The organism is Ideonella sp. sgz306126 (genome assembly GCF_056032705.1).
On the sequence record NZ_JBVYWP010000003.1, the window covers coordinates 1 to 57409 of the forward strand.

Annotated in this window: 45 protein-coding genes and 1 other RNA gene (1 of these 46 cut by a window edge); 31 read left to right on the plus strand and 15 right to left on the minus strand. The window is 69.2% G+C overall.

Annotated elements, in window-relative coordinates:
- The 3 genes from pgk to AC0N04_RS08515 all read left to right on the plus strand — a co-directional run.
- Nucleotides 1-732 (plus strand): phosphoglycerate kinase (pgk, locus tag AC0N04_RS08505; RefSeq protein ID WP_474280534.1); only part of this gene is annotated, 732 nt, incomplete at its 5' end.
- An 89-nt stretch (nucleotides 733-821) separates the two neighbouring features.
- A complete protein-coding gene (fba, locus tag AC0N04_RS08510; protein ID WP_474280536.1) occupies nucleotides 822-1859 on the plus strand; it encodes a class II fructose-bisphosphate aldolase in 1038 nt (345 codons plus the stop codon).
- Between the two features lie 16 nt (nucleotides 1860-1875).
- Nucleotides 1876-2610, plus strand: a complete 735-nt coding sequence (locus AC0N04_RS08515) for an HAD-IA family hydrolase (protein WP_474280538.1) — start codon at nucleotides 1876-1878, stop codon at nucleotides 2608-2610.
- Nucleotides 2611-2644: 34 nt separating this feature from the next.
- On the opposite strand, the gene AC0N04_RS08520 is transcribed toward AC0N04_RS08515, so the two are convergent.
- Both AC0N04_RS08520 and AC0N04_RS08525 read right to left on the minus strand, forming a co-directional pair.
- A complete protein-coding gene (locus AC0N04_RS08520) occupies nucleotides 2645-3151 on the minus strand; it encodes an outer membrane lipoprotein (RefSeq protein WP_474280541.1) in 507 nt (168 codons plus the stop codon).
- 172 nt (nucleotides 3152-3323) lie between these two features.
- Nucleotides 3324-3881 (minus strand): HNH endonuclease, encoded by a 558-nt coding sequence (locus AC0N04_RS08525; RefSeq protein ID WP_474282008.1) that lies wholly within the window; start codon nucleotides 3879-3881, stop codon nucleotides 3324-3326.
- 207 nt (nucleotides 3882-4088) lie between these two features.
- Between AC0N04_RS08525 and AC0N04_RS08530 the strand changes: the two genes are divergently transcribed.
- From AC0N04_RS08530 to AC0N04_RS08570, 9 genes are all read left to right on the plus strand, one after another.
- Nucleotides 4089-4787, plus strand: a complete 699-nt coding sequence (locus AC0N04_RS08530; protein ID WP_474280543.1) for a TetR/AcrR family transcriptional regulator — start codon at nucleotides 4089-4091, stop codon at nucleotides 4785-4787.
- Between the two features lie 28 nt (nucleotides 4788-4815).
- Nucleotides 4816-6606 carry an acyl-CoA dehydrogenase C-terminal domain-containing protein gene (locus AC0N04_RS08535; RefSeq protein ID WP_474280545.1) on the plus strand — a complete coding sequence of 597 codons (1791 nt, stop codon included), beginning with the start codon at nucleotides 4816-4818 and terminating at the stop codon, nucleotides 6604-6606.
- 49 nt (nucleotides 6607-6655) lie between these two features.
- On the plus strand, nucleotides 6656-7099 hold the full coding sequence (locus AC0N04_RS08540; protein WP_474280547.1) for a DUF2147 domain-containing protein: 444 nt from the start codon (nucleotides 6656-6658) through the stop codon (nucleotides 7097-7099).
- A gap of 25 nt (nucleotides 7100-7124) precedes the next feature.
- Nucleotides 7125-9518 (plus strand): 3-hydroxyacyl-CoA dehydrogenase/enoyl-CoA hydratase family protein, encoded by a 2394-nt coding sequence (locus tag AC0N04_RS08545; RefSeq protein WP_474280549.1) that lies wholly within the window; start codon nucleotides 7125-7127, stop codon nucleotides 9516-9518.
- Between the two features lie 26 nt (nucleotides 9519-9544).
- Nucleotides 9545-10774 (plus strand): acetyl-CoA C-acyltransferase, encoded by a 1230-nt coding sequence (locus AC0N04_RS08550; protein ID WP_474280551.1) that lies wholly within the window; start codon nucleotides 9545-9547, stop codon nucleotides 10772-10774.
- A 199-nt stretch (nucleotides 10775-10973) separates the two neighbouring features.
- The gene (locus AC0N04_RS08555) at nucleotides 10974-11987 is read left to right on the plus strand and encodes a hypothetical protein (RefSeq protein WP_474280553.1); all 1014 of its coding nucleotides are present in this window, start codon (nucleotides 10974-10976) and stop codon (nucleotides 11985-11987) included.
- Between the two features lie 118 nt (nucleotides 11988-12105).
- Nucleotides 12106-12660 (plus strand): nuclear transport factor 2 family protein, encoded by a 555-nt coding sequence (locus tag AC0N04_RS08560; RefSeq protein ID WP_474280555.1) that lies wholly within the window; start codon nucleotides 12106-12108, stop codon nucleotides 12658-12660.
- A gap of 138 nt (nucleotides 12661-12798) precedes the next feature.
- Nucleotides 12799-13563: an enoyl-CoA hydratase gene (locus AC0N04_RS08565; RefSeq protein ID WP_474280557.1), complete on the plus strand. Its 765-nt coding sequence runs from the start codon at nucleotides 12799-12801 to the stop codon at nucleotides 13561-13563.
- Between the two features lie 165 nt (nucleotides 13564-13728).
- Nucleotides 13729-14700 carry a hypothetical protein gene (locus AC0N04_RS08570; RefSeq protein ID WP_474280559.1) on the plus strand — a complete coding sequence of 324 codons (972 nt, stop codon included), beginning with the start codon at nucleotides 13729-13731 and terminating at the stop codon, nucleotides 14698-14700.
- A 64-nt stretch (nucleotides 14701-14764) separates the two neighbouring features.
- On the opposite strand, the gene AC0N04_RS08575 is transcribed toward AC0N04_RS08570, so the two are convergent.
- Nucleotides 14765-15193 (minus strand): acyl-CoA thioesterase, encoded by a 429-nt coding sequence (locus AC0N04_RS08575; protein ID WP_474280561.1) that lies wholly within the window; start codon nucleotides 15191-15193, stop codon nucleotides 14765-14767.
- A gap of 42 nt (nucleotides 15194-15235) precedes the next feature.
- On the opposite strand from AC0N04_RS08575, the gene AC0N04_RS08580 reads away from it, so the two are divergent.
- Genes AC0N04_RS08580 through AC0N04_RS08600 form a run of 5 tightly spaced genes read left to right on the plus strand, consistent with a single transcriptional unit; the run spans nucleotide 15236 to nucleotide 20724 of the window.
- Complete coding sequence (locus AC0N04_RS08580) at nucleotides 15236-17098, plus strand: ABCB family ABC transporter ATP-binding protein/permease (RefSeq protein WP_474280563.1); 1863 nt, start codon at nucleotides 15236-15238, stop codon at nucleotides 17096-17098.
- The gene (locus AC0N04_RS08585; protein WP_474280565.1) at nucleotides 17079-18002 is read left to right on the plus strand and encodes a LysR substrate-binding domain-containing protein; all 924 of its coding nucleotides are present in this window, start codon (nucleotides 17079-17081) and stop codon (nucleotides 18000-18002) included. The genes AC0N04_RS08580 and AC0N04_RS08585 overlap by 20 nt, the downstream gene beginning before the upstream one ends.
- A 58-nt stretch (nucleotides 18003-18060) precedes the next feature.
- Entirely contained in the window at nucleotides 18061-18795 is a 735-nt protein-coding gene (locus AC0N04_RS08590; RefSeq protein WP_474280567.1) for an amino acid ABC transporter ATP-binding protein, read from the plus strand.
- 42 nt (nucleotides 18796-18837) lie between these two features.
- A complete protein-coding gene (gene pyrC / locus AC0N04_RS08595; protein ID WP_474280569.1) occupies nucleotides 18838-19878 on the plus strand; it encodes a dihydroorotase in 1041 nt (346 codons plus the stop codon).
- 36 nt (nucleotides 19879-19914) lie between these two features.
- Nucleotides 19915-20724, plus strand: coding sequence for an NYN domain-containing protein (locus AC0N04_RS08600; protein ID WP_474280571.1), 810 nt, complete (start codon nucleotides 19915-19917; stop codon nucleotides 20722-20724).
- A gap of 12 nt (nucleotides 20725-20736) precedes the next feature.
- Here the strand turns inward: AC0N04_RS08600 and cysK are convergent, their stop codons facing one another.
- Nucleotides 20737-21657: a cysteine synthase A gene (gene cysK / locus AC0N04_RS08605; RefSeq protein ID WP_474280573.1), complete on the minus strand. Its 921-nt coding sequence runs from the start codon at nucleotides 21655-21657 to the stop codon at nucleotides 20737-20739.
- A gap of 134 nt (nucleotides 21658-21791) precedes the next feature.
- Here cysK and rnpB point away from each other — a divergent pair.
- The 3 genes from rnpB (at nucleotide 21792) to AC0N04_RS08620 (ending at nucleotide 24633) form a co-directional block, all read left to right on the plus strand.
- Nucleotides 21792-22240: RNase P RNA component class A (rnpB, locus tag AC0N04_RS08610), an RNA gene on the plus strand.
- 23 nt (nucleotides 22241-22263) lie between these two features.
- Complete coding sequence (locus AC0N04_RS08615) at nucleotides 22264-23475, plus strand: multidrug effflux MFS transporter (RefSeq protein ID WP_474280575.1); 1212 nt, start codon at nucleotides 22264-22266, stop codon at nucleotides 23473-23475.
- A gap of 81 nt (nucleotides 23476-23556) precedes the next feature.
- Nucleotides 23557-24633, plus strand: coding sequence for a carbonic anhydrase (locus tag AC0N04_RS08620; protein ID WP_474280577.1), 1077 nt, complete (start codon nucleotides 23557-23559; stop codon nucleotides 24631-24633).
- 20 nt (nucleotides 24634-24653) lie between these two features.
- Here the strand turns inward: AC0N04_RS08620 and AC0N04_RS08625 are convergent, their stop codons facing one another.
- On the minus strand, nucleotides 24654-26531 hold the full coding sequence (locus AC0N04_RS08625; RefSeq protein ID WP_474280579.1) for a glucokinase: 1878 nt from the start codon (nucleotides 26529-26531) through the stop codon (nucleotides 24654-24656).
- A 269-nt stretch (nucleotides 26532-26800) separates the two neighbouring features.
- Here AC0N04_RS08625 and glk point away from each other — a divergent pair, with 269 nt between their 5' ends.
- The gene (gene glk / locus AC0N04_RS08630) at nucleotides 26801-27814 is read left to right on the plus strand and encodes a glucokinase (RefSeq protein ID WP_474280581.1); all 1014 of its coding nucleotides are present in this window, start codon (nucleotides 26801-26803) and stop codon (nucleotides 27812-27814) included.
- Between the two features lies 1 nt (nucleotide 27815).
- Nucleotides 27816-29189: an MATE family efflux transporter gene (locus AC0N04_RS08635; protein WP_474280583.1), complete on the plus strand. Its 1374-nt coding sequence runs from the start codon at nucleotides 27816-27818 to the stop codon at nucleotides 29187-29189.
- A gap of 60 nt (nucleotides 29190-29249) precedes the next feature.
- On the opposite strand, the gene AC0N04_RS08640 is transcribed toward AC0N04_RS08635, so the two are convergent.
- The 4 genes from AC0N04_RS08640 to AC0N04_RS08655 form a co-directional block, all read right to left on the minus strand.
- Nucleotides 29250-31856 (minus strand): alpha-amylase family glycosyl hydrolase, encoded by a 2607-nt coding sequence (locus AC0N04_RS08640; RefSeq protein ID WP_474280585.1) that lies wholly within the window; start codon nucleotides 31854-31856, stop codon nucleotides 29250-29252.
- An 8-nt stretch (nucleotides 31857-31864) separates the two neighbouring features.
- On the minus strand, nucleotides 31865-32338 hold the full coding sequence (locus AC0N04_RS08645) for a hypothetical protein (RefSeq protein ID WP_474280587.1): 474 nt from the start codon (nucleotides 32336-32338) through the stop codon (nucleotides 31865-31867).
- Nucleotides 32339-32356: 18 nt separating this feature from the next.
- Nucleotides 32357-33877: a tryptophan halogenase family protein gene (locus AC0N04_RS08650; protein WP_474280589.1), complete on the minus strand. Its 1521-nt coding sequence runs from the start codon at nucleotides 33875-33877 to the stop codon at nucleotides 32357-32359.
- A 141-nt stretch (nucleotides 33878-34018) separates the two neighbouring features.
- On the minus strand, nucleotides 34019-36841 hold the full coding sequence (locus AC0N04_RS08655) for a TonB-dependent receptor (protein WP_474282009.1): 2823 nt from the start codon (nucleotides 36839-36841) through the stop codon (nucleotides 34019-34021).
- A 570-nt stretch (nucleotides 36842-37411) separates the two neighbouring features.
- On the opposite strand from AC0N04_RS08655, the gene malE (AC0N04_RS08660) reads away from it, so the two are divergent.
- Genes malE (AC0N04_RS08660) through AC0N04_RS08690 form a run of 7 tightly spaced genes read left to right on the plus strand, consistent with a single transcriptional unit; the run spans nucleotide 37412 to nucleotide 47245 of the window.
- Nucleotides 37412-38620: a maltose/maltodextrin ABC transporter substrate-binding protein MalE gene (malE, locus tag AC0N04_RS08660; RefSeq protein ID WP_474280591.1), complete on the plus strand. Its 1209-nt coding sequence runs from the start codon at nucleotides 37412-37414 to the stop codon at nucleotides 38618-38620.
- Nucleotides 38617-40158, plus strand: a complete 1542-nt coding sequence (gene malF, locus AC0N04_RS08665) for a maltose ABC transporter permease MalF (protein WP_474280593.1) — start codon at nucleotides 38617-38619, stop codon at nucleotides 40156-40158. Before malE (AC0N04_RS08660) ends, malF (AC0N04_RS08665) begins: the two co-directional genes overlap by 4 nt.
- Before the next feature lie 27 nt (nucleotides 40159-40185).
- The gene (gene malG / locus AC0N04_RS08670; RefSeq protein ID WP_474280595.1) at nucleotides 40186-41076 is read left to right on the plus strand and encodes a maltose ABC transporter permease MalG; all 891 of its coding nucleotides are present in this window, start codon (nucleotides 40186-40188) and stop codon (nucleotides 41074-41076) included.
- A complete protein-coding gene (locus AC0N04_RS08675; protein WP_474280597.1) occupies nucleotides 41073-42446 on the plus strand; it encodes an alpha-amylase family glycosyl hydrolase in 1374 nt (457 codons plus the stop codon). The genes malG (AC0N04_RS08670) and AC0N04_RS08675 overlap by 4 nt, the downstream gene beginning before the upstream one ends.
- Before the next feature lie 29 nt (nucleotides 42447-42475).
- Nucleotides 42476-43978, plus strand: coding sequence for a glycoside hydrolase family 32 protein (locus tag AC0N04_RS08680; protein ID WP_474280599.1), 1503 nt, complete (start codon nucleotides 42476-42478; stop codon nucleotides 43976-43978).
- A 4-nt stretch (nucleotides 43979-43982) separates the two neighbouring features.
- Nucleotides 43983-45620, plus strand: a complete 1638-nt coding sequence (locus AC0N04_RS08685) for an alpha-glucosidase (protein ID WP_474280601.1) — start codon at nucleotides 43983-43985, stop codon at nucleotides 45618-45620.
- A complete protein-coding gene (locus tag AC0N04_RS08690) occupies nucleotides 45617-47245 on the plus strand; it encodes a glycoside hydrolase family 13 protein (RefSeq protein WP_474280603.1) in 1629 nt (542 codons plus the stop codon). Before AC0N04_RS08685 ends, AC0N04_RS08690 begins: the two co-directional genes overlap by 4 nt.
- A gap of 6 nt (nucleotides 47246-47251) precedes the next feature.
- On the opposite strand, the gene AC0N04_RS08695 is transcribed toward AC0N04_RS08690, so the two are convergent.
- A complete protein-coding gene (locus tag AC0N04_RS08695) occupies nucleotides 47252-47443 on the minus strand; it encodes a hypothetical protein (RefSeq protein WP_474280605.1) in 192 nt (63 codons plus the stop codon).
- A gap of 146 nt (nucleotides 47444-47589) precedes the next feature.
- Here AC0N04_RS08695 and AC0N04_RS08700 point away from each other — a divergent pair, with 146 nt between their 5' ends.
- On the plus strand, nucleotides 47590-48408 hold the full coding sequence (locus AC0N04_RS08700; RefSeq protein ID WP_474280607.1) for a M90 family metallopeptidase: 819 nt from the start codon (nucleotides 47590-47592) through the stop codon (nucleotides 48406-48408).
- A gap of 19 nt (nucleotides 48409-48427) precedes the next feature.
- Here the strand turns inward: AC0N04_RS08700 and AC0N04_RS08705 are convergent, their stop codons facing one another.
- The 5 genes from AC0N04_RS08705 to AC0N04_RS08725 are packed head-to-tail and all read right to left on the minus strand — an operon-like array spanning nucleotide 48428 to nucleotide 54780.
- On the minus strand, nucleotides 48428-50026 hold the full coding sequence (locus AC0N04_RS08705) for a glycoside hydrolase family 13 protein (RefSeq protein ID WP_474280609.1): 1599 nt from the start codon (nucleotides 50024-50026) through the stop codon (nucleotides 48428-48430).
- Nucleotides 50023-50913, minus strand: coding sequence for a maltose ABC transporter permease MalG (malG, locus tag AC0N04_RS08710; protein ID WP_474280611.1), 891 nt, complete (start codon nucleotides 50911-50913; stop codon nucleotides 50023-50025). The genes AC0N04_RS08705 and malG (AC0N04_RS08710) overlap by 4 nt, the downstream gene beginning before the upstream one ends.
- Before the next feature lies 1 nt (nucleotide 50914).
- Nucleotides 50915-52453 carry a maltose ABC transporter permease MalF gene (gene malF, locus AC0N04_RS08715; protein ID WP_474280613.1) on the minus strand — a complete coding sequence of 513 codons (1539 nt, stop codon included), beginning with the start codon at nucleotides 52451-52453 and terminating at the stop codon, nucleotides 50915-50917.
- A complete protein-coding gene (gene malE / locus AC0N04_RS08720) occupies nucleotides 52450-53652 on the minus strand; it encodes a maltose/maltodextrin ABC transporter substrate-binding protein MalE (protein ID WP_474280615.1) in 1203 nt (400 codons plus the stop codon). The genes malF (AC0N04_RS08715) and malE (AC0N04_RS08720) overlap by 4 nt, the downstream gene beginning before the upstream one ends.
- 3 nt (nucleotides 53653-53655) lie before the next feature.
- Entirely contained in the window at nucleotides 53656-54780 is a 1125-nt protein-coding gene (locus AC0N04_RS08725; RefSeq protein WP_474280617.1) for an ABC transporter ATP-binding protein, read from the minus strand.
- Between the two features lie 292 nt (nucleotides 54781-55072).
- On the opposite strand from AC0N04_RS08725, the gene AC0N04_RS08730 reads away from it, so the two are divergent.
- On the plus strand, nucleotides 55073-57409 hold the 5' portion of the coding sequence (locus tag AC0N04_RS08730; RefSeq protein ID WP_474280619.1) for a glycogen/starch/alpha-glucan phosphorylase. 168 nt of this gene lie beyond the right edge of the window; 2337 of the gene's 2505 nt are visible here — the first part of the coding sequence; its start codon is at nucleotides 55073-55075; its stop codon lies beyond the right edge, outside the window.

A 57409-nucleotide genomic window follows, 5' to 3' on the forward strand; every position in this document is an offset into this window, starting at 1 on the left:
GCCAGCACCTACGGCATCGCGCAGTACGCGCCGATCGCCTGCGCCGGTCCGCTGCTGGCGGCCGAGATCGACGCGATCGGCAAGGCGCTGGCCAACCCGAAGCGCCCGCTGGTGGCCATCGTGGCGGGCTCCAAGGTCAGCACCAAGCTGACCATCCTGAAGGCGCTGGCCGACAAGGTCGACGGGCTGATCGTGGGCGGCGGCATCGCCAACACCTTCATGCTGGCGGCGGGGCTGAAGATCGGCAAGAGCCTGGCCGAGCCGGACCTGGTGGGCGAGGCCAGGGCGGTGATCGAGGCGATGAAGGCGCGCGGCGCGGCGGTGCCCATCCCCGAGGACGTGGTCTGCGCCAAGCGCTTCGCGCCGGATGCCGAGGCCACGGTGAAGGCGGCCGCCGAGGTGGCCGACGACGACCTGATCCTGGACATCGGGCCGAAGACGGCGGCGACGCTGGCGGCGCAACTCATGGCGGCGGGCACCATCGTCTGGAACGGTCCGGTGGGGGTGTTCGAGTTCGAGGCCTTCTCGCACGGCACCGAGGCCATCGCGCGGGCGGTGGCCCAGAGCAGCGCCTTCAGCATCGCAGGCGGCGGCGACACGCTGGCGGCGATCGCCAAGTACGGCATCGACAAGGACGTGGGCTACATCTCCACCGGCGGCGGCGCCTTCCTCGAAGTGCTCGAAGGCAAGACCTTGCCGGCCTTCGAGATCCTCAGCCGGCGCGCGGCATGAAGCACCCGCCGGACGGATGCGCTGGCCGCCAGGGCGCGGCGCGGCGCCGGCCGGCGTCGCATTGATCACTTTCAACCCAGGAGATTTCCATGGCTCTCATTTCCCTGCGCCAGATGCTGGACCACGCGGCCGAGCACCGCTACGGCGTGCCGGCGTTCAACGTCAACAACCTCGAACAGATCCACGCGATCATGCAGGCGGCCCAGGCCACCGACAGCCCGGTGATCCTGCAGGCCAGCGCCGGCGCGCGCAAATACGCCGGTGAAGCGTATCTGCGCCACATGGTGCTGGCGGCGATCGAGAGCCATCCGGACATCCCGGTCTGCCTGCACCAGGACCACGGCGCTTCGCCCGCGGTCTGCATCCAGGCGATCCAGTCGGGCTTTTCCAGCGTGATGATGGATGGCTCGCTGATGGAGGACGCCAAGACGCCGGCCAGCTACGACTACAACGTGAACGTGACCGCCAAGGTCTGCGAGATGGCCCACGCGGCGGGCGTGTCGGTCGAGGGCGAATTGGGTTGCCTGGGATCGCTCGAAACCGGCGACGCGGGCGAGGAGGACGGTGTCGGCGCCGTGGGCAAGCTCAGCCACGACCAGATGCTGACCGACCCGGCCGAGGCCAAGGACTTCGTGGCCCGCACCGGCGTCGACGCGCTGGCCATCGCCATCGGCACCAGCCACGGTGCCTACAAGTTCACCCGTCCGCCCACCGGCGAGGTGCTGGCGATCGACCGGATTGCGCAGATCCACGCGGCCGTGCCAGACACCCATCTGGTGATGCATGGCTCCAGCAGCGTGCCGCAGGAATGGCTGGCCATCATTCGCCAGTACGGTGGCGACCTGAAGGAGACCTACGGCGTGCCGGTGGAGGAGATCGTTCGCGGCATCGCCAGCGGGGTGCGCAAGGTCAACATCGACACCGACATCCGGCTGGCGATGACCGGCGCAATGCGCCAACTCTTCGCCACCAAGCCGGACGAGTTCGACCCGCGCAAGGCGCTGGCCGCCGCGACCAAGGCGGCCCAGGGCATCTGCCAGCTGCGTTTCGAGGCTTTCGGCTGCGCAGGCCAAGCCAGCAAGATCAAGCCCGTGCCGCTGGCCGCGATGGTCAAGCGATACGCCTGAGCCGGGTGGCGCGGACATGCTGAAGGCCTTGCTGTGGGATGTCGACGGTACCGTGGCGGAGACCGAACGCGACGGGCACCGGGTGGCTTTCAATCTGGCCTTTGCCGACGCCGGGCTGGATTGGGGCTGGACCGAATCGGCGTACGGCGATCTGCTGCACGTCACCGGCGGGCGTGAGCGCCTGCTGGCCTTCATGGATCAGCGCCACGACGCGCCGGACAGCGCGGCGGCGCGCCAGGCGCTGGCGCTTCGCCTGCACGAGCGCAAGAACCGCTTCTATGCCGAGTTGGTGGCGCTAGGGCACTTGCCGCCCCGGCCCGGCGTGGTCGGCGTGATGCGGGAGGCGCGGGCCAGCGGTCTGTCGCAGGCGATCGTCACCACCACCAGCCGGTCCAACGTGCAGGCCTTGATGCCCACGCTGCTGGGCGACGATTGGGCAGAGACCTTCGCGGTCGTGCTGTGCGGCGAGGACACCCAGCGCAAGAAGCCCGACCCCGAGGTCTACCTGCTCGCGCTGCAGCGCCTGGGCCTGCCCGCCACGCACTGCCTGGCGATCGAAGACTCGACGCCGGGCGCGCGGGCCGCCCATGGCGCCGGTGTGCCGCTGGTGCTGCGGCCCAGCGTGTACTTTCCGGCCACGACCTTGCCCGAAGCGATCCCGGGGCAACTGTGCACCGACGACGCGACCTTCAGGCTGTCCGATCTGCGACGCTGGCACGAGCGCCAATACGGCGCGGCGCACCCCGCATGAACCGCGAAGCCGCCGGACCTCGCGGTGTTCGGCGTCAGTGCGGCGTGTAGACCGGCGCCGGAGCCGTGGCCGGCGGGGCCGGCATGGCGGCCGGTGCGCGCATCACGCGGACGCGCCCGCCGGACGAGACGACGATCACCGCGTCACCGGGTTGGAGGTTCTCCTCGCCGCGGGCCTGGATGACGTCCCGGCGCTGGCCGTTTTTCATCTGCAACAGCAACTCGACGCCGTTTTCGCGCGTCGCCGAGCGCTCGACCGCGTTGCCGACGACCGCGCCGGCCACGGCGCCCAGCACGCCGGCCACGCCGCTGTCGCGCCAGCCGCCGACCGACGAGCCGGCGATACCGCCCACCACGCCACCCGCGACGGCGCCGCTGCCGGTCTGGGTGCCGTCCAGCACCACCGGGCGCACGCTCAGCACGGTGGCGTCTTCCACCGTCGACATGCGCTGGGAGTAGCCCGGCTGGATCACGTCCGGATTGGCGGTGGTGCAGGCGGCCAGCACGGCCGACAGGGCGAGGGCAAGGGAAAGTCTTTTCATGGTCGTGTCCGTTTGACGATACGGAATCAACGCCTCGCATGCGAGATCTGTTGACCCCGCTGCCGATTGTGGGCCCCGCAACGCGTCAGACGCTGGCGCGCCGGTAAATCAGCGTGTGCGAATGTGAACCCTGCGTCGTCCGGGGCGCAGCCTGTCGGGCTGCCGCCACGACTCAGTTGCGAAGCCGGCTGTTGCGCGGCACGCTGGCCAGCAGGAATTCCATCTGGTCGGCGACGATGCGCCGGCCGCGCAGAATCATGTCCTCGTGCAGGCTGGGCACGTAAGGCAGGTACAGCAGGCTCATGTGGGCTTCCTCGGGGAGCCGGTTGCCCTTGTGCCCATTGCAGCCCCGGCAGGCGGTGATGCAGTTCATCCACGCGTCCTGTCCGCCGCGCGACACCGGCACGATGTGCTCGCGCGTCAGGTCGTCGAAGCCGAAGCGGTGGCCGCAGTAGGCGCAGATGTGCCGGTCGCGGGCGAACAGCTTGGGATTGCTCAGTGCCGGACTCTGCCGCCAGGCGCGCGACGGGACGCTGCCGCGCACCGCGATGATGGGGTGCAGATCGATGCGCGACTGGACGCCGGTGGCGCGCTGGAATCCACCGCGCATCACGTGGAAGGTCTCGCCCAGCGTCCAGGCAATGGCGTCACTGGCATAAAGGATGGCGGCTTCCTTGACCGTCATCCACGCCTGGGGGCGACCCGACACGTCCAACTGCAGCACGTCCATGACCATGATGGCGCGAACTCCTTCAGCGCGGAGCATAGCGCGTCGATGTGTCATTTCCGTGGTCATGGGCGAATCGGCCGCCGTGCCGGCCGCGCGCCATTAGGCCGGCGGCCCTAAAAAAAAGCCGCGCTACCGCGCCGGCGGGGCCGTGGATTCTGCAAAATAGCACGGTCGTTCGATTCGTGCCGTGCCATCTCCTTCGCCCCGTTGCCTGTTGTGACTCTTCCCGCCGCCGCCTCTCGCCGTGCTCATTCGCGCGGTCTGCAAAAAGGCCAGCAGACCCGTGCCGCCATCCTGGAGGCCGCATTGGGTCTGGCGTCTCACATGGGCCTGGAGGGTTTGTCGATCGGTGCGCTGGCCGAGGTCACCGCGATGAGCAAATCCGGCGTCTTCGCGCATTTCGGTTCGCGCGAGGAACTGCAGATTTCGGTGATTCGCGAGTACCACAACCGATTCGAGGAAGAGGTGTTCTTCCCGGCGGTGCGCCAGCCGCGCGGCTTGCCGCGGCTGCAGGCGATGTTCCAGAACTGGGTCAAGCGGGTGTCGGTGGAAATCGATTCCGGCTGCATCTACATCAGCGGCGCCGTCGAGTTCGATGACCGGCCCGGGCCGGTGCGCGATGCGCTCGCCGGCATGGTCCGGGCCTGGCACGCCGCGCTGGAGCGTGCGATCCGCCTGGCCGTCGACGAAGGCCACCTGCGAGCGGATACCGACCCCGCGCAAATGCTGTTCGAGGTCCACGGCCTGATCCTGGCGCTGCACCACGACGCCCGGTTTCTTCGCAACCCCGGTGCCGTCGAGCGCGCGCAGCGCGGTTTCGCGCGCACCATCCACGATTACGCCGCCAGCGGGGCCGACGTCCCGGCTCCGCTGGCCTGTCCCGCGCCAGCGCCGACCACGCGCTGAATTCACCGACCTGCCTCCAGGAGCGACCATGCCCCAGTACACCCCCCCGCTGCGTGACATGCAATTCGTGCTGCACGAGTTGTTCGACGTGGCCGCCACCTTCAAGGCCATGCCGGTCTTCGAGGACATGGATGCCGAGACCATCAATGCCGTGCTGGAGGAAGGCGGCAAGTTTGCCGCCGAGGTGCTGCTGCCGCTGAACTCCAGCGGCGACCGCCAGGGTTGCACGCTGGACCGGAACCGCCACGAGGTCACCGCGCCGGAGGGCTTCAAGCAGGCCTATGCCAAGTACGTCGAGGGCGGCTGGCCGGCCTTGTCGTGCGACCCGCAGTTCGGCGGACAAGGCCTGCCGCACACCGTGAACCAGTGCTTCTACGAGATGCTCAACAGCGCCAACCAGGCCTGGACGATGTATCCGGGCCTGTCTCATGGCGCGTACGAAGCCTTGCAGGCCCATGGCACGCCGGAGCAGAAGGCCACCTACCTGCCGCCGCTGACCCGAGGCGAATGGACCGGCACGATGTGCCTGACCGAGCCGCATTGCGGAACCGACCTGGGCCTGCTGCGGACCAAGGCCGAGCCCCAGGCCGACGGGACCTACAAGATCACCGGCCAGAAGATCTTCATCTCGGCCGGCGAGCATGACCTGGCGGCCAACATCATCCACCTGGTGCTGGCCCGCCTGCCGGACGCGCCGCAGGGCTCCAAGGGCATCTCGCTGTTCGTCGTGCCCAAGTTCCTGGTTCAGGCCGATGGCTCGCTGGGTCCGCGCAACGGCATCTTCTGCGGCGCGCTGGAGCACAAGATGGGTATCCACGGCAACGCGACCTGCCAGATGATGCTGGACGGCGCCGTGGGCACGCTGGTGGGCGAGCCCAACAAGGGCCTGAACGCGATGTTCGTGATGATGAATGCTGCGCGCCTGGGCGTCGGCAACCAGTCGCTGGGCCTGACCGAGGTGGCCTACCAGAACGCCGTGGCCTACGCCAAGGACCGCATCCAGATGCGCGCGCTGTCGGGCCCCAAGGCGCCGGACAAGCCGGCCGACCCCATCATCGTTCACCCCGACGTGCGCAAGATGCTGCTCACCGCGCGGGCGTTCGCCGAAGGCGGCCGGGCGCTGTCGACCTACACGGTGATCCAGCTCGACAAGGAACTGCACCACCCCGACCCGGCAGAGCGTGCCGAGGCGGCCGACGAGGTCGCGCTGCTGACGCCGATCATCAAGGCCTTCATCACCGACAACGGCTGGCTGGCGACCTCGCACTGCATGCAGGTCTTCGGTGGTCACGGCTACATCCACGAGTGGGGCATGGAGCAGTACGTGCGCGACGCCCGCATCAACATGATCTACGAGGGCACGAACACCGTGCAGTCGCTGGATCTGCTCGGTCGCAAGGTGCTGGCCGACAACGGCAAGAAGCTGAAGAAGTTCGGCGCGAAGATCGCCCAGTTCGTCGAAGACGAAGGCGTGCGCGAGGACATGCAGGAGTTCGTCAACCCGCTGGCCGACCTGGGCGACAAGGTCACCAAGCTGACCACCGAACTGGGCATGAAGGCGTTCGGCAATGCCGATGAGGTGGGCGCCGCCGCGGTGGATTACCTGCGCGTGGTGGGCCACCTGAGCTTCGCCTATTTCTTCGCCCGCATGGCCCGGGTGGCATTGGACAAGCAGGCCTCGGGCGACCCGTTCTACACCGCCAAGCTGCACACCGCGCGCTTTTATTTCGCCAAGCTGTTGCCCGAGACGGCCGGCCTGATCCGCAGTTGCCGCGCCGGCCTGGCTCCGCTGATGGCGATGGACGAGGCGCTGTTCTGATTTCCACCCGGTGCCGGCCCGGTGCCGGCGCGATCAAGGAGACAACGAGATGAGCAAGAGCACGTGGGCCGCTTGGTCGCTGGTGTGGATCTGCGGCGCAGCGGCGGCGCAGTCGACCCCGGTCGGCTTGTGGAAGACCATCGACGACGACGGCAGGACCGAGAAGTCGCTGGTGCGCATCGTCGACAACGGCGGGGTGCTGAGCGGCAAGGTCGAAAGGATCTTCGACCCGGCCAAGCAGGCGGACGTCTGCAGCAAATGCAGCGACGAGCGCAAGGACAAGCCGGTGCTGGGCATGACCATCCTGCGCAATCTGCGCCAGAGCGCCGGCGACAAGGATCTCTGGGCCGGCGGCGACGTGCTGGATCCGACCAACGGCAAGGTCTACAAGGCCCGCCTGAAGCCCATCGAGGGTGGCAAGAAGATGGAGCTTCGCGGCTACATCGGCATGCCGCTGCTGGGACGCACCCAGACCTGGGTTCGCGTCGAATAACTTTCTCAGACCCTGGAGCCTGTCCATGAATCGATTCCAAGTCCGCAAGGTCGCCGTGCTCGGCGCCGGCGTGATGGGCGCGCAGATCGCCGCCCACCTGGTCAACGTCAACGTGCCGGTGGTGCTGTTCGACCTGCCGGCCAAGGAGGGGCCGAAGAGCGGCATCGCGCAGAAGGCCATCGAGAACCTCAAGAAGCTCAAGCCCGCGCCGCTGGGCGTGCCGGAATGGGCCGCGCGCATCGAGCCGGCGAACTACGAAGAGCATCTGGAGCTGCTGCGCGGCTGCGACCTCGTCATCGAGGCGATTGCCGAGCGCATGGACTGGAAGCTGGACCTGTACCACAAGATCGCCGATCACATCGCCCCGGGCGCGATCGTGGCCTCCAACACCTCGGGGCTGTCGATCACCCAGCTCAGCGAGGCGCTGCCGGCATCGATCAAGCCGCGCTTCTGCGGCATCCATTTCTTCAACCCGCCGCGCTACATGTACCTGGTGGAGCTGATCAACACGCCCACCACCGAGCCGGACGTGCTCGACCAGCTCGAAGGATTTGTCACCAGCACCGTCGGCAAGGGCGTGGTGCGTGCGAAGGACACGCCCAACTTCGTGGCCAACCGCGTGGGCATCGCCGGCATGCTGGCCACCATCCACGAGGCCGAGAAGTACGGCCTCTCCTATGACGTGGTCGACGACCTGACCGGCAAGAAGCTGGGACGGGCCAGTTCGGGCACCTTCCGCACCGCCGACGTGGTGGGCCTGGACACCATGGCCCACGTCATCAAGACGCTGCAGGACCAGCTGGGACCCGACAAGGGCAACGATCCGTTCTATCCGAGCTATGCCACCCCCAAGGTGCTGGCGGGCCTGATCGAGCAGGGCGCGCTGGGCCAGAAGGCGGGCGCCGGCTTCTACAAGAAGGTGGGCAAGGACATCCTGCGCCTGGACCCGGCCACCGGCGGGTACGCGGCGGCAGGCGCCAAGGCCGATCCGCTGGTCGAGCGCATCCTGAAGAAGCCGGCGGCCGAGCGGCTGAAGCTGCTGCGCGAATCGAGCCATCCGCAAGCCCAGTTCCTGTGGGCCATCCTGCGCGATTCGTTCCACTACGTCGCGGTGCACCTGGCCGACATTGCCGAATCGGCCCGCGAGATCGATTTCGCGATGCGCTGGGGCTTCGGCATGAAGCAGGGCCCGTTCGAGCTCTGGCAGGCGGCCGGCTGGCAGCAGGTGGCGGGCTGGGTCAAGGACGACATCGATGCCGGCAAGGCGCTGTGCAGCGCACCTCTGCCCGCCTGGGTCTTCGACGGACGCACCGGCGTGCACACGCCCGAAGGCTCGTGGTCGGCGGCCCGCGGCAGCTACGTGCCGCGCTCGTCGCTGCCGGTCTACGCGCGCCAGCACTTTCCCGAAGGTCTGGTGGGCAGCGGCGCTGCGGATCCGCTCGCCAGCGGCACCGAGTTGTTCAGGAACGACGAGGTGCGGGTCTGGACGCTGGACGGCGAGGTGGTCATCGCCAGCATCACCGCCAAGCTGCACCTGATCAGCCCGACCGTGACCGAGGGCCTGCTCAAGGCGCTGGAGATCGCCGAGGCGGGTTACCAGGGCCTGGTGGTCTGGTCGCCCGACGACGTGTTCTCGGCGGGCGCCAACCTGGAGGCGCTGATGCCCGTCTTCATGAAGATGGGTGCCAAAGGCATCGCCCCCGAAGAGAAGAAGCTGCAGGACCTGATGCTGCGCTACCGCTACGCCGGCGTGCCCACCGTCGCCGCGCTGCGCGGCATCGCGCTGGGCGGCGGCTGCGAGCTGGCGGTGCATTGCAGCCAGCGCGTGGCCGCGATGGAAAGCTATGTGGGCCTGGTGGAGGTCGGCGTGGGCCTGGTGCCGGGCGGAGGTGGCCTGACCTACCTCGCCCGCCGCGCGGCCGAGAAGGGCGCCGCCGCGCCGACCCTCGATCTGCTGAACTTCCTGAAGGACGGATTCCAGGCCGCGGCCACGGCCGCTGTGGGCACCAGCGCGATCGAGTCCCGCAAGCTGGGTTACCTGCTGGACAGCGACCTGATCGTGCCGAACAAGGACGAGTTGCTGTTCGTCGCCATCCACCAGGCCAAGGCGATGGCGGCGGCGGGATACCGCGCACCGGCCCGGGTGATGTTCCCGGTGGCCGGCCGCAACGCCATCGCGACGATCAAGGCGAGCCTGGTGGGCATGCGCGATGGCGGCTTCATCAGCCAGCACGACTTCCACATCGCCAGCTGCATTGCCGATGTGGTCTGCGGCGGCGAGGTCGACGCCGGCACGCTGGTCACCGAGGAGTATCTGATGGCGCTGGAACGCAAGCACTTCTGCGCGCTGCTGGAACATCCGAAGACGCAGGAGCGGATCATGGGCATGCTGCAGACCGGCAAGCCGGTTCGCAACTGACGGTCGAAGACGGACAAGGAATCAACATGAGCAAGCAAGTGCAAGACGCCTACATCGTCGCCGCCGCCCGCACCCCCATCGGCCGCTCCGGAAGGGGTTATTTCCGCAACACGCGCTCGGACGATCTTCTGATCCGCGCCCTGCAGGCTGCGCTGACCCAGGTGCCCACGCTGGATCCCGCGGCGATCGAGGACGCGATCGTCGGCTGCAGCTTCCCCGAAGGCGAGCAGGGCATGAACATGGCCCGCATCGCGGTGGCGCTCGCCGGCCTGCCCAACTCGGTGGGCGGCGTCACCGTCAACCGTTTCTGCGCCTCGGGCCTGAGCGCCATCCAGATGGCCGCCGACCGCATCCGCGTCGGCGAGGCCGAGGTGATGATCGCCGGCGGGGCCGAGTCGATGAGCCTGGTCCCGATGGGCGGCAACAAGCCCTCGTTCAACCCGGCCGTGTTCGCCAAGGACGAGAACGTGGGCATCGCCTACGGCATGGGCATGACGGCCGAGAAGGTGGCGGCGCAGTGGAAGGTCAGCCGCGAAGACCAGGACGCGTTCGCGCTGACCTCGCACCAGCGCGCGCTGGCGGCGCAGCAGGCCGGCGAGTTCAGCGACGAGATCTGTCCGGTGGACGTGATCGAGCGCCTGCCGAACCTGGAGACGGGCGACGTCACGACCCGGACCCGCACGGTGAGCCTTGACGAAGGTCCGCGTCCCGACACCAGCCTGGAAGGCCTGGCCAGACTGCGGCCGGTGTTCGCCGCGCCGCGCGACACGACCGGCAAGCTCACCGGCATGGGCAGCGTGACGGCGGGCAACAGCTCGCAGACCAGCGACGGCGCGGGTGCGCTGATCCTGGCCAGTGGCGACGCCGTCAAGCGCTTCGGCCTGACGCCGCTGGCCCGTTTCGTCAGCTTCGCCAGCCGCGGCGTGAAGCCCGAGATCATGGGCATCGGCCCGATCGAGGCGATCCCGGCCGCGTTGCGCTATGCGGGGCTGCGCCAGGACGCGCTGGACTGGATCGAGTTGAACGAAGCCTTCGCCGCACAGTCGCTGGCGGTGATTCGCGACCTGGGCCTGGATCCGGCCAAGGTCAACCCGATGGGCGGTGCGATCGCGTTGGGCCACCCGCTTGGCGCCACCGGTGCGATCCGCGCGGCCACCACCATCCATGCACTGCGCCGGCACCAGCTGAAGTACGGCATGGTCACGATGTGCGTGGGCACGGGCCAGGGGGCGGCGGGCATTTTCGAGCGCGTCTGATGCCGCCCGCTAGGGGATGCCCTCCCCCTAATAGCGGGCGGCCAACGCGTTGACCTGACGCAAGACGGCCTCCTAGACTGCGTGCACTGGCAGTGCCGACGGTGGGGCGAATAGGCGCCTCGCACCGGATCGGTGGCAGCCCTGTCGGCACGGCCGACGGCGACCCGCCAATGTGATCCATTGGTGTTTAGGAGGCTTCATGCGTTCATTCCAATTCGCTGCGATCGCGGCAGCAAGTGCCATTCTCGGTTTGGCAGGGGCGACGGCGCAGGCCGCGCTGTTGAAGGGGCAGCAGGCGCCGCAGGCCCAGGTGTCTCCGGGCATGCAGCTGGTGCCCTCGGGCAAGGGCTTCGCCGTGGAGAAGGCCGCGCTGCCGGGCCTCAAGGTGCCGTCGGGCGCCAACGGCATCAACTACCACGGCGGCAAGCTCCTGGTGAATGGTCCGAACGCGTACTACATCTGGTACGGCGACGCCTGGGCCGGCGATACCGCGATGACCATCCTGCCGGCCATGATGAGCGCCACCGGCGGTCAGCCCTACTTCAACATCAACACCAGCTACTTCCAGGGCAAGCTCCTGGCGACCGGCAAGGTCAAGAACCCGAAATACGTCGCCAACGTCGTGACCCTGGCCGGACAGACCACGGTCACCAGTTCGAGCGGCACGCGCTGGCATGGCAACAGCCTGTCCGACGCGATGATCAAGACCATCGTCTCCGAGGCGATCAGCGCCGGTGACCTGCCGTCCGACACCTCGGGCGTGTACTTCGTGCTGACCGACAAGAACGTGCACGAGACCTCGGGCTTCTGCAGCTCCTACTGCGGCTGGCATTACAACGGCACCATCGGCGGGCAGGACATCAAGTACTCGTTCGTCGGCAATGCGATCAGCCAATGCCCCAGCGGCTGCATGGTGCAGTCGAGCAAGAGCCCGAACAACAACCCCGGCGCCGACGGCATGGCCAGCGTGATCATGCATGAGCTGGAAGAGGCCACCACCGATCCGGACGTGGGCGGCGTGGCGGGCCTGCAGTACGGCTGGTATGACAATGCCAGCGGCGGTGAGAATGCCGACAAATGCGCCTGGACCTTCGGCACCACCTACACCACCGGCAACGGTTCGCTGGCCAACGTGAACTGGGGCGGCAGCGATTACCTGATCCAGCAGAACTGGGTCAATGCCAAGGGTGGCTATTGCGCACTGTCGTACTGAGTGCGCGCGTGAGCGGCGGCCTCTTCGCGAAAGAGGCCGCCTTGTCCTGGAGTCCCGCTGCGGCGGGATTTTTGTCTTCTGATGGCGGATCGGCTCATCCCGGCCGCACAGGTGTCACATGAATCATTCATCGATCCGTCGTCCCGGTTCCTTGATCGCGTCGCTGCTGTTGGCGAGCGGCCTCCAGTGCGCGAGCCTGCCTGCGTGCGCTCAGGACGTGCCACAGCGCACCGGCGTGATCACGCCCACGCGCCTGGTGGTGGTGTTCCTGCACATCGAGCACCAGATGCTGGAGGCGCAGCAAAAGGGGGATCGGGCGGCGCTCGACAAACTGCTGAGCGACACCTTCCTGCAGCGCAGCGGCGCGGCGCCGCTGGCACCGCTGCCCCACGACGAATGGCTGGATGCGGCCCAGCCCCAGCAGGTTGCCGGGGCCACGCTCGGCGACATGGCGGTCCATGAACATGGTGAGCTGGCCATCGCCAGCTTCGTGATCCGGACCGCGAGCCGCGCCCGCTTCGTCGTCGATGTTTGGCAGCACCAGGGCGATGGCGATCACTACCAACTGCAGACCCGCTACGTCTCGGACCTGCCCGTGGCCGCGGCGCCGGCGGCGACGAAGAAGGGCACGCGCCCGGCCGGCGGCAGCCAGAAGCCCGACGGCAAGGGCTGAGCCGGGCCAGCGCTGGAGCCGCGCCCCTGCGTGGGCGCCGGCGGTCCGTGTGACTGGAGCGGGCGCTCCAGTCGAGTCCATGCCGGCGCGGGGCTTCAATGCCAGAATCGCAGGCCCCTCAGCCTGCTGGAGACGCCCATGTCCATCCGTACCGCCACGCTCAATGGCGTGGCCACGATCGAAATCGCCCGACCCGAGAAAAAGAATGCGCTGACCCAGGCGATGTACCAGGCCATGGCCGACGCGCTCAACGCGGCCCAGGCGGACGCTGCGGTGCGCGCGGTGCTGCTGGTCGGGCAACCCGGCGTGTTCACCTCGGGCAACGACATCGAGGATTTCACGCGGCGGCCGCCGCAGTCCGAGGAGTCGCCGGTGCATCGCTTCATGCAAGCCCTGGAAAGCTGCGAGAAGCCGGTCGTCGCGGCGGTCACGGGCGCGGCGGTCGGCATCGGCACGACGCTGCTGCTGCACTGCGACTTCGTGTTCGTCAGCGACGAGGCCCGCCTGGCGATGCCCTTTGTCAGCCTGGGACTGGTGCCCGAGTTTGCGTCCAGCCTGCTGGTGCCGCGCCTGATGGGCCACGCCAAGGCGGCCGAAAAGCTGCTGCTGGGCGATCCCTTCACCGCGTCGGAGGCGGTGGAGTGCGGCATCGCCAACGCGGTCCTGCCGGCCGGTGAGGTCGCGCGCCACGCCCGTCGCGTGGCCGAGCGCTTCAACAGCCTGCCGCCGAGCGCCGTGCGCGAGACCAAGCGCCTGATGCGCGCCGGTCTGCGCGAACAGGTCCGCCGCACCATGGCCGCCGAGGGCGAGATGTTCGCGCAGCGGCTGCGCAGCCCGGAGGCGCAGGAAGCCTTCCAGGCCTTCTTCCAGAAGCGCAAGCCCGACTTCACCCCATTTGCCTGATCGGCGTCGCGTCCGGCACCGGGGTACCCGGCGCGCCGGCCGAGCGAAGCCCGGCGGGCGTGGGCCCGACCCTCATTGACGCTCCGCGGCGAGCTCTCTAGCATCCAGGCTCACCCTGCGGGGGGAGGTCTTCCGACGGGGGTCCATGTCAACCGAGGAGAAACCATGTCGAACAGGTATGGGCAGGTGATGGGAGTCGGGGTGGCGCTGGCCATGCTGGCAGCGGGGGCGCATGCCACGCTGCCGCGATCGGGTGCAGCGCCTGCGGCGGCGGCCGATCCAAACGGTGCGCAGCCGCTGGAGCCGAGCGGGAAGGGCTGGGGCGCGCTGCCCCGGACGATGCCCCATGCGGGCACCGCCGCGGCGGCCGGCACCGCGATCAGCTACCACGGCGGGCCGGTGATCGCGAATCCGTCCGGCGTCAATGTGTACTTCATCTGGTACGGCAACTGGGCCACCCAGAGCCCGACCGGCAAATCCATCCTGACCGACATGATGGACAACGCCGGCGGCCAGCCCTACTTCAACATCAACACGACCTATTACCAGACCAGCAACACGCCGGCGAATCAGGTCAAGAACCTGATCACGCTGAGCGGCGCGATCGACGACGTGTCCGAGTCCCAGGGCTCCAGGCTGACCGATACCAAGGTCAAGACCATCGTCAAGAACGCGCTCAGTGCGGGCAAGTTGCCGGTCGATCCGAACGCCGTCTACTTCGTGCTGACCACCAAGGACGTCAACGAGACCTCGGGTTTCTGCACCCAGTACTGCGGCTGGCACAACCATGCGTCGCTGCTCGGCGTCGACGTGAAGTACGCGTTCGTCGGCGACGCGTCGCGTTGCCTGAGCGCCTGCGCCGCGCAGTCGACCAGCCCGAACGGCAACCCGGGGGTCGACGGCATGGCCAGCGTGGTGATGCACGAACTGGAAGAAGCGGCATCGGACCCGGACCTGAACGCCTGGTACGACGGCAGCGGGGCCGAGAACGCCGACAAGTGCGCCTGGACCTTCGGCACCACCTTCAACCCCGGCAATGGGTCGATGGCCAACGTGACCTGGGGAACCCGCAGCTACCTGATCCAGCAGAACTGGGTCAATTCCGGCGCCGGCTACTGCTCGCTGCAGTACCCGTGACGCGGGTGGCGGGGGCGGCCGTCCACCCCCGCCCGGCCATACGGCGCTCGTCGTCGCGCAGGCGTCAAGGGTGCGGAACGGGGCGTGGCTTGCCGTCGCGGTCGATGGCCACGTAGGTCACATTGGCCTCGGTGACCTTGACCACGTGCAGGTCCGCCGGATTGCGCTCGGCGTAGACCTCGACATGCACGGTGATGGACGTCGTGCCGATGCGGGTCACCTGGGCGTAGAAGCTCAGCAGGTCACCCACCGACACCGCCTGCTTGAAGACGAACTCGTTGACGGCCACGGTCGCGATGCGGCCGCGTGCCAGGCGCGCCGGCAGCACCGCACCGGCCAGGTCGACCTGGGCCATGATCCAGCCGCCGAAAATATCGCCATTGGCATTGGCGTCGGCCGGCATCGGCATCACCCGCATCACCAGGTCGCGATCGGTCGGCAGATGGGTGCGGGGCGGCTGGGGCACACTGGCGGGGTTGGGGCTGTCGCTCATGGCGGTCCTTGGGATTTGGTTTTCCAGAGTCATTCTTTCACGATGCGCCGCGCCTCACTGCCCTTGCCCGAGCCCGCCGCCGGCTCGTCCCCGGCCCAGCGCCGCTCCGACTGGTCCACGCTGCAGCGCCTGTTGCCCTATTTGTGGCAGTACCGCTGGCGTGTGGCGGCGGCCCTGCTGTTCCTGATCGCCGCCAAGTCGGCCAACCTGGGCGTGCCGCTGTTGCTGAAACGGCTGGTCGATCACCTGGCGCCCGGTGCCATCGACCACCGCGCGCTGCTGGTGGTGCCGGCCGGCCTGCTGGTGGCCTATGCCGCGCTGCGCCTGTCGACCTCGGTGTTCACCGAACTGCGCGAACTGGTGTTCGCCAAGGCCACCCATGGCGCCTCGCGCCAGATCGCGCTGGAGACCTTCCGTCATCTGCATGCGCTGAGCCTGCGCTTTCACCTCGAACGCCAGACCGGCGGCCTCACGCGCGACATCGAGCGCGGCACGCGGGCGCTGCAGTCGCTGATTTCGTATTCGCTCTACACGATCCTGCCGACCGTCGTCGAGCTGGGCATGGCGCTGACCCTGCTGGGCGCGAAGTACGACATGGGCTTCGTCTGGATCACGCTGGTGGCGCTGGTGGTGTACGTGGCGTTCACGATCTCGATCACCGAGTGGCGCACGCAATTCCGGCGCCGCATGAACGAGCTCGACTCCAAGGCCCACTCGCAGGCCATCGACGCGCTGCTGAACTACGAGACGGTCAAGTACTTCAACAACGAGGACTTCGAGGCCCGGCGCTACGACCTGGGGCTGAACGCCTACCGCCGCGCCCAGATCCACGCCCAGACCTCGTTGTCGCTGCTGAACACCGGGCAGCAGCTGATCATCGCGTGTTCGCTGCTGGCGATGCTGTGGCGCGCCACCAGCGGCGTGGTCGCGGGTCATTTGACCCTGGGCGATCTGGTGATGGTCAATGCCTTGCTGATCCAGCTCTACATCCCGATGAACTTCCTGGGCGTGCTGTACCGCGAGGTCCGTCAAAGCCTGGCCGACCTGGACAAGATGTTCCTGCTGCTCGAGCGCGAGCGCGAAGTGGCCGACCTTCCCGGCGCGCCGGCGCTGGTCACCCGCGGCGCGGCGGTGCGCTTCGAGCACGTCGGCTTCGCCTACGACCCGGCACGACCCATCCTGCAGGACCTCAGCTTCGAGATCCCGGCTGGGCAGACCGTGGCGGTGGTCGGCGCCAGCGGTGCCGGCAAGAGCACGCTGGCACGCCTGCTCTACCGCTTCTACGACGTGCAGTCCGGTCGCATCACGATCGACGGCCAGGACCTGCGCGAGGTCACCCAGGACAGCCTGCGCCGCGCGATCGGCATCGTGCCGCAGGACACGGTCCTGTTCAACGACACGGTGGCCTACAACATCGGCTACGGTCGTACCGACGCGACCCGCGAGGACATCGAGGCGGCCGCCCGCGCGGCCCACATCCACGACTTCATCGTGGCCCAGCCCAAGGGTTACGAGACGGTGGTCGGCGAGCGCGGGCTCAAGCTCTCGGGGGGCGAGAAGCAGCGCGTGGCGATCGCCCGCACGCTGCTGAAGAACCCGCCCATCCTGGTGTTCGACGAGGCGACCTCGGCGCTCGATTCGGCCAACGAGCGCGCGATCCAGGGCGAGATGCGCCAGGCCTCGCGCGGTCGCACCACGCTGGTCATCGCCCACCGCCTGTCGACCGTGGTCGATGCTCACGACATCCTGGTGATGGACGCGGGTCGGGTGATCGAGCGCGGAACCCACACGGCCTTGCTGGCCGCGGGAGGCCATTACGCCCGGATGTGGCAGTTGCAGAACACCCGCACCGCCTCCGCCGAGGCACAGCAGGAGGCAGGCCGGCATGGACACCAAGTGGCTTGAGGATTTCGTCAGCCTGGCCGAGACGCGCAGCTTCTCGCGTTCTGCGCAGCTCCGGCACGTGACCCAGCCGGCGTTCTCGCGGCGCATCCAGGCGCTCGAGGCCTGGGCCGGCGTGGACCTGGTGGACCGCTCGTCCTACCCGACCCGCCTGACCCCGGCGGGCGAGACCTTCCATGCCCAGGCGCTGGAGGTGATCGGCGCGCTGCAGACGACCCGCAACATGATGCGCAGCCACCAGTCCAGCGGCCAGGACATGATCGAGTTCGCGGTGCCGCACACGCTGGCGTTCACCTTCTTCCCCCACTGGCTGATGGACCTGCGCCAGCGCTTCGGCGGGCTCAAGAGCCGCCTGTCCGCGCTCAACGTGCACGATGCCGTGATGCGGCTGACCGAAGGCAGCTGCGACCTGCTGATCGCCTACCACCACCCGACCCAGCCGCTGCAGCTGAGCTCCGACCGGTACGACATGCTGAGCCTGGGCCACGAAACCCTCGCGCCCTACGCCAAGGCCGACCGGGACGGCAAGCCGCTGTTCCTGCTGCCGGGCCGCGCGAGCGCCCCGGTGCCCTTCCTCAGCTACGCGCCGGGGGCCTACATGGCGCGCATCGTCGAGCAGATCATCAAGCACGCGCCCACGCCGCTGCACCTGGATGCGATCTACGAGACCGACATGGCCGAAGGCCTGAAGGCGATGGCGCTGGAGGGCCACGGCCTGGCGTTCCTGCCCGCCAGCTCGGTGCGCAAGGAATTGCGCGCCCGGCGTCTGGTGGCCGCCGGGTCGGCCGACTACGAACTGACGATGGAGGTGCGCATCTACCGCGAGCGCCCCGAGGCGGCGCGCCACGTCAAGCCGGCGGCGCAGGAGCTGTGGGCCTTTTTGGACGCAGCGGCCTCGCGCGGATGACCCCGCCGAAGTGGTCTACTGCAGGCCTTGCTTTTGACCGAACTCCCAGGAGTTTTGAATGATTGCCATCAAGAATATTTCCAAGTGGTACGGCAGCTTCCAGGTGCTGACCGACTGCACCACCGCGATCCAGCGGGGCGAGGTGGTGGTGGTGTGCGGACCGTCGGGTTCGGGCAAGTCCACGCTGATCAAGACCGTCAACGCGCTGGAGCCCTTTCAGAAGGGCGACATCGTGGTCGACGGCATCAGCATTTCCGACCCGGCCACCAACCTGCCCAAATTGCGCAGCCGCGTCGGCATGGTGTTCCAGCACTTCGAGCTGTTCCCGCATCTCTCGGTGACCGAGAACCTCACGCTGGCGCAGATCAAGGTCCTGGGGCGCAGTGCCGACGATGCCAAGGTGCGCGGCCTGAAGATGCTGGACCGCGTCGGGCTGATGGCCCACAAGGACAAATATCCGGGCCAGCTGTCCGGCGGCCAGCAGCAGCGCGTCGCGATCGCCCGCGCGCTGTCGATGGACCCGATCGTGATGCTGTTCGACGAACCCACCTCCGCGCTCGATCCGGAAATGGTCGGCGAGGTGCTGGACGTGATGGTCAAGCTCGCGCAGGAAGGCATGACGATGATGGTCGTCACCCACGAGATGGGATTCGCGAAGAAGGTCAGCCACCGCGTGATCTTCATGGACGCCGGCAGGATCATCGAGGACTGCAAGAAGGACGAGTTCTTCGGCAACCCCGATGCCCGCGCGCCGCGCGCCAAGGAATTCCTGTCCAAGATTCTTCAGCACTGAGTCCGACGGGCCAGCCGGCCGGCAGTTTGGGACAATCGGGGCATGAGCGCTTCCACCCTGACGATCACCCGCCCCGACGACTGGCATCTGCACCTGCGCGACGGCGCCGCGATGGCGGCCGTCGTGCCCTATACCGCACGCCAGTTCGGCCGCGCGATCATCATGCCCAACCTCCGGCCGCCGGTGACCACCGCGGCCCAGGCCGTGGCCTACCGCGAGCGCATCCTGGCCGCGGTGCCCGAGGGCCTGGCCTTCGAGCCGCTGATGACGCTGTACCTGACCGACAACACGCCGCCGGACGAAATCCGCCGCGCGAAGGAGGCCGGCGTGGTGGCGCTCAAGCTCTATCCGGCCGGAGCCACCACCAACAGCGACGCCGGGGTCACCGACCTGCGCAAGACCTATGCCACGCTGGAGGCGATGCAGCGGGCGGGTCTGCTGCTGCTGGTGCACGGCGAGGTCACCGATCCGGCGGTGGACCTGTTCGACCGCGAGGCCCGGTTCATCGACCAGGTGATGACGCCGCTGCGGCGCGATTTCCCCGAGCTGAAGGTGGTGTTCGAGCACATCACGACCCGCGAGGCCGCGCAGTACGTCGCCGAAGCCGGCCCGTACACCGCCGCCACTGTCACGGCCCACCACCTGCTCTACAACCGCAACGCGATCTTCCAGGGCGGCCTGCGCCCGCACTATTACTGCCTGCCGGTGCTCAAGCGCGAGGAGCATCGCCAGGCGCTGGTGGCCGCCGCCACCTCGGGCAGCGACCGCTTCTTCCTGGGCACCGACAGCGCGCCGCATGCCTCGGTGATGAAGGAAGCCTCGGTTTGCGGCGCCGGGTGCTTCACCGCTCTGTCGGCGCTGGAGCTCTACGCCGAGGCCTTCGAGGCGGCCGGTGCGCTCGACCGCCTCGAGGCCTTCGCCAGCCAGCACGGCCCGGCGTTCTACGGCCTGCCGCGCAACACCGGCCGCATCACGCTCCAGCGCGAGGCCTGGACTCTGCCGGAGGCGGTGCCGTTCGGTGAGGCGGCGCAGCTCAAGCCGCTGCGCGGCGGCGAAACGCTGGCCTGGCGCGTGCAGCCCTGAGGCGGCAGAGTGGCTCGGCGGGGTGACAATGGCCCGATGAGTCTCTCTACGCACACCGGACCGCGGGAAACCCGCATCGCGCTGCTGATCGACGCCGACAACGCGCCGGCCGCCAAGATCGACCTGATCCTGGCCGAACTGGCCAAGCTGGGTGTGGCCAATATCCGGCGCGCCTACGGCAACTGGAAGAAGAACGAGCTGAAGGGCTGGGAGAAGGTGCTGCACGAATGTGCGATCCGCCCGATCCAGCAGTTCGACGTCAGCAAGGGCAAGAACGCCACCGACATGCTGATCGCGATCGACGCGCTGGACCTGCTGTACACCGACCGGCCCGATGCGTTCGGCATCGTCAGCTCGGATGCCGACTTCACGCCGCTGGTGATGCACCTGCGTGCCAAGGGCGCCACCGTCTACGGCTTCGGCGCGAAGAAGACGCCGGAGCCCTTCGTGGCCGCCTGCTCGCGCTTCCTGTACCTGGAGTCGCTCGGCGAGCCGGTCGACGAACCCGAAGCGGAGGACGCGGGCACCGCGGAGCCGGCCAGCACGGCGAAGAAGCCCCGGGCGGCGGCCGCCAAGAAGCCTGCCGCGCCCGACCTGCGGCGCGATGCCCGGCTGGTCAGCCTGCTGCGCAATGCGGTGGACAGCGCGGCCGGCGACGACGGCTGGTCCAACCTCAGCGCGGTGCGGGCCCAGATCGCCAACCAGGCCTCGTTCGATCCGCGCAACCACGGCTTTCGCAAGTTCAGCGACCTGATCGACGCGATCGGCCTGTTCGAAGTCGAGCGTCGCGGCCAGAACCTGTTCGTGCGCGACAAGCGGCCGCCGCGCGGCGGCCGCGCGGCCTGAGGCGCCCCGGCCTCACTCGGTCGGCAGGAAGCCTTCGGTCGACAGGTAGCGCTCGCCGGTGTCGTAGTTGAAGCCCAGCACCCGGCTGCCCGCCGGCAGCTCGGGCAGCTTCTGCGCGATCGCCGCCAGCGTCGCACCGCTGGAGATGCCCACCAGCAGCCCTTCCTCGCGGGCGCTGCGGCGTGCCATCTCGCGTGCCGCCTCGGCTTCGACCTGGATCACGCCGTCGAGCAATTCGGTTTTCAGGTTCTTCGGGATGAAGCCGGCGCCGATGCCCTGGATCGGGTGCGGGCCGGGCGAGCCGCCCGAGATTACCGGCGACTGCGTCGGCTCGACCGCGAACACCTTCAGGCCGGGCCAGCGCGCCTTGAGCACCGTGGCCACGCCCGACAAGTGGCCGCCGGTGCCGACGCCGGTGATGATCGCGTCCAGCCCCTCCGGAAAATCGCTGGCGATCTCCACCGCGGTCGTGCGCACGTGCACGCCGATGTTGGCCGGGTTGTCGAACTGCTGCGGCATCCAGGCTCCCGGCGTGCCGGCCACCAGTTCCTCCGCCTTGGCGATCGCGCCCTTCATGCCCTGCTCGCGCGGCGTCAGCACGAAGCGGGCGCCGTAGGCCAGCATCAGCCGGCGGCGTTCGACGCTCATGCTGTCGGGCATCACCAGCACCAGACGGTAGCCCTTGACCGCGGCCACCATCGCCAGGCCCACCCCGGTGTTGCCGGACGTCGGCTCGATGACGGTGCCGCCGGCCTGCAGCGCGCCACTGGCCTCGGCCGCCTCGACCATCGCCAGCGCGATCCGGTCCTTGATCGAGCCGCCCGGGTTCGAGCGTTCGGATTTCACCCAGACCTGGTGGCGGTTGCCGAACAGCCGGTTGATGCGGATGTGGGGGGTGTTGCCGATGGTGGCGAGGACGCTGCTGGCTTTCATGGGGTCGCGCTTTCTGACGGACAAGGGTCCGATGATGCCGCAAGCCCCGATGACCATCGCCCCAAGGCATGTAAACGGATGTGATGTCGCCGAATCGACGCACCGATCCGGGCGGCATGGGACAATGCGACGGTGAAGTCGACCAGACCGCCGCTGGTGCGAGAGCCGAAAGGCTGCACTGGAGGAAGGTCCGGACTGCGAAGAGCAGCGTAGCGGGTAACGCCCGTCCACCGCAAGGTGCGGATCAGAGCCACAGAGACGAGTCTTGCCAGGGCGCCTGAACAGGGGTGTTCTATGAGGGATCGGCGCAAGCCGGTCGCCGTCGGGTGTCAACCCGGCGGCTTGGGCGCAGCCCAATCCGAGTAGCCACCCTTGCCAGGGTCAACGCCCCGGCAAGGGTGAAACGCGGCAATCTCTACGCGCAGCAACACCAAATAGGCCAGCATTGAAGCGGCTCGCTGAGCTGGCGGGTAGGTGGCATCGAGCCAGGGTGGCAACACCCCGGCCCAGAGGAATGGCGGTCACGGCGGGGCTCGCAAGAGCTTTCGCCGCACAGAATCCGGCCTATCGGTTGGCTTCACACTTTTATCCTGCACACACTTCGACATGAATCCTGAGGCCTCCCGCGTCTGGCGCGGTCCGCGCTGGATGCTGGCCGCGCTGCTGGCCTGCCTGGGCATGCTCGGGCCGTTCTCGATCGACACCTACCTGCCCGCGTTCGCCGGCATCACCCAGGCGCTGGCCGCCACGCCGGTGCAGATGCAGCAGACGCTGTCGGCCTACCTGCTCGGCTTCGCGCTGATGAACCTGTTCCACGGCGCGCTGGCCGACAGCTTCGGCCGCCGGCCGGTGGTGCTGGTCGGCGTGGCGGTGTTCACGCTGGCCTCGGTGGGGTGTGCGCTGAGCACGTCGGTGGCCACCCTGGTACTGTGGCGGGCGCTGCAAGGCATGTCGGCAGGGGCCGGCATGGTGGTGTCGCGCGCGGTGATCCGCGACCTGTTTCCGGCCGACCAGGCGCAGAAGGTGATGTCGCAGGTCACGATCTACTTCGGCGTGGCGCCAGCGGTGGCCCCCATCATCGGCGGCCTGCTGTTCGTCCACATCGGCTGGCAGGCAATTTTCTGGTTCCTGGTCGGCGTGGGGCTGCTGCTGGGGGCGACGATGGCGCGCCTGCTGCCCGAAACCCTGCACCGCAGCCAGCGCCAGCCTTTCAGCGCCGGCCACCTGTTGCGCGGCTACTGGCGGATGGCGTCCGACCCGGTCTTCGTCGCGCTGGCGCTGGCTTCGGGCGTGCCGTTCAACGGCATGTTCCTGTACGTGCTGTCGGCGCCGGTGTTCCTGGGTCAGCACCTGCATCTGGCACCGACCCAGTTCTTCTGGTTCTTCGTGCTGACCATCAGCGGCATCATGGGCGGCGCCTGGCTGTCCGGGCGGCTGGCCGGACAGATCCGGCCGCAACGCCAGATCCGGCGCGGCTTCGTCATCATGATCACGGTCTCCGTGCTGAACGTCGCGCTGAACCTGGCGCTGCCGGCGCACCCGGCGTGGGCCTTGCCGCTGATCGCCTTGTTCGCCTTCGGCTGGGCGCTGATGGTGCCGGTGGTGACGCTGATGGTGCTCGACCAAGTGCCGGACCGGCGCGGCATGGCCTCGTCGCTGCAGGCCTGCCTGGGCAGCGTCGCCAATGCGCTGGTGGCCGGCGTGCTGGTGCCGCTGGTGATGCATTCCACGCTGGCGCTGGCGCTGGCCTCGCTGGGCCTGATGGGGGTGGGCCTGCTGGCCTGGGCCTGGGTGCGACCGCGCCTGCCGGTCCACTGAGCGCCCGGCACCGCTCCGGCTCAAGCCGGGGGGATGGCCGGTCGATATGACGCAGGAGACCTGTGTCCGCCCGGAGCATCGATGAGCCGCCCCCACCCCATTCTTCCGCTGATCGCGATCGCCTGCGGGGTGCTCGCCTGCGTGGGGGCGCGCGCCGCCGACGTGGCGCCCGGGATCTCGGCCAAGGCCTCCGGCCCGGCCATGGGCGCGACCTCTCCCGCCAAGGTGGAGTCGCCGGCACCGAGCCGGGCCGAGGCGGCTGCCCTGCCGCCGGCCGCCCCGCCCGGTTCGATGGAGGCCCTGCGCCGCAAGCTCGCCGAGCGCCTGGGCGCGTTCAACCCGCCCGACAGCGCTCACCCCAACGAAATGCAGGTGGCCAACCAGGCTGCCGACCCGCCCGGGTCCGCGCCGCGCCATCCACCGCATCGGGCCGTCCACCGCACGGGCCCGCGCGCCGCCGGCACCGGGCCCGCCCCGGCGCTCCGCGGGCATTGGGCCTACGGCGGCGACGACGGCCCGGACGCCTGGGCCCGGCTGAGCCCGGAGTACGCCGCCTGCGCCACCGGTCAGCGCCAGAGCCCGATCGACATCCGCGACGGCATCCAGGTGCAATTGCAGCCGATCGCGTTCGATTACCACCCCGGCGCGTTCTCGGTGATCGACAACGGCCACACGGTGCAGGTCGACGTCGCGCCCGGCAATGCCTTGACGGTAGGCGGGCGGCGCTACGAGCTGGTGCAATTCCATTTCCACCTGCCGTCGGAAGAGCGCATAGCCGGGCGCCAGTTCGACATGGAGGTGCACCTGGTTCACAAGGACGCCGAAGGCCACCTGGCGGTGGTCGCGGTGCTGCTGGAACGCGGCGCCGCGCAGGCGGTGATCCAGGCGGTGTGGAACGCGCTGCCGCTGGAGAAGAACCAGGCCTCGGCCGGCATCGAGGCGATCGACCCCTCGCAACTGCTGCCCGAGGATCGCCGCTACTACACCTACATGGGCTCGCTGACCACGCCGCCCTGCAGCGAAGGCGTGCTGTGGATGGTGATGAAGCAGCCGGTGCCGGTCTCGGCGCAGCAGCTGGGCATCTTTGCGCGGCTGTATCCGATGAACGCGCGGCCGGTGCAGCCGCTGGACGGGCGGCTGATCAAGGAGTCGGAGTAGAGCGTCCCGGCGCCGCGCCGCTAGCGGCTGTGGGTGGTCAGCCGTGCCAGCGACGTCGAGGCGCTGACGCCGGGGGCCACCCGTTGCCGGCCGCGCGCGGGCACGGCGGGATGGGCGGCCTCGCCGTCCTGCACGCCTTCGCGCCGCATCGCCACGCCGACCGCCAGGATGTCGATCACCAGCAGGTGCAGGATGCGGCTGATCATCGGCACGTGGGTCGACACGTCTTCTTCATGGTCGACGATCAGTACCGCGTCGGCCTTGCGCGCCAGCGGCGACTGGCTGGCGGTGATCGCCACCACCGCCGCGCCACGCGCCTTGGCGAGGTCCACCACTTCCAGCAGTTCGGGCACCTTGCCGCTGTTGCTGATCACCACCACCACGTCCCGTGGACGCAGCACGGCCGCCGAGAGCACCTGTAGCCGCGGGTCGGTGCAGGCGGTGCACGAGATGCCGAAGCGCAGGAACTTGTACTGCGCGTCCTGGGCCACCACGCCGTAATGGCCGGTGGCGTGGAACTCGATGTGGTCGGCGTGGTTCAGCAACTCGATCGCCCGTTCGATGCTGTCGCGGTTGATCTGGTCGCGCACCTGCAGGATCGCCGAGGCGGTGTTGCCCAGCACCTTGCTGCCGAGTTCGAGCACCGAATCGGCATGGGTGACCTGAGTGTGGCTGACCGGGATCGTGCCGCTCAGGCCCGAGGCCAGGCGCAGCTTGAAGTCCGACAAGCCCTCGCAACCCAGCGAGCGGCAGAAGCGGATGACCGTGGGCTGGCTGACCTCGGCATTGCGCGCGATTTCGGCGATCGGGTCGTTGAGCGCCGAACGCGGGTGGGACAGCACCTGCTCGGCGACCCGCTTCTCCGCCGGCGACAGGCTGGGCAGGGCGCGCCGGATCTGCTCCAGGATGGCGCTGGCGGGTGAGCTCTGCAGTGATTTGAGCTGCGCCTCGAGGATGGCCGAGGCCCCCATGAAGGTGGCATTCGGCGCGGTGATCACGAAGGTCGGGATGACCTTGACGTAATCGCTGAAGCGGCCTTTGTCCTCGAAGCGCTTGCGGAAGCTGGAGCGGTCGAAGTAATCGCCCAGGCGCGGCACGATGCCGCCGCCGATGTAAATGCCGCCGAACGCGCCCAGCGTCAGCGCGAGGTTGCCGGCGGCCGAGCCGAGCAGGCTGCAGAACGCATCGAGCGTGTCGACGCACATCGGATCGGCGCCGGCCAGCGCGCGCTGGGTGATGTCGGGCGCGGAAAGTGCTTCGACCCGTCTGCCGGCGTGGTCGGCCAAGGCCCGGTAGATCAGTTCGATCCCGGGGCCCGACAACAGGCGCTCGAAGGACACATGGGCAAACTGCTTCCAGGCATGGCGAAGGATGACGATCTCGCGCTCATCGTGCGGCGCGAAGCTCGCGTGGCCGCCTTCGGTGCCCAGCGCCACCCAGCCGTCGGCGGTGGGAATCAGGCCCGACACGCCGAGGCCGCTGCCCGAGCCGAGGATGCCGATCACGCTGGGTTCGCGGGCCGCGCCGCCGCCCACCTGGCGGCGCTGCTCGGCCGACAGCCGGGGCAGGGCCATCGCCAGCGCGGTGAAGTCGTTCACCACCACCAGGGTGTCGAAACCCAGCCGCTCGCGCATCTGCTCGATCGAGAACTGCCAGTGGTAGTTCGTCATCCGCACCAGGTCGCCCTCGACCGGGTTGGCGATCGCGATCGCCGCGTGGTGGATCCGGGTCGACGGCAGGGTCCCCAGATAATGGGTGATCGCCGCATGGAAGTCGGCGTGATCGGCACAACGCAGCGAGGCCGCATGCTCGAACCGGCCCACCGCGGTTTCCACCGCGAAGCGCGCATAGGTGCCGCCGATGTCGGCGATCAGACGAGGGTGCTCGAAGGGGGTCATCCTGACTCGCTGGCGGGCAGTGGCGCAATGCGGCGCCATGGCAGGCCGGACAGGCCCTGGCACCACGGCGGTCAAGCTCTATTGTGACCCAGCGCGCGGCGGCCCTTCGAGACGCCGGATTCGGGTTGTTGATGATGAATTGATGCCGTAATTTGACTACATTAGTGCTCTCGAAGAATCGTTGCTTCGCTAGACATCAGTCGCCATGATCGAGGCCATGAAGAGACTTTTTTTTGTAGTTTTGATAATCCAGAACGACGGGAGCGTGGATGAGGGCTGCTGATGAGGCGTCGCAGGCTGCGGCGGACGCGGACCTGCCCTGGCTGGTGGCCGACATCGGCGGCACCAATGCCCGGATGGGCTGGGTCGATGCGCCCGGGGGCGAGGTCGGCCACGTGCGCACCTTGCCGGTGGCGGCCCACGCCGGCCCGGCCGAGGCGGTGGTTGCCTACCTGGCCGAGGTGGCGGGCCGGGTCGGCCCGGGCTTCCGGCCGCCGCGCCGGGCGGCGCTGGCGGTGGCCACGGCGGTGAGCGACGGCGAGATCGCGTTCACCAACAGCCATTGGCGCTTTTCGGGGCCGACGCTGCAGGCCGCGCTGGGGCTGGAGCGACTGCTGGTGCTCAACGATTTCGAGGCGCTGGCCCTGTCGCTGCCGCGCCTGAAAGCCAGCCAGTTGCGCGCCCATGCGGCCCTGCCGGTGGCCGAGGGCACCTTGGCGGTGATCGGACCGGGGACCGGGCTGGGTGTGGGCGCGGTGGTGAAGACGCGCCAGGGCTGGCTGGCGCTGCCGGGCGAAGGCGGCCACGCGACGCTCGCGCCGCTGGATGATTTCGAGAGCCAGGTGCTGAGCCAGGCGCGGCGGCAGTTCGCCCACGTCTCGGCCGAGCGCCTGCTGTCGGGCATCGGACTGCCGGTGCTGCACACCGCGGTGGCCCAGGTGCTGGGCCGCGATGCGGCCGTGCTGCCGACCGAGGCCATCGTCGAGCGCGGGCTGGCGGGCGGCGATGCGGTGTGCGAGCGCACGCTCGACAGCTTCTGCGCGCTGCTGGGCAGCTTCGCCGGCAACGTCGCACTGACGCTGGGCGCGCGCGGCGGGGTGTACATCGGCGGCGGCATCGTGCCGCGCCTGGGTGAACGCTTCTTCGCGTCGCGGTTCCGCGCGTGCTTCGAGGCCAAGGGCCGCTTCCAGCCTTACCTGGCCGCGATTCCGACGGCGCTGATCACCGACACGCTGGCGGCACTGACCGGCGCGGCCCTGGCCATCGAGCAGGATCTGCGCTGAGATGGCGCGCCCCGAGGCGCAGCCGCCGCGCCTGTGGCCGCTGGCCTGGCCGCTGTATCTCGAACTGTGGCTGGGCATCGCCGTGGGCATGGTCGGCACCGCGCTGGCCGCGCGCCAGTCGGATGCAGCCGGCGCCGGCTTCGCGCTGGGCAACCAGCTCTCGGCCACCTTGTTCGTGGTGTTTCGCATCATCGGTGCGGGTGCCAGCGTGGTCATCACCCAGCGCCTGGGCAGCGGTCAGCGCGAGCGGGCGCACGAGGTGGCGCGCGCCACCCTGGGCGCCAGCACCTGGCTGGGCGGCGGCACCGGCCTGGCCGCGATGCTGCTGGCCCGGCCGCTGCTGCGCCTGCTGAACGCGCCGCCCGAGGTGCTGCCGCTGGCGCTGCCCTTCCTGGTCTGCCTGGGGCCGGCGATGCTGCTGGACGCCTGGAACGCCTCGATGGCCAGCGTGATGCGCTCGCATCTGCGCGGGCGCGACGCGTTGATGGTGATCCTGGCGATGAACGCGCTGCAATTGCTGTTGGTCGGGCCGCTGATGCTGGGTTGGGGCGCCTGGCCCGGCTGGGGGCTGCCGGGATTCGCGCTGGCCCTGGTGTCGAGCCGGGCGCTCGGGGTCGCGCTGCACCTGGCCCTGTGGCGGTGGCGGCTGGACCTGGTGCCGCGGCGCAGCGACGCGTGGCGTCTGCCGCGCGCGGAACTGGCCGCGGTGCTGCACATCGGCCTGCCCGGGGCGGCCGAGAACATCGCCTGGCGGCTGAGTTTCATGGTCAGCGTCGCGGTGGCGGCCGACCTGGGGGCCACCGCGCTGGCCACCCACGCCTACGTGATGCAGATCATGCATGGCTTGCTGCTCTTCGCCGCGGCCACCGGCGTGGCGGTAGAGATCGTCGTCGGCCATCTGATCGGTGCCGGCCGATTGCACGAGGCCGATCGCCTGGTGCGCCGGGCGCTGTTCACAGGCCTCGTGGTCAGCACCGGGCTGGCGTTGATGGTGGCCCTCTGCGGTCCGGTCCTGATGCGGTTGTTCTCGAACGACGCGGCGATCGTGGCCGCCGGCGCGACGCTGCTGTGGTGGACGGTGCTGATCGAATCGGGCCGCACCTTCAACCTGGTGGTGATCAACGCCTTGCGGGCGACCGGCGATGCGCGCTTTCCAGTGCTCGCCGGGATCGGCTCGATGGTGCTGGTGCTGGCGGGGGCCAGTTGGTGGCTGGGGATCCACCTGGGGCTGGGGTTGGTCGGCCTGTGGATCGCCTACGGCACCGACGAGTGGCTGCGCGGCCTGCTGATGTGGCGCCGCTGGGCCAGGCTGCACTGGGTGCCCCACGCCCGGGCCACGCGGCGGCGCTTGCGCGCCAGTGCGCTCCGCGGCTGACGGCGGCGGCCGTCGCCGTCAGCGCGCCGACGGTCCGTGTCGGTCACACGCGGCCCGGCGTCAGGGCAGGGTGATCACCGGCGTGTCGTCCATCACCTTCGGATCGTGCGGATTGCCGCCCCCCAGGGTCCAGGGGCCGGCGGTCATCGCCAAGGGGCGATAGCCGCCGTCGTAGTCCCAGGTGTTCAGGTAGAGCCGCGCGCCGTGCAGCGAGGCGGGCTGGCCCAGCGCGGCTGCCGGCAGGGTCAGCGTGATGGTGCGGCGCGCCGCGTCGGTGTGTACCTCGGCGACAGGGGCGACGGGCCGGCCTTCCGACGTGGCGCTGGCCCCCTCGTCGCTGAACAGCGCGCACGTCCAGCCGTTGACGCGCAGCCGGCGCTGCCAGCGCAGGCCCGGCGGCAGCCTCGCATCTTGCAGCGGCATCACGCGGGCGCCGCCGGCAGCGCCGGGCAGCGCGATGAACAGCGTCAGCGCCAGATGGTCGAAGCCGTTGGGCGGATTCCAGGTCTGGCTGATCGCAGCCATCGTCAGCTCGATCCGCAGGTTGCCGCCGGCGGTCGACACGCGCAGACGGCGCAGGTCCATCGTGTGCTGCGGCGCGTCGCCGGTGTCGGCGGGATAGAGGTAGCGGCCCAGCGGGCCGCGGTCGTCGCCGGCCGGGTCGTCCAGGTCGGCCACCGGCGTCCAGGCCGGCTCGGCATGGAAGGTCCGCGGGGCCGACAAGGCGCCGTCCCGCGCCCGCCAGGCCTCCACCCGGTGGGCTGGCGCGGGGTCGAGCAGGTCGCGGGTGTCGACCTCGGCCTGCCAGCGGCCGTCCGCCTGCGGCGCGATCACCTGGGCCCGGCGCAGGTCGCCATCGAGCACCAGTTGGAACGGCTCGGCGGGGACCGCCCGCCCATGCACCGGCAGCCGCCCCCGCACCGGGGCCGATGGCAGCGCGGCGATGTCCAGCAGCGAGTCCGCCGGGGTCGGCGGCGACGCAGCGACCGCGCGGTGGCGGTTCGCCATCCAGACCCAGCCGGCATGCGGTGGCAGCACCAGGGTCAATTCGCCCCCCGGGCCGACGACCTGGTCGCCCGGCTTTCCGTCCAGGCCGAACGCCGCCTGCAGCCGCGTGCCGGCGGGCAGGCCGGTGGCAAGGCGGCTGAACAGCAGCTCGTGCCCGGCGGTGTTGAACACCACCAGGGCCGAGCGTGACCCCAGGTCGGTGCGCCAGGCCAGTCCGCCCGGGCCGTGCTCATCGGCCTGCAGCACCTGCGGCCGGCCGCGCGAGAACAGGTGGCCGTGGCCGGCGCGCAGGGCCGTGGCGCGGCGGATGAAGCGGTAGAGCGGCGCGTGGGTGTCGAAATGATCGCGCCCGCCCGAGCCGGCGCCGGCGGCGAACATCGAGGCACGCGGCTCGCGCAAGCCCTGTTCGGTGCCGTAGTAGATCACCGGGATGCCCGGCAGCGTCATCATCGCCAGCAGCGCCTGACGCAAGCCGGCGTCGCTGCCGCCGGCCAGGAAGCGGTCCACGTCGTGGTTGTCGACGAAGCTGGGCATCGCGTACGGATCGTGGTCCAGCCGCATCATCGTCGTGATGCGCTCCCCCAGGTCCGCGGTCGGCTGGCCGCGTGCGAACACATCGCCCAGCGCGCCGTAGAGCGGGAAATTCAGCATGCCGCGCAGGCGGCCCGGCTCGGCGTAGGCTTCGATCCGGCGTGTCATCGTGTCCTCGCCCGGACGGTCGATCCCGAAGCCTTCGCCGAAGCTCAGGAAATCGCGCCGTCCGGTCTGCCGCGCCACGCGGTCGATGCCGGGCGCCAGCGGATCGTCGGCATGAAGGAAGTCGGCGAAGAAGTCCTCCGGCACGTAGAACGCGGTGTCGACGCGGAAGCCGTCGACGCCCGCCTCGCGGATCCAGTCGCCATAGGTCTTGCGCAGCGCGCGGCGCACCAGCGGGTTCTCGGTGTTGAGGTCGTCCAGGCCGGACATCTGCCAGTTCAGCACCTGGTCGCGGTTGGCGTAGTCGGCGACATTGGGCGTCCAGTGATAGATGGCGGCGGCCCGGTCGGCAGCGCGGCGCGGGTCATTCAGGCTGAACGGCCACTGGCTGGGCGCGGCCACCGGGGGGGTGTCGGCATTGGCGTGGTAGCCCTGGGCCGGGTCGGCCGGGTTCCAGTGCGTGGCGTCGTACCAGAAGTAGTCGCCGGTGTGGTTGACCACGATGTCCTGCACCAGGTACATGCCGGCGCGGTGCAGGCGGTCGGACAGGTGCCGGTAGTCGGCCAGCGTGCCCAGGTGCTTGTCCACCTGCGCGAAGTTCTCGGCCCAGTAGCCGTGGTAGCCGGCGCTGCCGCCCCCCGGCGCCAGCCACTGGTTGGCCACCGGCGGCGTGATCCAGACCGTGGTCGCGCCCAGGCCGCGGATATAGGCCAGGCGGCGGGCCACGCCGGCCAGGTCGCCGCCCTGGTAGAAGCGGCCGTCGCCGGGCCGGTACTCGCCCGCGCCCTGGTCGTCGTTGGCCGGATTGCCGTCGTCGAAGCGGTCGGTCACGACGAAGTAGATCACCTGGTCGCGCCAGTCGGGCGAGGGCACGTTCAGGCGCAGCCGGGGCGCGGCCGGGGCGCTCAGCGCAGGGGCGGCCAGCAGCGCGAGGGCCAGGGCCAGGCAGCGACGGCGGGGCACCGGGCGGATCAGTGGCAGTCGTCGGTCGGGCCGGGGCCGTTCCTCAGCTGGGCCTGGCAGCGTGCCGAATCGCGTGCCATGTCGCGCCGGACCGCATCCTTGTCGCGGGCAGCGTCCTGCTCACGCTGGGCGGCGACCTTCTTCGCCTGGTCCAGGTCGACCTGCAGGCCCGGCGCACCGTGGGGACGCTCGATCTTGGCCACCCGGTCGGCGCCCAGCGGCAGCTCGGTCCAGAAGGATTCCTTGGCGCCGCTGGGCCACACCGCCGTGACCTCGGGCGTCTGAATCACCGCCGACTTGCCGTTGCCCGGGTAGGTCCGGGTGACCGGCGCGACGCCCAGCGCGTGGCCGCCTTCGAAGATCGTGGCGCCTTCGGGCACCGACTCGTAGGTGAGCATCGCGTCGGTGGGTTGCAGGTCGGCGCAGGCGGCCAGCAACGACCCCAGTGCGATGGCGATGGCCAGACGAGAGATGGATTTCATGGCAGTTCTCCGGTGGAGTCACGACAGGGCGGGCCGGGCCGCCGCACAGTGGTCTGCGATGAACTGGCCATGCGAGGGCATGACGTCGACGCAGGCCTTGATCACCCCCTCGACCTCCGCGAGGTAGGTCTGGATCTCGTCTTCGCTGCGCAGGTCGGTCAGCGGATGGTAGGACGCCGGGTGGATGCGCTGTCCGTGCATGACCTGCAGCCAGCTCAGCTTGGTGAACAGCTCGTTGCCTTCCCGGTAGACCCGGCCGTGGGTCCTGAACAAGTCCATGCGCCGGCGCAGCGAGTCGGGAATCGGCATCTCGCGGCAGTAGTTCCAGAACGGCGTGTCGCTGCGCTCGGTGGCCTTGTAGTGCAGGATGATGAAGTCGCGCACCCACTCGTACTCCTGGCTCATCACCCGGTTGTACTGGTCGCGGTCCTCGGCGTCGAAGCCTTGCGACGGGAAGAAGGTCAGCAGGTGCGCGATGCCCATCTGCACCAGATGGATGCTGGTCGATTCGAGCGGTTCGAGAAAGCCGCTCGCCAGGCCGATCGCGACAACGTTCTTGTTCCAGGTCTTCTTGCGGCGCCCGGCCTGGAAGCGGATCGGGCGGGGCTCGGCCAGCGGCGCACCGTCCAGGTTGCTCATCAGGATGGCGGTGGCCTCGTCTTCGCTCATGAACCGGCTGGAGAAGACGTGGCCGTTGCCGATGCGGTGCTGCAGCGGAATGCGCCATTGCCAGCCGGCCTGGCGGGCGGTGGAGCGGGTGTAGGGGGTCAGTTCCTTGGCGGACGCGCAGGGCACGGCCACCGCGCGGTCGCAGGGCAGCCAGTGCGACCAGTCGTCCCAGCCGGTCTGGAGCGTGTCTTCGATCAGCAGCGCGCGAAAGCCCGAGCAATCGATGAACAGGTCGCCCTCGACCACCTGCCCGGAGGCCAGCGTCAACGATGTGACATGGCCGTCGCCCTCGCGTTGCGCGACGCCGACGATCTTGCCTTCCACCCGCCGGACGCCGCGCGCCTCGCTGAAGCCGCGCAGGAATCGGGCGTACAGCGACGCGTCGAAATGAAAGGCGTAGGCGATCTGCGACAGCGGCGAATTCGGCATGTCCAGCCGCGGTCGCATGAACTTGTTGCTCAGGCAGGCGGCGGTGTTGATCGAGTAGCTTTCCAGCCCCTTGGCCTTGCCGGCCAGGTGCATCCTGAGCCAGTACTGGTGGAAATCGACCGTCGCGTTCTCCTGGCCGACAACGCCGAAGCCGTGGATGTAGCGGTCGCCCAGGCGGGCCCAGTTGACGAACTCGATGCCCAGCTTGAACGAGCCCTGCGTCTGGCGCATGAACTCGTTCTCGTCCAGTTCCAGCAGCCGGTTGAACAGCGAGATCATCGGGATCGTCGCCTCGCCCACGCCGATCGTGCCGATGTCGTCGGATTCGACCAGCGTGATGTCGTACTGTCCCTGCAGCACCTTGGCGAGGGCGGCGGCCGACATCCAGCCGGAGGTGCCGCCGCCGACGACGACGATCCTGAGCTTTTCGTTCATGTGCATGCTTTCCTTCCACTGCGGTCGCGAACGGCTCGCACAGCGTGCGCCGCCCGCGGACCGATTCTGGACCCTCCGAGAGAAAAGGCCCCTTGACGGAACTCAGCCGGCAAGGGGCCTGGTGCGGCCGTGTGAGGCCGCGTCGGCTTACATCTTGTAGGTCAGCTTGAAGATGTAGCTGGCGCCGGTCTTGACCTCGGTGTTGATCGAGCCGTCGTACTTCAGTTCGCGGTAGACCGGCTTGTTCAGGTTGTTGCCCTCGAAGCGCAGGCCCAGGCCCTTCAGGCGGCCTTCCTGGAACTCGTAGCCGACCTGGGCCGAGACCCACGACGAGCCCTGGATGAAGGTCAGCGTCGGGTAGCCGCCCACCGCCGAGTTGGCCACGCTGCCGACATAGGTCGAGCGGTAGTTGTCGGCCACGAAGGCGCTGAAACCGCCGCGCTCGTAGTACAGCATCATCTTGGCGTTGGTCTTGGACAAGCCCGGCAGCGGGATCGTGGCCCCGCCCGCAGGCACCTGCTGGCTCGGGTTCAGGCCGATCAGGTTGGGCATGGTCACGTTGCTGTCGGTGGCCGAGTAGCTGACGCTGCCGCCGAAGCCGTCGAGCTTCTTCGTCACCAGGTTGAACGGCAGCGAGGCGGTCAGCTCGACCCCGCTCAGGTTGCCGCCATGGCCGTTGACCGTGGTGGTGTAGACGCCGATCGGACCGGCCGGCGGGATCGCCAGGCCGAGCTGGTTGGCGTAGGTCGTGAAGTCGAAGTTGGAGTTCGTCGCCGGCGTGATGTAGGTGTCGAGCTGCTTGTAGAAGCCCGCCACGCTGAAGTAGGCCTTGTTGCCGAAGTACTTCTCGAACGACAGGTCCAGCGCCTTGGCCTTGAACGGCTTCAGGTACGGGTTGCCGGCCGAGCCGACGAAGCGGCCATACGAGGCGTCCGCCGCGTTGGTGTCGACCGAGGCCGCGAACGAATTGCGCATGTCGGTCAGCGTCGGCCGCGCGATCTGCTCGCCCAGGCCCAGGCGGATCACCTTGCCCGCGCCCAGGTCGCCGTTCAGGTTCAGGCTGGGCAGCACATCGGTGTAGGTCGTGCCGGCGCTGGTCAGGCTGCTGGCCGGGTTGTTCAGCACGACGCCGGAGCCGACCTCGGCGCGGTAGCCGGCCGACGACTGGTTGGTGTTGACGAGCTGCACGCCGACGTTGCCGTGCACCGGCAGGCGGCCGATCGAGGTGTCGATGTTGGCCTTGGCGTAGGCGGTCGTGACCTTCTCGTCGACCGTCCAGGACTTGGACAGGATGTCGTCGTTGTACTTGTGCAGCAGTGCCGCGCCGGGCCACAGGCCGACCTGCGGGTCGAAGGTCAGCAGGTTCAGGCCGGTGCCGCCCACGTTGCTCTGCACATAGCTGTTGGCCGGGTACGGGATGCGGTCATAGCCGCCGTTGTTCTGCGAGACGATCAGCGCCTCGTCCGAGACCCGGTCCTTGCTGCGCTTGGTGTAGTTGCCGCCGAACTGCACGTCGGTGAACATGCCGCCTTCGGCCAGGCTGTGCTGGAAGTCCAGACGCGCGCCGTCGATCTTGTCGGTGACGGTCGGGCCCTTGTAGTAGCCGGCCTGCGGCACGGTCTGGCCGGCGTACGGGCTGCCGGCCGGATAGGTCACGCCGCTCCAGCCCGACTGGTCGCGGATCGCGATCTGGGTCGGGTCGGTGTAGGCGCTGGGGTTGCCCAGCGTGAACTGCGGCGTGCCGCCGCCGTTGGTGAACGACAAGGTGTCGGCGCCGACGATGCCGCCGTAGACCTCGATGTCTTTCTCGACGCGGGTGGCCTTGTTGTGGTTCAGGTCCAGCGAGCCGGTCCAGGTGTCGGCGAACTTCAGCGTGTTCTTCCAGCCGGCCGATTCGATCGTGTCCTTGTCGAAGATGTTCTCGCTGTAGGCGATCAGCGCGCCCGGGGCCATGTTGAAGGTGCCCGAGGTCACGACACCGTTGGCGACCGTGGCGTTGGTGATCGCGCCACCTCCGGTGCCGGCCTTGGCGGCCATCTTCTTGGTGCCGGTGTCGATCTTGCCGTAGTACAGGTCGAGTTCGCTGTTGAAGGCCTTGTTCGGCTTGAAGTTGAAGATCGCCGCCACGCCGTCGCGGGTATCGGTGACGTGATCGGTTTCGTAGCTCAGGCCGCCGCCGAAGGGCACGTTGATGCCGGTGACCTGGCTGCCGTCGGTCAGCGTGACGGTGGGGCTGTTGCCCCAGCTGCCGTTGGCCAGCGAGTTGCTGCTGCTGTCGCTGTGCACGTAGCCGATGGCGACGCCCAGCTTGCGATCGGCGAACTGGTCGATGTAGCTCAGGCTGTAGCGGTTGCCGTCGCCAGCGGGCGTGGGCAGCCCGACCCCGGTCTTGGTCCGGTCGACGTTGACCGAGAACACGCGGTTCGGGAAAGCCAGCGGGTCGATCAGCCGGTTGTCGATCGTGCCGGCCAGGCCGGCGCCCATCAGCGAGGCATCGCCGGTCTTGTAGACGGTGGCGCCGGAGATCAGCTCGGCCGGGTAGACGCTCAGGTCCACCGCACGGCTGTCGCCGGTGCTGGTCTGTTCGCGGCCGTTCAGCAGATAGCCGTTGAAGTCCGGGCCCAGGCCGCGGATGCTGATGTTGGTCGCGTTGCCGTTGCGGTCGCGCTGCGAGGTCACGCCCGGCAGGCGGGCCAGCGATTCGGCGATCGTCGTGTCGGGCAGCTTGCCGATGTCTTCGGCGCTGATCGCCTCGACCACGCCGTCGGCGTTCTGCTTGACGCTGATGGCGCTCTCGATGCCCTTGCGGATGCCGGTGACCGTGACCTGCTGGACATCGGTCGCGGCCTGGGTGTCCGTCTGTGCGAAAACCCGGCCCGGCGACGCGAAGAGCAGCGCCGCGCCCATCGCGGTGGCGCTGAGTTTCAGGGTGGTGGCGCCGGCGGGTTGCTTTCGGCTGTGTTTGTTCATGGTGTTCACCGGGGTCTCCTCAAAGGGAAGGAATCAACGACGGGTCGACAGGGCCACCGCTTGCGCTCGGCGCACCTGTGGGCTGTATCCAAGCGAATTTGTACCAAAACTAGAACATCTGAGAGGCCTGTGAAAACCCTGATCGTTGGTGAGGATGCAACGATTTCCCCCGTGAAAACCCGCTGGTTGCCGGGCAATTCAGTCGTGAAAGTCGTTTGATGATGTCTTGCGGCTTGGGTGTGATCTTGGATTGTTGTAGCAAAACTACCGTCTTCTCTGCGCGATTTGATCGAGTGTTCCATGGCTTGCTCGTCGCGCAGAGGTCGTGAGCTGCCCGGGCGGCGGGTGGGTTCGGCGATGTGGCGTCGCGTCGGTTGCGAGAGGCGGTGGCGTTGATGGTCGTGCCCGGATGGGTCGCTGGCACCCAGAAAAGTAATCAAACTACTTAAACAGTCAGGCGACTTGTTCGACAGGTGTGTATCAAAACCAAGGGTTTGTATGGGTAATTTGACGCCATTGCGGATTGCAATCGTTGTCATAATGTAGCCAAACTACGTTTATCATGCTGGCATGAACCACTCCCGTCGACAGCTCACCCGCGCCGGCATCGCGCTGGCGGCCGGCGGGGCGGTCGGGTCGTTCGCCCGGGCTGCGGCGCCCGAGCCACTGGTGGTCTGGTACACCGTGGAGGGCGCCAAGGGCATCCGCCAGTTGGCCTCGGCCTTCACCGCCGCCACCGGCGTGCCGGTGGTGGTTGAGACGCCGGATGGCATTCCCGCCAAGTACGCGCAAGCCGCTTCGGCCGGCAAGGGGCCGGACATCTGCACCTACGCGCACGACCAGATCGGTGAATGGGTGGCGGGCGGGCTGATGCATGCCGTCACGCCGGGTCGTCGGGTGCGCGACGACGTCGATCCTCGGGCCTGGGACGCCTTGCGCTGGCGCGGCCGCACCTGGGGCTATCCGTACGCGATCGACGCAGTCACGCTGGTCTACAACAAAGCACTGGTGGACAAACCGCCTGCCAGCTTCGACGAGGTGTTCGCGCTCGATGCGCGGCTCGCCCGGCAGGGCCGGCATGCCATCGTCTGGGACTACACCAACCCTTATTTCACCTGGCCGCTGATGGCGGCGCAGGGCGGCTACGCGTTCAAGCGCCTGGCCGATGGCGGCTATGACCCGGCCGACATCGGCGTGGCCAACGCCGGCGCGCTGGTGGGGGCGGAACTGCTGGACCGGCTGCTGCGCCGCGGCGTGATGGCGTCCGGCATCGGCTACCCCGAGATGGAGGCGGCGATGGCCCAGGGGAGGGCGGCGGCGATGATCAACGGCGCGTGGTCCTGGGTCAACCTGCAGCGGGCCGGCATCGACTTCGGCGTGGCGCCGATTCCCTCGGTGGCGGGCCGGCCGGCCGCACCGTTCGTCGGCATCCGCGGCTTCCTGATCAACCGGGCGACGCGCCAGCGCGAGCTGGCGGTGGAGTTCATCGAGAACTACCTGCTGTCGCCCGAGGGCCTGCGCCTGATCGACCAGGCCGAGCCGCTGGGCGCGCCCGCCAGCCAAAGCTTCTACGCCGAGTTGCGGGCCCGGCCGGGCGTGGGCGACAAGGTGGCGGGCATCCTGGCCAGCGCCCGCGACGGCGTGCTGACGCCGTGCATCCCCGAGATGGGCCGCTTCTGGACGGCGATGAAGTCGTCGCTGACCAATCTGAGCGAAGGCCGGCAAAGCCCGCGCGAGGCGCTGGCGGCAGCGGCCCGCCGCATCCGGGAGGCGGGATGATCGCGGCGTCGCCACCCGCCGGATCGGTGGCGCTGCGCCGGTTGGGCGGCGGGCTCGCCACGCTGGCTTTGCTGTACGGCGTCATGGCGGTCTATGCCAGCGGCAACACGCTGCTGGCCGTGGTGCTGCTGGCGGCGTCGGCGCTGGCCGTGTGGACCTACACCTCCCGCCGCAGCGGCGCGCTGCGCTACCTGCTGCCGGGCGTGGCAGCGGCCCTGGTGTTCGTGGTCTTCCCGATGCTCTACACCTTCGGGCTGAGCTTCACCAACTACAGCGCGCGCAACCTGCAGGACTTCCAGCACGCCCGCCAGCTGCTGATCGACGAGACGCTGCAGGAGCCCGGTTCGGAGCGCGGCTTCAGCCTGCATGCGCAAGGCCGGCGCCTGCGCGTGCAGCTCGACGCCGCGGCGGGCGAGCCGGCGCTGGCCACGCCCGCACTGTCGCTCGACGGGCGGTCGGTGCAGGACGTGACGCTGAGCCCGGTGGCGGGCACCGACGCCGAATTCGGCCCGGCGCTGCCCTTGCGCGAGGTGGTGGCGCACCTGCCGGGCCTGCGCGCGCTGCGCCTGCGCCTGCCGTCGGGCGGGGTGCTGAGCCTGGCCACGCTGCGCGAGTTCGCGCGGATGCAGCCGATCTACCTGCCTCAGCCCGACGGCAGCCTGAGCGACCGGCTCACCGGCATGCGCTACCGGCCCGATCCGGAGCAGGGTTTCTTCACCAGCGCCGGCGGCGAGCAACTGCAGCCGGGCTACCGGGTCAACGTCGGCTGGCATCACTACGCGCGCATCTTCAGCGACCCGCGCTTCCGTGCGCCGTTCGCCAGCGTGTTCGTCTGGACGGTGGTGTTCTCGGCGCTCACCGTGCTGTTCACCGCGGCGCTGGGCCTGTTGCTGGCGGCCCTGCTGAACTGGGACAGCCTGGAGTTCCGGCCGCTCTACCGGCTGGTGCTGTTCCTGCCCTATGCGGTGCCGGGCTTCATCTCGATCCTGATCTTCAAGGGCTTGTTCAACCAGAACCTGGGCGAGATCAACCTGATCCTGCACGGCTTGTTCGGCATCCGGCCGCCTTGGTTCTCGGATCCGTTCCTGGCCAAGACCATGCTGCTGATCGTCAACACCTGGCTGGGCTTCCCGTACATGATGGTGTTGTGCTCGGGCCTGATCCAGGCGATCCCGGCCGATCTGTACGAGGCCTCGGCCATCGCCGGCGCCGGGCCGTGGGCGAACTTCCGGCGCATCACGCTGCCGCTGATCCTCAAGCCGCTGACACCGCTGCTGATCAGCGCCTTCGCGTTCAACTTCAACAACTTCGTGCTGATCAGCCTGCTCACCGGCGGCCTGCCCGACCAGCTCGACACCAGCCTGCCCGCGGGCACCACCGACATCCTGGTGTCCTACACCTGGCGCGTGGCATTCCAGGATTCGGGCCAGCAGTTCGGCCTGGCCTCGGCGATCTCGACCGTGATCTTCCTGATCGTCGCGGCCGTCACCCTGTTGCAGCTGCGCCTGACGCGCGCCGCCGACGAGCCGCGGCGCTGACGCGGCACCGCCAAGGAGTCCCACGACATGGCCCTCGTGCAGTCCAAGTCCCGGCGTTGGCGCAAGCTGGCCGCGCACGCCTTCCTGCTGGTGCTGTGCGCTGCGGTGCTGTTCCCGTTCCTGATCGTGGTGTCGGTCTCGCTGCGCCCCGGCAACTTCGCCACCGGGACCTTGCTGCCCTCGTCCATCAGCTGGGAGCACTGGCGCTACGTGCTGGGCTTCAAGTCGCCAGGCCCGAACGGCCAGATGATCGCGCCGGACCTGCCGGTGCTGCGGTGGCTGTGGAACTCGGTCAAGGTGGCGACGCTGTCGGGCGGCGTGACGCTGCTGCTGTCCACCACCGCGGCCTACGCGCTGGCGCGGCTGCGGTTCCGGGGCCGGCGCCAGCTGATGACCGGGCTGATGCTGATGCAGATGTTCCCGGCGGTGCTGGCGCTGGTGGCGATCTACGCGATCTTCGACCGGCTCGGCGCGGCCTTCCCGGCGATCGGCCTGAACACCCATGCCTCGCTGGTGCTGGCCTATTCGGGCGGCATCGCGATGCACGTCTGGACGCTCAAGGGCTACTACGACACGCTGCCGGTCGAGGTCGAAGAGGCCGCCCGGGTCGACGGCGCCACGCCCTGGCAGACCTTCTACCGCGTGCTGCTGCCGATGGCGCTGCCGATCCTGGCGGTGGTGTTCCTGCTCGCCTTCATCGGCGCCATCATCGAATACCCGGTGGCCTCGGTGCTGCTGACCGAGCAGGACCAGCTCACGCTGGCCGTGGGCGCCAAGCTGTTCGTGTTCGAGCACAATTTCCACTGGGGCGATTTCGCCGCTGCCGCCTTGTTGTCCGGCCTGCCGATCACCGCCGTGTTCCTGCTGGCGCAGCGCTGGCTGATCGCCGGCCTGGCGGCCGGAGGCGTCAAAGGATGACCATGCCCCTCGCCCTGTCCCCGGCCCTGACGCGCCGCCGCGCGCTGGTCTCCGGCCTGGCCTGCGCGGCCGGCATCACCCCGAGCATCACCATGAGCCAAACCGCTCCCCGACGCGACACCTTGCCCGAGTCGCCCGCCGTAACCCACCTGCCGTGGACACGCGGCGCCAACATCTACGAAGTCAACCTGCGCCAGTACACGCCGCAGGGCACGCTGAACGCGTTCGCCGCCCACCTGCCGCGACTGAAGAAGATGGGGGTCGACATCCTCTGGCTGATGCCGTGGCAGCCGATCGGCCAGGTCCATCGCAAGGGCACGCTGGGCAGCTACTACGCGATCCGCGACTACACCGCCGTCAACCCCGAGTTCGGGACGCTGGCCGATGCCCGGCGACTGGTGGCGCAGGCCCATGCCCTGGGCATGCACGTGATCCTGGACTGGGTCGCCAACCACACCGCCTGGGACCACCCCTGGACCACCGAGCACAAGGACTGGTACAAGCTCGACGACCGCGGCGAGATCTACCCGGTGACCTTCACCAACGGCCCCGAGCCCGAGTACTGGACCGACGTGGTCGCGCTGAACTACGCCACGCCGGCGCTGTGGGAGGGCATGACCGACGCGATGGCCTACTGGATCCGCGAGGTCGACATCGACGGTTTCCGCTGCGACGTCGCCGGCCTGGTGCCCACGCCGTTCTGGAACCACGCCCGGGCCGTGCTCGACGCGGTCAAGCCGATGTTCATGCTGGCCGAGTGGAGCGAGCCCGAACTGCATGAGCATGCGTTCGACATGACCTACGGCTGGGACCTGACCGACGTGCTGAAGACGGTGGCCAAGGGCCAGGCCGGCGCCGCCGAGCTGCGGGCCTGGGTGCACCAGCCCAACCCCAAGCCCTATCCCCGCAGCGCCTACCGCATGCGCTTCACCAGCAACCACGACGTCAACTCCTGGCAGGGCAGCGACACCGAGCTCTACGGCGCGGCGTTCAAGGCGATGGCGGTGCTGGCCGCGACGCTGCCGGGCATGCCGCTGATCTACGGCGGCCAGGAAGCCGGGCTGGACGTGCGGCTGGAGTTCTTCGAGAAGCACACGATCGATTGGAAGCACTACCCGCTCGAAAGCTTCTACGCCGACCTGCTGGCGCTGAAGAAGGCCAACCCGGCGCTGTGGAACGGCCAGTACGGCGGCGACGCCGAGCTGCTGGAGGTCGGCAACGAGCAGCTGTTCGCCTTTCGCCGGCAGCACGCGGGCAACACGGTCAGCGTGGTCGTCAACGTCACGCCGCGCGAGCAGATCGGGCGCCTGCCGGGCGCCTCCCGCACGCTGACGCTGGCACCCTGGGGCTGGAAGATCCAGGCCGCCTGAGGCCGGTCCCCGTTCACGATCCGACCATCATGAATTCCCCTGTCGACACCGGTGGCGAACGCTTTCGCCCGCAATGGCACTTCAGCGCCGAGAAGCACTGGATCAACGACCCGAACGGTCTGGTCTGGTTCGACGGCGAGTACCACCTCTTCTACCAGTGCAACCCCTTCGGCGACCAGTGGGGCCACATGAGCTGGGGCCACGCGGCCAGCCCCGACCTGCTGCATTGGCGTGAATTGCCGGTGGCCATTCCGGAGGACGAGCGCGCCTCGATCTTCTCGGGCTCGATCGTGGTCGACGCGCACAACCTCAGCGGCTTCGGCGACGGCAGCGGGCCGGTGCTGGTGGCGATCTACACCGGTTGCCTGCGCCGGCCCGAAGGCGGCCAGGCGCAGGAGCTGGCCTACAGCCTGGACCGCGGCCGCCACTGGACGAAATACGCCCACAACCCGGTGCTGGACCTGGGCCTGAAGGATTTCCGCGACCCCAAGGTCTTCTGGCACGCGCCGACCGGCCGCTGGATCATGGCGGTGGTGCGGCCGGACGACCACCAGGTCTCGTTCTACGCCTCGTCCACCCTGCGCGACTGGCAACACTTGAGCGACTTCGGCCCGGCCGGCGAGACCGGCGGCATCTGGGAATGCCCGGACCTGATCGAGTTCTCGGCCACGCCGGGCGTGCCCGAGCGCAGCCGCTGGCTGCTGAAGGTCGACACCTTCGCCGGCCACCCGGGCGGCACCGGCGCCCAGGTGTTCATCGGCCATTTCGACGGCACCCGCTTCACGCCCGAGGACGCGCCGCGCCAGCACGGCCTGTGGGCCGACCACGGCTCGGACTTCTATGCCGCGCTGTCCTGGTCCCACCTGCCGGCGGCTCACGGCGCGCCGGTGTGGATCGCGTGGATGAACAACCACGGCTATGCCAAGCACACGCCGACCTCGCCGTGGCGCGGCGCGATGAGCACGCCGCGCGAGCTGTTCCTGCGCAGCACGCCGCAGGGCACGCGGCTGGGCCAGCGGCCGCTGCCGGCCTTGGAGGCGTTGCGCGGCCGGCCACGCCACTGGGGTTTCCTGGCCGTGCCCGAAGGCGCGATCGATGTCGACCTGGGGCCGCTGGACGGCCGGCAGGTCGACATCGAATGGACCGTCGCGTCGACCGAGGCGGAGTGCTTCGCGCTCGAGCTTCGCTGCGGCGCGGACGAGTCCACCCGGGTCGGCGTCGACCTGCGGCGCGGTGTGCTGTTCATCGACCGCAGTCGCTCCGGCTTCGCGCCCGCGGCCGCGGGCTGGACGGGCCGCCGCGAGGCACCGCTGGCGATCCACTTCCCGCTGCGGCTGCGTGTGCTGGTCGACCGCTGCTCGGCGGAGGTGTTCGCAGGCGACGGAGAGGCCTGCTTGACCGAACTGGTCTTCCCTTCCGACGGCAGCCGCGGCCTGCGGCTGTGGGCGCAAGGCGGCGCGGTCGGCGCCAGCGCCTTGACCGTCTGGCCGCTGGCCACCACCCGCGGCGCGCCCGCAGCCACGGCGATGTGACCCGATGGCGGATGCTCCGGTGAGGCCATGGTGGCGCCACGCCGCGATCTACCAGATCTACGTGCGCAGCTTCCAGGACTCGAATGGCGACGGCATCGGCGACCTGAAGGGCGTGACGCAGCGGCTGGACCATCTCTCGGACCTGGGCGTGGACGCGATCTGGCTGACGCCGTTCTTCCCGTCGCCCAATGCCGACTTCGGCTACGACGTGTCGGACTACACCGACGTCGCGCCCGAGTACGGCAGTCTGGACGACTGGGACGAGCTGGTGCGCGAAGCGAGGGCGCGCGGCCTGCGGGTGCTGGTGGACTTCGTGCTCAACCACACGTCGGACCGCCACCCGTGGTTCGTCGACGCCTGTTCCTCGCGCCACCACCCGAAGCGCGACTGGTACGTGTGGCGGGACGGCCGGGCCGATGGCACGCCGCCGACCAACTGGCGCTCGGTGTTCGGCGGCCCGGCGTGGACCCGCGACGACGCCAGCGGCCAGTGGTACTACCACGCGTTCCTGCCCCGGCAGCCCGACCTGAATTGGCACCACCCGGACCTGCGACAGGCGATGTACGAGGTCGCCCGCGTCTGGCTGCGCCGCGGCGCCAGCGGCTTTCGCCTCGACGCCACGGCGTTCCTGTTCGAAGACGGCAGCTATCCGCAGGACCCGGCGCTGGAGGCCGACCCCGGCGCCCCGCTGCCCAGTCCGTTGAGACCCTACAACAGCGGCCGCCCCGAGAACCACGAGGTGCTGCGCGAGTTGCGCCAGGTGCTGGCCGAGTTTCCGGACGATCCGGTGCTGCTCGGCGAATCCGCCACCGACACGTTGGAGGAACTGGTGGCCGCGTACGGCCGCCGGGAGGACGAGATCCAGCTGCCGATGAACTTCCTGTTCGGGCGCCACTGGCGGCGCGACGCGTCGGGCTTCAAGCGGCTGATCGACGAAGCGCAGGCGGCATTGCGCGACCGCACGCCGGTGTTCTTCTTCAGCAACCACGACCATCCCCGCCAATGGAGCGCGTTCGGCGACGGCTTGCACAACGATGCGATCGCGAAGGTCACCGCCGCGCTGACGCTGGCGCAGCGTGGCACCGCCTTGATCTACTACGGCGAAGAGATCGGCATGGGCGATCTGCCGGGGGACGAACTGGCGGCCGCGCCTTGCAACGCCAAGCGCCCGCAGCCGGACGATCGCGACCGGGCCCGCACGCCGATGCCATGGAGCGCCGCGCCGCAGGCCGGCTTCAGCACCGGCGAGCCGTGGCTGCCGCTGCCGCGGCAGGTCGGCGACCGTCACGTCGCCGCGCAACGGGCCGACGCCGGTTCGCTGTACCACTGGTACCGCGCCCTGCTGGCGTTGCGGCGCGACGAGCCCGCGTTTCATGAGGGGGCGCACCTGCCCTTGGCCAGCGGCCACACCGAGGTGTTGGCCTTCGGCCGGCGCACCGTCGGTGGCGAAGGCGCGGTGATCGTGCTGAACTTCAGCGCCCAGGCGCAGCGAGTCACGCTCGCCGGCTGGCCGACGGCGCACTGGGCGGTGGGCGAGACGCTCCTGGCCAGCGCGGCCACGGCGTGCAAGCCATCGACGCAGGTGGTCGAGATCGCGCCGTTCGGCGTCTGGATCGGCCGCATTCTGGAGAGATCGACATGAACCTCGCCCCTCTTTTCGCAGCGGTCCGCGGCGGCGCCATGCGCCCCAAGGATGGGTCCTCGCGGCTGGCGGCAGCGGGGCTCGCGCTGGTGGCTGTCACGGCAGCGGCGCAGCCGGTGCCTGACGCCAGCCTCTTCGATCAACGCGAGCGCGACTGGCGCAACGGTGCCGTCGTCTATCAGGTACTGGTCGACCGCTTCGCGCCGTCGGCGCATCTGGCCGCCAAGCGCGACCTCTATCCCCCGCCCAAGCGCTTGCGGGCGTGGACCGACCTGCCGACGCCGGGCGTGGACCTGCCGGCCGAAAAGCTCAACAGCCAGGAACTCGATTTCTGGGGCGGCGATCTGCAGAGCCTGGCCGGCCGGCTGGACTATGTGAAGCAGCTGGGCGCCGACGTGCTGTACCTGAACCCGGTCCATCTCGCTTACACCAACCACAAGTACGACGCACTCGATTTCAAGAAGATCTCGCCCGAGTACGGCACCCGCGCCGACCTGAAGGCGCTGGCCGACGACGTGCATCGCGATGGCATGAAGCTGGTGCTGGACGGCGTGTTCAACCACATGGGCCGCAATGCACCGATCTTCCAGGACGCGTTCAAGAACCCCGGGAGCCCGTGGCGGGACTGGTTCTGCATCGGACCGCAATACGCCGGCGGCGCGCGGGTCTGGACCGGCTTCCAGAACCTGCCCGAGCTGAACCTGGAGAACCCGGCGGTGCGCAGCTACCTTTGGGGTGCGCCCGACTCGGTGGTGCGCAGCTATCTGCGCGATGGCGCCGACGGCTGGCGCCTGGACACCGCCTTCGAGCTGGGGCGGCCCTACCTGCGTGAACTGACCGCGGCCGCGCATCAGGAAAAGCCGGGCTCGCTGGTGGTGGGCGAGATCGTCAACTACCCCGGCCGCTGGTTGCAGTCGCTGGACGGCGTGATGAACTTCAGCCTGCGCCAGATCGTGCTCGGCCTGGCCCAGGGCGAGCTCGCACCGGCCACCGCCACCCGCATGGCCGACCGGCTGATCCGCGACGCCGGCATCGACGCGATGCTCAAGTCGTGGATGGTGATCGACAACCACGACATCCCGCGCATCGCGACCCAGTTCCCCGAGCTCGCCCAGCGCCACCTGGTGCAGGCCCTGCAATTCACGCTGCCGGGCGCGCCCAACATCTACTACGGCGCCGAACTGGGCATGACCGGCGGCCCCGACCCCGAGAACCGCGGCCCGATGCGCTGGGACCTGGCCACCGCCGGCAACCCGGAGCTGGCGTGGATGAAGCAGCTCGTCGCGCTGCGCCGCGAGCACCGCGCGCTGCGCATCGGCAACTTCCGGACGGTCGAGGCCGACCACCTGATGGCGTTCGAACGCACCACCGACAAGGCCCTGGACGCCGTGGTCGTGCTCGCCAATCCGACGCGGGCGGCGGTGCACGAACGCATCATGATCGCCGACGACATGCTGCTCGACGACACGCCGATGGTGAACCTGCTGGCCGCGCCCGATGCGCCGGCGGTGGGCTCGGTCGGCGCGGGCTTCATGACCGTGACCGTGCCGCCCGAAACCGTCTGGGTGCTGGCGCCCAGGTTGCAGCAGCGTGGCGGCTACAACCGCTACAAGCGCGTGCCCTGAACGGCGTCAGGGCGCCGGGTTCATCAGCCCCGCGTCGACATCCATCAGCACGCTGGCCAGCTCCAGCGAGCGCCACAGGTGCGGCGGCATGTCCAGGATCTTCTCGGGGGTGCGGGCATGCATCACCCATGCGGCGATGTCGTGGTGCTGCTCGGGCGTCAACAACTTGAGCGACAGCATCTCGTCCAGGGTCTGCATGGCACCTCCTGAGGCAGCCGGGGCGGCCGGAACGGCCGCCGCTTGCGCTACTGTCGCACAACGGCGTGGCGCGCCGCCCATTGAAACGGCGCCGACCGCGCCCATGTGTTGCCGATCGACTGCCTGCCGCACTGCGGCGCCTGCCTGTGGCCACCTTGTTCTTCGTCGCGCTGATGCCGGTGCTGGTGGCCTGGGTGCTGCGCGAGCCGCTGTTGCTGGCCTGGCGCCGCCGCCAGGTGACGCGCCGGCCGTTCCCGGCCGCGTGGCGGCAGGTGCTGCGCGAGCGCGTGCCCTACGTCGCCCGGTTGCCTGCCGACCTGCAGCAGCAGCTGAAGAAGCGCATGCAGCTCTTCCTGGCCGAGAAGCCGTTCATCGGCTGCGACGGGCTGGAGGTGACCGAGGAGATGCGGGTCACCGTCGCCGCGCAGGCCTGCCTGCTGCTGCTGAACCGGGGCGATGCGCACTTCGAGGACCTGCGCCAGGTGCTGCTCTACCCCAGCGCCTTCGTGGTCGACCGCAGCCGGGTCGACGCGATCGGCGTCCAGCACGAGCAGCGCCAGGTGCTGCAGGGCGAGTCGTGGCAGCTGGGGCAGGTGATCCTGTCCTGGCCCGACGTGCTGGAGGGCGCGCGGGCGGTGGACGACGGCCGCAATGTCGTGATCCACGAGTTCGCGCACCAGCTCGACCAGGAAACCGGCCGCGCCAACGGCGCGCCGGCCCTGTTCGGACGGACCCGGCGCGCGCGCTGGGCGCGGGTCATGAACCGCGAGTACGCCGCGCTGCGCCGCCGCGTGGCGGCCGGCGAGCCCACCCTGCTCGATCCCTACGCCGCCAGCGAGCCGGCCGAGTTCTTCGCGGTGGCCTCGGAAGTGTTCTTCGAGCAGGCGCCGCAACTGGCCGAGCAGCACCCGGCGCTGTACCGGGAGCTGGCCGGCTTCTACCGGGTCGATCCGCTGAGCTGGTGAGGCGCGCGCGGCGCAGCGCTCAGGGGATGCGCTTGTAGGGCGTGTAGCCGCCGCGCGGCGCCACGTCGGGCTGCAGCAGCAGCACGCCGTGGGCGGGCAGGCTCAGCGTCATCAGGCCGGCGATCATCGGCGGCGCGGGCTGTTGCGGGTCCAGCAGATTGCGCAGCGGCGCCATGTTCATCAGCATCGAGTCGGGCACCATCACGGTGTCGGTGACGGCGTGGTCGGCCGGGTTGGCGAAGACCATCACGGCGTCGGCGACCCGGTCGGTGTGGCGCTCGAAGGCGATCAGTCGCTCGCTGCTGATGCGGCGGTAGTCGCCCACGCGCAGCGCGCGGTGGCTGCGGCGCAGCGCGATCAGCCGGCGGGTCCAGGCCAGCTCGGGGTTGGCGGCGGTGGCCAGGTCCCATCGCATCGGTGCGCGCATCTCGGGGTCGGCGCCACCGGTCATGCCCAGTTCGCTGCCGTAGTACAGGTTGGGCGAGCCGGGCAGCGTGAACTGCAGCACCTGGGCCAGGTGGCGCCGGGCCGCATCGGGCAAGGTGGTGGCGAGCCGGGCGGTGTCGTGGTTGTCCAGCATCAGCCAGGACTTGAGCAGGCGGTCGACGCCGGTGTCGGCGACGACGCGCGCGATCATCTCCGATGCCGTGGCCGCGCCGATCTCGCCGCGGGCGCTGCGCAGCAGGATCTCGCGCAGCGTGAAGTTCATGACGCCGTCCAGGCTGGGGAACCAGGCCTGCGGGTAGCTCCAGATCTCGCCCACGGTCAGCGAACCGGGCTTTTCGGCGTGGGCCGCGGCGGTCAGCTCGGCCAGCCAGCGTGGGCCGATGTCGTAGGCCACGTCCAGCCGCCAGCCATCGGCGCCATCGCGCAGGAAGCTGCGCACCACCGAGTCCGGCCCCTGCCACAGGTGATCCCGCACGGCCGGGTTCTCGAGGTTCAACTCGGGCAGGTTCTGCGCGCCGCCCCAGACCCGCGCGCCGCCTGGGTATTGCGGGCCGATCTCGAACCAGCGGCGCCAGCGGCTGTCGGGGTTCCTGAACGCGTCCTGGAAGATCGGCGCGTTGCGGCCCATGTGGTTGAACACGCCGTCCAGCACCAGCTTCATGCCGTCGCGATGCACGTCGTCGGCCAGCGCCTTCAGGTCGGCGCGGGTGCCGTATTCGGGCGAGATCTGCTGGTAGTCCAGCGCGTCGTACTTGTGGTTGGTGTAGGCGAGCTGGATCGGGTTCAGGTACAGCACGTCGGCGCCCAGCTGCTTCACATAGTCCAGCCGGCCGGCCAGGCTGCGCAGGTCACCGCCCCAGAAGTCGATCTCGTGCTGGTAGACCTGGGCCGAGGGCACATAGGCGCCGGCGGTGGGCAACTCGCTCCAGGCGCGCAGTCGCTTGGGTGCGGGGTACAGCGCGCGCTTGGCATCCAGGTCGGCGGCCGGCGCGAAGCGGTCGACCAGCACCTGGTAGACGATGGCGCCATTGCGCCAGTCCTGCTCGCGCAGGTCGTAGGTGCTGGGTGCGGCGGGAGCGGTGCGGGGCGTGTCGGGCATGGCGGCGTGGGCGGGCAGGACCGCGGCGAGCGAGGCGAGGGCCAGCGTGGCGGCGATGGCGCGGCGGCTCATCCCTTGACGCCGCCGTCGGTCAGGCCCGAGACGATCCAGCGCTGCGCGGCCAGGAACACCAGCGTGATCGGCAGGCCCGAGAGCACCGCGGCGGCGGCGAAGTCGCCCCACAGGTAGCGCTGCTCGTAGAGGTAGTACTTCGAGCCCACGGCCAGCGTCAGGTTGGGTTCCTCGCGCAACAGCACCGAGGCCACCGGGTACTCGATGATGGTGCCGATGAAGGCCAGCACGAAGACCACCATCAGGATCGGCACCGCCATCGGCAGCAGCACCCGCCAGAAGGCCTGCCAGGAGGTGGCACCGTCGACCTTGGCGCATTCCTCGATCTCGGTCGGCACGGTGTCGAAGTAGCCCTTGATGGTCCAGATGTGCATGCCGATGCCGCCCAGGTAGGCGACGATCAGCCCGGCGTGGGTCTCGACGCCCAGCCATGGGATGAAGCGGCCGATGCCTTCGAAGATCGCGTAGATCGCCACCAGCGCCACGGCCACCGGGAACATCTGCAGCAGCAGCATGCTGCCCAGGATCGTGCTCTTGAAGCGGAACTTCAGCCGCGCGAAACCATAGGCGGCGGTGGTGGACAGGGCCACGATCAGCAGCGCCGAGATCGTCGCGATCTTGATCGAGTTCCACAGCCACAGCAGCACCGGGAACGGTGGCTGGACCACCGTGCCGTCGGCCTGGGTGACGGCAATGCCCAGCGCCAGCTTCCAGTGCTCCAGGCTGATGTGGCGGGGGATCAGCGAGCCGGTGGCGAAGTTGCCGGGCCGCAGCGAGATCGAGATCACCGCCAGCAGCGGGAACAGCGTGATCGCGATCAGCAGCCACAGCCCCAGGTGCGCGCCGAGGACGCGCCAGCGCTGGCTCTTGCCGGTGACGATGGCCATCTCAGCCTCCCTTGCCGTGGGCCGCGGCCGCGCTGCGTTGGCTGAGCTTGAGGTTCAGCAGCGAGAGCAGCGCGACCAGGAAGAAGATCACCGTCGAGATCGCCGCCGCCAGGCCGAAGTTGGCGCCGGCGTCGGTGAACGCGATGCGGTAGGTGTAGCTGACCAGGATGTCGGTGGTGCCGGCGGGCAGCTTGGTGTTGAGGTAGTCGGGCCGACCGTCGGTGAGCAGGCTGATCAGCACGAAGTTGTTGAAGTTGAACGCGAAGGCGCTGACCAGCAACGGCGTCAGCGGCTTGGCGATCAGCGGCGCGGTGATCTTGAAGAAGTTGGTCAGCGGCTTGGCGCCGGCGATCGCCGAGGCTTCGTACAGGTCCGAGGGGATGGCCTTGATCAGCCCGGTGCACAGCACCAGGAAGTACGGGTAGCCCAGCCAGGTGTTGACGATCAGCAGCATCGCGCGCGCCAGCGTCGGGTCGGCGAACCAGGCCGGCTTGACGCCGAACGCCGCGTTCAGGATCGCGTTGATCTCGCCGAAGTTCTGGTTGAACAAGCCCTTGAAGACCAGGATGGAGATGAAGCCCGGCACCGCGTAGGGCAGGAACAGCAAGGTGCGGTAGAGCGTGCGGTACTTCAACGATTCCCAGTTCAGCACCACGGCCAGCGCCAGCCCCAAGCTGGCGGAGAACAGCACGGTGAGCGCGGCGAAGGCCACGGTCCAGACGAAGATCGAGCCGAACGGCCCGCGCATGTCCGGGTCGCCGAACAGGCGCTGGTAGTTGGCCAGCCCGACGAAGACCTTGAAGCCGGGTTGCAGCGGCGTGCCGTCGGCGCTGGCGAAATAGCCGCGGTCGCGGTCGGGACGGAACACCGCGCCGCTGGCCAGCTGCTTCAGGCTGCCGTCGGGCAAGGCCTGCCACAGCGGTCGCAGCGGGCCGAATTCGCGCAGGCCGGCGTAGGACAGCACCTGCCCATCCGGCCGCCGCAGGCGCAGGCCGATCAGGCCGGGCCGCAGCGCGATCACCTCGCGCATCGTCAACGTCGTGCCGGCGCCGGCCGAGGCGTCCTGCGGCTGCAGGTCCACCGGCTCGGCCGGGGCGGGCCGGCGCAGGTCCAGCGGCGGCGTCTGCAGCGTGGGGCCGGCGCCTTCGGCGGGGCTCAGGATCAGCCGCTCGCGCGGGCCGTCGCGCTGCACCCGGTAGCGCATCAGCAGCGCTTCGTCGACGTCGGCCTGGTCCAGCAGGTAGGCGCGGGCGCGTTCCTCGCTGAGCAGGTGGTTGGACGAGTAGTTGGTGAAGCCGATCTGCAGCGTGTAGAGCAGCGGGAAGGCGATGAAGACGATCATCGCCAACACGCCCGGGAACAGGTAGCGCCAGGCCAGCGAGGTGGACACGGTGTAGACGCCGATGGCCAGCAGGCCCAGCGCCAGCACCAGCACCGCCCAGACCGGGTTGCCGGCCCGGAAGATGCCCAGCACCAGCCACAGCAGCGCGGCCCCGGCGGCCAGCGCCAGCGCCCACGAGGTTTTGGAAAGTCGCGTCATTTCGTCAGGATTCGCGCTGCAGCGCCGTCCAGCGCGGCCTGGGGCGACTGGCGACCCTGGGTGATGGCTTCCAGCGCCGCGTCCATCGCCGGCCAGAAGCGCCCGGTCTCGGGGATGTTGGGCAGCGGTTCGCCGGCGCGGGCGTTGGCCATGGTGGCGCGGATCGCCGGGTCGCTGGCCAGTTCGGCGTAGTAGGCCTTGTTGGCGGGCGTGCCCAGCGGCACGTCGGCCGAAATCGTCTTGAGGCTGTCGACGTCGAGCAGCTTGTGCTCGATGAACTCGCGCGCGATGTCCTTCTGCCGGCTGGGCGCGGAAATCATGCAGCCCAGCACCCCGACGAAGGGCTTGCTCGGGTGGCCGGGAATGACCGCCGGGATCGGCGCCACGCCGAAATCGATGCCGGCCTTGCGGGCGTTGTCCCAGGCCCAGGGGCCGGAGATCATCATCGCGATCTCGCCGCGGGCGAAGCCGGCTTCCATCTCGGCGTAGCGGGCGCCGCGCGGCATGTGGCCCTCGGTGATCAGCCGCGCCAGCATGTTCGCACCGGCCACCGCGCCGGCGTTGTTCACGCCGACCACCGCCGGGTCCAGCTCACCGCTGGCGCTGCGGCCGAACACGAAGCCGCCGGCGCCTGCCAGCATAGGGAAGCTGAAGAAGGTCTTGTTGTAGTCCCACAGCAGCGCGTGCCTGCCCTGCTTCTGGAACGCGTTGTCGAGCGCGATGACCTCGTCGAAGGTGGCGGGCGGCGTCTTGACCAGCGCCTTGTTGTAGATCAGGCCGATGGCCTCGATCGACAGCGGATAGCCCCAGGTCTTGCCCTGGTAGCCGAAGGCCTTCCAGGCCGCGTCGTCGATCGCGGCGCGCACCTCGGGCTCGGGGTGCACCGGCACGATCAGGCCCGAGCGGGCCCATTCGCCGACCCGGTCGTGCGGCCAGCAGAAGATGTCCGGGCCCTTGCCGGCGCCGGCCGCGGCCTGGAACTTGTCGGGCGCACCCTCGGGGTGCTGCACCACCACCGGCACGCCGGTCTCGCGGGTGAAGGCATCGCCCACCTTCTGCAGGCCGTTGTAACCCTTGTCGCCGTTGATCCAGACCAGCAGGTGGGGCGGCGGCAGGGGTTCGGCCGCGTGCAGCCACGCAGGCAGCAGGATCGCCGCCAGCGCCAGCCGGCGCGCGGCCTTCGTCAGCCCTCGCGACATCGTTCAGGCCGCGCGGGCTTCGGCCTGTTCGACCGGTGCGGCGTGGCGGCGGAAGGCGCTGCCCGCGGCATCGAACAGATAGGCCGCGGCGGGCGGCACGCCCAGGCGCAGCGTGGCCCCGCTCTTGAGGCGCAGGTGGCCGTCGAGCTCGCAGGTCAGCGTGGTCTCGGTGCCCGGCAGCGTGCCGTAGGCGAAGGTGGCGCTGCCCAGCTGCTCGACGAAGGTCACGCACGCCTGCAGCGTGTTGTCGCTGGCGCCGACCTGGAAATGCTCGGGGCGGATGCCCAGCGTCACCGCGTCCCCGGGTCGGGCCCCCGCGGCGTCGACCTCGCAGCGCAGCGTCTCGCCGGTGGCGAGCTGGACGGTGGCCTCGGCGGCGCTGGCCTGCAGCACCTCGGCGGCGATGAAGTTCATCGCTGGCGAGCCGATGAAGCCGGCGACGAACAGGTTGTCCGGATGTTCGTAGAGCTCCAGCGGCGAGCCTACCTGTTCGATCCTGCCGGCCGACAGCACGACGATGCGGTCGGCCAGCGTCATCGCCTCGACCTGGTCGTGGGTGACGTAGATCATCGTCGTCTTCAGGTCTTCGTGCAGCTTGGCGAACTCGTAGCGCATGCGCACGCGCAGCGCGGTGTCGAGGTTGGACAGCGGCTCGTCGAACAGGAAGACCGCCGGCTTGCGCACGATGGCGCGGCCGATCGCGACCCGCTGGCGCTGGCCGCCCGACAAGTCCTTGGGCTTGCGCTTGAGCAGGTGATCGATGTTCAGGATCTTGGCCGCGGCATGCACCGAGCGGTCGATCTCGTCCTTGGGCACCTTGGCCAGCTTCAGGCCGAAGGCCATGTTCTCGTACAAGTCCATGTGCGGGTACAGCGCATACGACTGGAACACCATCGCCACGCCGCGCTCGGCCGGCGGCACGTCGTTGACGACGCGCCCGCCGATGCTCAGCGTGCCGCCGGTGATGTCTTCCAGGCCGGCGATGCTGCGCAGAAGCGTGGATTTGCCGCAGCCCGACGGACCGACGAAGACCATGAACTCGCCATCGCGCACTTCCAGGTCGATGTCCTTGAGCACCTGGGTCTCGCCAAAGGCCTTCTGTACCTTCACCAGCCGAACGTCTGCCACGGTTGTTCCTTTGTTCCGCCGCCGGGCGGCCCTGCATGCGGGACGGTCATCCAAGCTTCAGTCATCCGCCGAGCCCGCTGTATGTAGACAATATACATCTTTGAAGCAGACCAATGAATGCGCGTTGACCCCAGGTTGACCCTTTGTCTTCCTATGAAAAACAACAATTCAGGTTTCAATGTGGTTTCATGGATGTAGTAGAACTACACAAATAATGAACTTGCCGCCATACTGCGCCCGATGCGATGGCGCCATGGTGGGCGCCGCGCCGATCCTCACCGGAGTGACCGCCATGAGCTCGACCCTTGACACCCTTCGTCCCGCCGCCGCACCGCGCAGCCGCAGCCGCCCGGCCGACGTCCAGGCGGATTTTCGTCGCCTGGTGCAGCGCCAACTGGCCCAGCGCAGCGACGGCGCCAGCGCCGAGGCCTGCCTGGCCGCGGTCGCCAGCGCCTGTCGGACCTTGCTGGCCGACCGCTGGGCAGCCACCCAGGCGGCCGATGCGCGGCGCAAGGGCGTGCGCCGGGTCCATTACCTGTCGATGGAATTCCTGATGGGCCGCGCGCTGGGCAATGCCTTGGCGGCGCTGGGCCTGCACGACGCGGTGGCCGACGCCCTGCCCGAGGGCGCGCCGGCGCTGGGCGAATGGCTGGAGCGCGAGCCCGACGCCGCGCTGGGCAATGGGGGCCTGGGCCGGCTGGCCGCCTGCTTCCTCGATTCGCTGGCGTCGCTGGGCCTGCCGTCGTTCGGCTACGGCCTGCGCTACCGCCACGGCATGTTTGCCCAGGGCATCCAGGACGGCCGCCAGGTCGAGCGTCCGGACGAGTGGCTGCGCCTGGGCAGCGCCTGGGAGCTGCCCCGGCCCGAGCTGCGCTTCGTGGTCGGCTTCGGCGGCGTGGTGCGCAGCGACGGCGGCCAGCGCCGCTGGGTACCGGCCGAAGCGCTGGTCGCGCAGGCGGTGGACTTCATCGTGCCCGGACATGGCACCGAGCGGGTCAGCACCTTGCGCCAGTGGCAGGCCGAGGCGGCCCGGCCGATCGATTTCGAGGCCTTCTGCCGCGGCGAACACGCCGCCGCCGGGGCCCACCTGCAGAGCGCCGAGGCGCTCAACTGGGTGCTCTACCCCGACGACAGCACGCCCGCCGGACGGGCCTTGCGGCTGCGCCAGGAGTTCCTGCTCGTCAGCGCCTCGCTGCAGGACATGGTGGCCCGCCACCTGCGCGAATTCGGCCACCTGCATGCGTTCGGCCGCCTGAACGCGGTGCACCTGAACGACACCCACCCGGCGCTGGCGCCGGCCGAGCTGATGCGCCTGCTGCTCGACGAGCACGGTCTGGGCTGGGACGAGGCCTGGGCGATCACCCGCCAGGCCGTCAGCTACACCAACCACACGTTGATGCCCGAGGCGCTGGAGACCTGGCCGGTGCGGCTGTTCGAGACCCTGCTGCCGCGTCATCTGGAGATCGTCTACGAGATCAACCGCCATGTGCTCGACGAGGTCCGCCGCCGCTTTCCGGGCGACGAGGCGCGCGTCGCCCGCATGTCGCTGATCGACGAAGGCCACGGCCAGCACGCCCAGGGCGGCGAACGCCGGGTGCGCATGGCGGCGCTGGCCATCGTCGCGTCGCATAAGGTCAACGGCGTGTCGGCGCTGCACTCGCAGCTGATGGTCGAGACCATCTTCGCCGACCAGGCCGCGCTGTGGCCCGAGCGCTTCATCAACGTCACCAACGGCGTCACGCCGCGGCGCTGGCTGCAGCAGGCCAATCCGGGCCTGTCGGCCCTGCTCGACAAGACGCTGGGCGAGGGCTGGCGCAGCGACCTGGGCGATCTGGTGCGGCTGGCGCCCAAGGCCTCGCAGAAGCGGCTGGGCCAGGACTTCCTGAAGGTCAAGCGGGCCAACAAGCAGCGCCTGGCCGAGCACATCCGCCGCGAGCTGGGCGTCAACATCGACCCGGACAGCCTGTTCGACGTGCAGATCAAGCGCATCCACGAGTACAAGCGCCAGCTGCTCAACGTCCTGCACGTGGTGGCGCGCTACCAGGCGATCGTCGCAGATCCGGACGCCGCCTGGGTGCCGCGCACCGTGATCTTTGCCGGCAAGGCCGCGTCGGCCTACCACGCGGCCAAGCAGGTGATCCGGCTGATCCACGACGTGGCTCGGGTGGTGAACAGCGATCCGCGGGTGGGCGACAAGCTCAAGCTGGTGTTCCTGCCCAACTACAGCGTCAGCCTGGCCGAGCTGATCCTGCCGGCGGCCGATCTGAGCGAGCAGATCTCCACCGCCGGCACCGAGGCCTCGGGCACCGGCAACATGAAGTTCGCGCTCAACGGCGCGCTGACCATCGGCACCTGGGACGGCGCCAACATCGAGATGGCCCAGGCGATGGACGCGGTCAGCGGCCCGGGCGTCGAGAACCTGTTCGTCTTCGGCCTGCGCACCGACGAGGTGGCGCGCATCAAGGCGCTGGGCTACGACCCGCGGCTGTATGTCGAGGAGAACCGCGCGCTGCAGCAGGTGCTCGACGCGATCGCCCAGGGCCGGTTCTCGCAGGGCGAGCCCGAGCGCTACCGCGCGCTGCTGCAGCCGCTGCTGCAGCACGACCCGTATCTGCTGATGGCCGACTTC

Excerpts from the sequence above, each read along its gene's own strand:
- AC0N04_RS08545 (WP_474280549.1), top strand. The coding sequence starts at position 7,125 with ATGAATCGATTCCAAGTCCGCAAGGTCGCCGTGCTCGGCGCCGGCGTG.
- fba (WP_474280536.1), top strand. The coding sequence starts at position 822 with ATGGCTCTCATTTCCCTGCGCCAGATGCTGGACCACGCGGCCGAGCAC.
- AC0N04_RS08620 (WP_474280577.1), top strand. The coding sequence starts at position 23,557 with ATGAGCCGCCCCCACCCCATTCTTCCGCTGATCGCGATCGCCTGCGGG.
- AC0N04_RS08695 (WP_474280605.1), bottom strand. The coding sequence starts at position 47,443 with ATGCAGACCCTGGACGAGATGCTGTCGCTCAAGTTGTTGACGCCCGAG.
- AC0N04_RS08585 (WP_474280565.1), top strand. The coding sequence starts at position 17,079 with ATGGACACCAAGTGGCTTGAGGATTTCGTCAGCCTGGCCGAGACGCGC.
- AC0N04_RS08680 (WP_474280599.1), top strand. The coding sequence starts at position 42,476 with ATGAATTCCCCTGTCGACACCGGTGGCGAACGCTTTCGCCCGCAATGG.
- AC0N04_RS08525 (WP_474282008.1), bottom strand. The coding sequence starts at position 3,881 with ATGGACGTGCTGCAGTTGGACGTGTCGGGTCGCCCCCAGGCGTGGATG.
- AC0N04_RS08520 (WP_474280541.1), bottom strand. The coding sequence starts at position 3,151 with ATGAAAAGACTTTCCCTTGCCCTCGCCCTGTCGGCCGTGCTGGCCGCC.
- AC0N04_RS08685 (WP_474280601.1), top strand. The coding sequence starts at position 43,983 with ATGGCGGATGCTCCGGTGAGGCCATGGTGGCGCCACGCCGCGATCTAC.
- malG (WP_474280595.1), top strand. The coding sequence starts at position 40,186 with ATGGCCCTCGTGCAGTCCAAGTCCCGGCGTTGGCGCAAGCTGGCCGCG.
- AC0N04_RS08645 (WP_474280587.1), bottom strand. The coding sequence starts at position 32,338 with ATGAAATCCATCTCTCGTCTGGCCATCGCCATCGCACTGGGGTCGTTG.
- cysK (WP_474280573.1), bottom strand. The coding sequence starts at position 21,657 with ATGAAAGCCAGCAGCGTCCTCGCCACCATCGGCAACACCCCCCACATC.
- AC0N04_RS08540 (WP_474280547.1), top strand. The coding sequence starts at position 6,656 with ATGAGCAAGAGCACGTGGGCCGCTTGGTCGCTGGTGTGGATCTGCGGC.
- AC0N04_RS08705 (WP_474280609.1), bottom strand. The coding sequence starts at position 50,026 with ATGAGCCGCCGCGCCATCGCCGCCACGCTGGCCCTCGCCTCGCTCGCC.
- AC0N04_RS08560 (WP_474280555.1), top strand. The coding sequence starts at position 12,106 with ATGAATCATTCATCGATCCGTCGTCCCGGTTCCTTGATCGCGTCGCTG.
- glk (WP_474280581.1), top strand. The coding sequence starts at position 26,801 with ATGAGGGCTGCTGATGAGGCGTCGCAGGCTGCGGCGGACGCGGACCTG.
- AC0N04_RS08650 (WP_474280589.1), bottom strand. The coding sequence starts at position 33,877 with ATGCACATGAACGAAAAGCTCAGGATCGTCGTCGTCGGCGGCGGCACC.
- AC0N04_RS08600 (WP_474280571.1), top strand. The coding sequence starts at position 19,915 with ATGAGTCTCTCTACGCACACCGGACCGCGGGAAACCCGCATCGCGCTG.
- AC0N04_RS08535 (WP_474280545.1), top strand. The coding sequence starts at position 4,816 with ATGCCCCAGTACACCCCCCCGCTGCGTGACATGCAATTCGTGCTGCAC.
- AC0N04_RS08690 (WP_474280603.1), top strand. The coding sequence starts at position 45,617 with ATGAACCTCGCCCCTCTTTTCGCAGCGGTCCGCGGCGGCGCCATGCGC.
- pyrC (WP_474280569.1), top strand. The coding sequence starts at position 18,838 with ATGAGCGCTTCCACCCTGACGATCACCCGCCCCGACGACTGGCATCTG.
- AC0N04_RS08555 (WP_474280553.1), top strand. The coding sequence starts at position 10,974 with ATGCGTTCATTCCAATTCGCTGCGATCGCGGCAGCAAGTGCCATTCTC.
- AC0N04_RS08635 (WP_474280583.1), top strand. The coding sequence starts at position 27,816 with ATGGCGCGCCCCGAGGCGCAGCCGCCGCGCCTGTGGCCGCTGGCCTGG.
- malF (WP_474280613.1), bottom strand. The coding sequence starts at position 52,453 with ATGACGCGACTTTCCAAAACCTCGTGGGCGCTGGCGCTGGCCGCCGGG.
- malE (WP_474280591.1), top strand. The coding sequence starts at position 37,412 with ATGAACCACTCCCGTCGACAGCTCACCCGCGCCGGCATCGCGCTGGCG.
- AC0N04_RS08550 (WP_474280551.1), top strand. The coding sequence starts at position 9,545 with ATGAGCAAGCAAGTGCAAGACGCCTACATCGTCGCCGCCGCCCGCACC.
- AC0N04_RS08570 (WP_474280559.1), top strand. The coding sequence starts at position 13,729 with ATGTCGAACAGGTATGGGCAGGTGATGGGAGTCGGGGTGGCGCTGGCC.
- malE (WP_474280615.1), bottom strand. The coding sequence starts at position 53,652 with ATGTCGCGAGGGCTGACGAAGGCCGCGCGCCGGCTGGCGCTGGCGGCG.
- AC0N04_RS08515 (WP_474280538.1), top strand. The coding sequence starts at position 1,876 with ATGCTGAAGGCCTTGCTGTGGGATGTCGACGGTACCGTGGCGGAGACC.
- AC0N04_RS08575 (WP_474280561.1), bottom strand. The coding sequence starts at position 15,193 with ATGAGCGACAGCCCCAACCCCGCCAGTGTGCCCCAGCCGCCCCGCACC.
- AC0N04_RS08590 (WP_474280567.1), top strand. The coding sequence starts at position 18,061 with ATGATTGCCATCAAGAATATTTCCAAGTGGTACGGCAGCTTCCAGGTG.
- AC0N04_RS08565 (WP_474280557.1), top strand. The coding sequence starts at position 12,799 with ATGTCCATCCGTACCGCCACGCTCAATGGCGTGGCCACGATCGAAATC.
- AC0N04_RS08580 (WP_474280563.1), top strand. The coding sequence starts at position 15,236 with ATGCGCCGCGCCTCACTGCCCTTGCCCGAGCCCGCCGCCGGCTCGTCC.
- AC0N04_RS08655 (WP_474282009.1), bottom strand. The coding sequence starts at position 36,841 with ATGAACAAACACAGCCGAAAGCAACCCGCCGGCGCCACCACCCTGAAA.
- AC0N04_RS08675 (WP_474280597.1), top strand. The coding sequence starts at position 41,073 with ATGACCATGCCCCTCGCCCTGTCCCCGGCCCTGACGCGCCGCCGCGCG.
- malG (WP_474280611.1), bottom strand. The coding sequence starts at position 50,913 with ATGGCCATCGTCACCGGCAAGAGCCAGCGCTGGCGCGTCCTCGGCGCG.
- AC0N04_RS08625 (WP_474280579.1), bottom strand. The coding sequence starts at position 26,531 with ATGACCCCCTTCGAGCACCCTCGTCTGATCGCCGACATCGGCGGCACC.
- malF (WP_474280593.1), top strand. The coding sequence starts at position 38,617 with ATGATCGCGGCGTCGCCACCCGCCGGATCGGTGGCGCTGCGCCGGTTG.
- AC0N04_RS08615 (WP_474280575.1), top strand. The coding sequence starts at position 22,264 with ATGAATCCTGAGGCCTCCCGCGTCTGGCGCGGTCCGCGCTGGATGCTG.